Origin of the sequence: Streptomyces sp. NPDC058295, from assembly GCF_042880655.1 — a bacterium.
Lineage (GTDB): Bacteria > Actinomycetota > Actinomycetes > Streptomycetales > Streptomycetaceae > Streptomyces > Streptomyces coriariae.
The window spans coordinates 1-46,705 of sequence record NZ_JBHVYO010000059.1 but is presented as its reverse complement, the minus strand read 5'-3'; the positions used below and the strand labels follow the sequence as shown (position 1 = coordinate 46,705).

38 protein-coding genes and 1 pseudogene are annotated in these 46,705 nt (G+C 70.6%); 20 read left to right on the top strand and 19 right to left on the bottom strand.

Annotated elements, in window-relative coordinates; translation table 11 throughout:
* Window positions 1–52: 52 nt before the first annotated feature.
* Window positions 53–607: a YbjN domain-containing protein gene (locus tag ACFVYS_RS38335; RefSeq protein ID WP_389509757.1), complete on the bottom strand. Its 555-nt coding sequence runs from the start codon at window positions 605–607 to the stop codon at window positions 53–55.
* A 142-nt stretch (window positions 608–749) separates the two neighbouring features.
* Between ACFVYS_RS38335 and ACFVYS_RS38330 the strand changes: the two genes are divergently transcribed.
* A complete protein-coding gene (locus tag ACFVYS_RS38330; protein ID WP_389509755.1) occupies window positions 750–1,265 on the top strand; it encodes a hypothetical protein in 516 nt (171 codons plus the stop codon).
* A gap of 27 nt (window positions 1,266–1,292) precedes the next feature.
* On the opposite strand, the gene clpB is transcribed toward ACFVYS_RS38330, so the two are convergent.
* Window positions 1,293–3,896, bottom strand: coding sequence for an ATP-dependent chaperone ClpB (gene clpB, locus ACFVYS_RS38325; protein ID WP_389509753.1), 2,604 nt, complete (start codon window positions 3,894–3,896; stop codon window positions 1,293–1,295).
* Between the two features lie 121 nt (window positions 3,897–4,017).
* Here clpB and ACFVYS_RS38320 point away from each other — a divergent pair, with 121 nt between their 5' ends.
* Window positions 4,018–4,431, top strand: a complete 414-nt coding sequence (locus tag ACFVYS_RS38320; RefSeq protein WP_389509751.1) for a pyridoxamine 5'-phosphate oxidase family protein — start codon at window positions 4,018–4,020, stop codon at window positions 4,429–4,431.
* Window positions 4,432–4,603: 172 nt separating this feature from the next.
* Here the strand turns inward: ACFVYS_RS38320 and ACFVYS_RS38315 are convergent, their stop codons facing one another.
* Complete coding sequence (locus ACFVYS_RS38315; protein WP_054241900.1) at window positions 4,604–4,939, bottom strand: hypothetical protein; 336 nt, start codon at window positions 4,937–4,939, stop codon at window positions 4,604–4,606.
* Between the two features lie 390 nt (window positions 4,940–5,329).
* Here ACFVYS_RS38315 and ACFVYS_RS38310 point away from each other — a divergent pair, with 390 nt between their 5' ends.
* Together ACFVYS_RS38310 and ACFVYS_RS38305 are read left to right on the top strand one after the other, a co-directional pair.
* Window positions 5,330–6,313 carry a helix-turn-helix transcriptional regulator gene (locus ACFVYS_RS38310; RefSeq protein WP_355702571.1) on the top strand — a complete coding sequence of 328 codons (984 nt, stop codon included), beginning with the start codon at window positions 5,330–5,332 and terminating at the stop codon, window positions 6,311–6,313.
* Between the two features lie 132 nt (window positions 6,314–6,445).
* On the top strand, window positions 6,446–7,510 hold the full coding sequence (locus ACFVYS_RS38305; protein WP_389509749.1) for a helix-turn-helix transcriptional regulator: 1,065 nt from the start codon (window positions 6,446–6,448) through the stop codon (window positions 7,508–7,510).
* Here the strand turns inward: ACFVYS_RS38305 and ACFVYS_RS38300 are convergent.
* Both ACFVYS_RS38300 and ACFVYS_RS38295 read right to left on the bottom strand, forming a co-directional pair.
* A complete protein-coding gene (locus ACFVYS_RS38300) occupies window positions 7,401–8,513 on the bottom strand; it encodes a LuxR C-terminal-related transcriptional regulator (protein WP_389509747.1) in 1,113 nt (370 codons plus the stop codon). The genes ACFVYS_RS38305 and ACFVYS_RS38300 overlap by 110 nt on opposite strands.
* Window positions 8,514–9,327: 814 nt before the next feature.
* On the bottom strand, window positions 9,328–10,437 hold the full coding sequence (locus tag ACFVYS_RS38295; RefSeq protein ID WP_389509745.1) for a sugar ABC transporter substrate-binding protein: 1,110 nt from the start codon (window positions 10,435–10,437) through the stop codon (window positions 9,328–9,330).
* A 711-nt stretch (window positions 10,438–11,148) separates the two neighbouring features.
* Between ACFVYS_RS38295 and ACFVYS_RS38290 the strand changes: the two genes are divergently transcribed.
* A complete protein-coding gene (locus tag ACFVYS_RS38290; RefSeq protein WP_389509743.1) occupies window positions 11,149–12,435 on the top strand; it encodes a hypothetical protein in 1,287 nt (428 codons plus the stop codon).
* 108 nt (window positions 12,436–12,543) lie between these two features.
* Here ACFVYS_RS38290 and ACFVYS_RS38285 read toward each other — a convergent pair whose 3' ends face one another.
* The 8 genes from ACFVYS_RS38285 to ACFVYS_RS38250 form a co-directional block, all read right to left on the bottom strand.
* On the bottom strand, window positions 12,544–14,274 hold the full coding sequence (locus ACFVYS_RS38285) for a type IV secretory system conjugative DNA transfer family protein (protein WP_389509741.1): 1,731 nt from the start codon (window positions 14,272–14,274) through the stop codon (window positions 12,544–12,546).
* A gap of 101 nt (window positions 14,275–14,375) precedes the next feature.
* Window positions 14,376–15,809, bottom strand: a complete 1,434-nt coding sequence (locus ACFVYS_RS38280; RefSeq protein ID WP_389509739.1) for a PQQ-binding-like beta-propeller repeat protein — start codon at window positions 15,807–15,809, stop codon at window positions 14,376–14,378.
* An 8-nt stretch (window positions 15,810–15,817) separates the two neighbouring features.
* Window positions 15,818–17,935, bottom strand: a complete 2,118-nt coding sequence (locus ACFVYS_RS38275; RefSeq protein WP_389509737.1) for a peptidoglycan DD-metalloendopeptidase family protein — start codon at window positions 17,933–17,935, stop codon at window positions 15,818–15,820.
* 6 nt (window positions 17,936–17,941) lie between these two features.
* A complete protein-coding gene (locus tag ACFVYS_RS38270; protein ID WP_389509735.1) occupies window positions 17,942–18,622 on the bottom strand; it encodes a hypothetical protein in 681 nt (226 codons plus the stop codon).
* 164 nt (window positions 18,623–18,786) lie between these two features.
* Complete coding sequence (locus ACFVYS_RS38265; RefSeq protein ID WP_389509733.1) at window positions 18,787–19,149, bottom strand: DUF4913 domain-containing protein; 363 nt, start codon at window positions 19,147–19,149, stop codon at window positions 18,787–18,789.
* Window positions 19,146–20,105 carry a hypothetical protein gene (locus ACFVYS_RS38260; RefSeq protein WP_389509731.1) on the bottom strand — a complete coding sequence of 320 codons (960 nt, stop codon included), beginning with the start codon at window positions 20,103–20,105 and terminating at the stop codon, window positions 19,146–19,148. The genes ACFVYS_RS38265 and ACFVYS_RS38260 overlap by 4 nt, the downstream gene beginning before the upstream one ends.
* Window positions 20,106–20,191: 86 nt before the next feature.
* Window positions 20,192–20,818, bottom strand: coding sequence for a hypothetical protein (locus tag ACFVYS_RS38255; RefSeq protein ID WP_389509729.1), 627 nt, complete (start codon window positions 20,816–20,818; stop codon window positions 20,192–20,194).
* A 52-nt stretch (window positions 20,819–20,870) separates the two neighbouring features.
* A complete protein-coding gene (locus ACFVYS_RS38250; RefSeq protein WP_389509727.1) occupies window positions 20,871–21,485 on the bottom strand; it encodes a hypothetical protein in 615 nt (204 codons plus the stop codon).
* Window positions 21,486–21,819: 334 nt separating this feature from the next.
* Here ACFVYS_RS38250 and ACFVYS_RS38245 point away from each other — a divergent pair, with 334 nt between their 5' ends.
* From ACFVYS_RS38245 to ACFVYS_RS38185, 13 genes are all read left to right on the top strand, one after another.
* Window positions 21,820–23,508 carry a conjugal transfer protein gene (locus ACFVYS_RS38245; protein WP_389509725.1) on the top strand — a complete coding sequence of 563 codons (1,689 nt, stop codon included), beginning with the start codon at window positions 21,820–21,822 and terminating at the stop codon, window positions 23,506–23,508.
* Window positions 23,509–23,578: 70 nt separating this feature from the next.
* Window positions 23,579–23,833 carry a hypothetical protein gene (locus ACFVYS_RS38240; RefSeq protein WP_230195104.1) on the top strand — a complete coding sequence of 85 codons (255 nt, stop codon included), beginning with the start codon at window positions 23,579–23,581 and terminating at the stop codon, window positions 23,831–23,833.
* 64 nt (window positions 23,834–23,897) lie between these two features.
* Window positions 23,898–24,383 (top strand): hypothetical protein, encoded by a 486-nt coding sequence (locus tag ACFVYS_RS38235; protein ID WP_389509723.1) that lies wholly within the window; start codon window positions 23,898–23,900, stop codon window positions 24,381–24,383.
* A 54-nt stretch (window positions 24,384–24,437) separates the two neighbouring features.
* Window positions 24,438–27,428, top strand: a complete 2,991-nt coding sequence (locus ACFVYS_RS38230) for an ATP-binding protein (protein ID WP_389509721.1) — start codon at window positions 24,438–24,440, stop codon at window positions 27,426–27,428.
* 59 nt (window positions 27,429–27,487) lie between these two features.
* On the top strand, window positions 27,488–28,093 hold the full coding sequence (locus ACFVYS_RS38225) for a hypothetical protein (protein WP_389509719.1): 606 nt from the start codon (window positions 27,488–27,490) through the stop codon (window positions 28,091–28,093).
* A 13-nt stretch (window positions 28,094–28,106) separates the two neighbouring features.
* Window positions 28,107–28,718, top strand: coding sequence for a hypothetical protein (locus ACFVYS_RS38220; RefSeq protein WP_389509717.1), 612 nt, complete (start codon window positions 28,107–28,109; stop codon window positions 28,716–28,718).
* A 19-nt stretch (window positions 28,719–28,737) separates the two neighbouring features.
* Window positions 28,738–30,942, top strand: coding sequence for a hypothetical protein (locus ACFVYS_RS38215; RefSeq protein WP_389509715.1), 2,205 nt, complete (start codon window positions 28,738–28,740; stop codon window positions 30,940–30,942).
* Between the two features lie 48 nt (window positions 30,943–30,990).
* On the top strand, window positions 30,991–31,620 hold the full coding sequence (locus ACFVYS_RS38210; protein ID WP_389509714.1) for a hypothetical protein: 630 nt from the start codon (window positions 30,991–30,993) through the stop codon (window positions 31,618–31,620).
* 37 nt (window positions 31,621–31,657) lie between these two features.
* A complete protein-coding gene (locus tag ACFVYS_RS38205) occupies window positions 31,658–32,266 on the top strand; it encodes a hypothetical protein (RefSeq protein WP_389509712.1) in 609 nt (202 codons plus the stop codon).
* Window positions 32,263–33,516: a hypothetical protein gene (locus ACFVYS_RS38200; RefSeq protein ID WP_389509711.1), complete on the top strand. Its 1,254-nt coding sequence runs from the start codon at window positions 32,263–32,265 to the stop codon at window positions 33,514–33,516. The genes ACFVYS_RS38205 and ACFVYS_RS38200 overlap by 4 nt, the downstream gene beginning before the upstream one ends.
* A 7-nt stretch (window positions 33,517–33,523) precedes the next feature.
* Window positions 33,524–34,285: a hypothetical protein gene (locus ACFVYS_RS38195; protein WP_389509709.1), complete on the top strand. Its 762-nt coding sequence runs from the start codon at window positions 33,524–33,526 to the stop codon at window positions 34,283–34,285.
* A gap of 133 nt (window positions 34,286–34,418) precedes the next feature.
* Window positions 34,419–35,912 (top strand): WhiB family transcriptional regulator, encoded by a 1,494-nt coding sequence (locus ACFVYS_RS38190; RefSeq protein ID WP_389509707.1) that lies wholly within the window; start codon window positions 34,419–34,421, stop codon window positions 35,910–35,912.
* A 45-nt stretch (window positions 35,913–35,957) separates the two neighbouring features.
* On the top strand, window positions 35,958–36,215 hold the full coding sequence (locus ACFVYS_RS38185; protein WP_020129155.1) for a hypothetical protein: 258 nt from the start codon (window positions 35,958–35,960) through the stop codon (window positions 36,213–36,215).
* Between the two features lie 25 nt (window positions 36,216–36,240).
* Here the strand turns inward: ACFVYS_RS38185 and ACFVYS_RS38180 are convergent, their stop codons facing one another.
* Window positions 36,241–36,636 (bottom strand): hypothetical protein, encoded by a 396-nt coding sequence (locus ACFVYS_RS38180; RefSeq protein WP_389509705.1) that lies wholly within the window; start codon window positions 36,634–36,636, stop codon window positions 36,241–36,243.
* 238 nt (window positions 36,637–36,874) lie between these two features.
* On the opposite strand from ACFVYS_RS38180, the gene ACFVYS_RS38175 reads away from it, so the two are divergent.
* Entirely contained in the window at window positions 36,875–39,985 is a 3,111-nt protein-coding gene (locus ACFVYS_RS38175) for a hypothetical protein (protein ID WP_389509704.1), read from the top strand.
* 115 nt (window positions 39,986–40,100) lie between these two features.
* On the opposite strand, the gene ACFVYS_RS38170 is transcribed toward ACFVYS_RS38175, so the two are convergent.
* The 5 genes from ACFVYS_RS38170 to ACFVYS_RS38150 all read right to left on the bottom strand — a co-directional run bounded on the left by ACFVYS_RS38170 (window position 40,101) and on the right by ACFVYS_RS38150 (window position 45,632).
* Window positions 40,101–40,553, bottom strand: coding sequence for a heat shock protein transcriptional repressor HspR (locus tag ACFVYS_RS38170; protein ID WP_385677504.1), 453 nt, complete (start codon window positions 40,551–40,553; stop codon window positions 40,101–40,103).
* Between the two features lie 5 nt (window positions 40,554–40,558).
* The gene (gene dnaJ / locus ACFVYS_RS38165) at window positions 40,559–41,734 is read right to left on the bottom strand and encodes a molecular chaperone DnaJ (RefSeq protein WP_327184210.1); all 1,176 of its coding nucleotides are present in this window, start codon (window positions 41,732–41,734) and stop codon (window positions 40,559–40,561) included.
* A 39-nt stretch (window positions 41,735–41,773) separates the two neighbouring features.
* Entirely contained in the window at window positions 41,774–42,430 is a 657-nt protein-coding gene (gene grpE / locus ACFVYS_RS38160) for a nucleotide exchange factor GrpE (RefSeq protein WP_389509701.1), read from the bottom strand.
* Window positions 42,427–44,265 carry a molecular chaperone DnaK gene (gene dnaK, locus ACFVYS_RS38155; RefSeq protein ID WP_020129150.1) on the bottom strand — a complete coding sequence of 613 codons (1,839 nt, stop codon included), beginning with the start codon at window positions 44,263–44,265 and terminating at the stop codon, window positions 42,427–42,429. The genes grpE and dnaK overlap by 4 nt, the downstream gene beginning before the upstream one ends.
* Before the next feature lie 95 nt (window positions 44,266–44,360).
* Window positions 44,361–45,632, bottom strand: a complete 1,272-nt coding sequence (locus ACFVYS_RS38150) for an MraY family glycosyltransferase (protein WP_389509699.1) — start codon at window positions 45,630–45,632, stop codon at window positions 44,361–44,363.
* A 330-nt stretch (window positions 45,633–45,962) separates the two neighbouring features.
* On the opposite strand from ACFVYS_RS38150, the pseudogene ACFVYS_RS38145 reads away from it, so the two are divergent.
* Window positions 45,963–46,705 (top strand): annotated as a pseudogene (locus ACFVYS_RS38145) (Fe-S oxidoreductase); the annotation flags it as partial.

The following is a 46,705-nucleotide window of genomic DNA, read 5'->3' as shown; positions in this document are numbered from 1 at the left end:
CCCGTCCACAGGCTGTGGACGGGCGCCCGCTCGGCGTACAGGGGTTGCGGACCTAGTTGGAGCCCTCGGCGCCCTCGGCGCCGTCCTCGGGCTTCTCGTCGGCGTCGTTGACCGCCGACTCCAGGCCCAGCTGCTCCACGAGCCACTTGTCGAACTCGATCGCCGCCCGCACCCAGCTCACCGTCGAGGAGACGAAGAGCTCGATGTTCACACCGGCGCCGATCAGCAGCTGCGCCTCGCCGATGAGGCGGACGGTGCCGTCGTCGTGGGTGTGGGTGTAGACCTTCGGCCACAGGGTGCGGCGGTTCCAGTCGTCGATCGACTCGAGCAGCGCCACCTTGTCGTCGATCTTGTGGGGCCGGTCGTAGAACGTCCGCACCGAGTAGACCGCCTGGTCACCCTCGCCGCGGAACATGAAGTACGTACGGAACTCCTCCCACGGCGCCGCGAGGTCACCCTCGTCGTCGACGACGTACTTCAGCTCCATCTGGTCGAGGAGCTGCTTCACGAGATCCTGATCCGGGACGACGGGGCCCGCCGGTCCACCCTGGGGCTGCGGCTCTGGCTGGCCCCCGAAGTTCGGAATCGAGGACGGGTCGATGCTCACCGTGTTTTTCCCTTCGTACGGATCCCGCCATCCTCCCCCATGCGGGGAGGGGGGTGGCAAGCCCAGCACGGGCCTGTCAGCCCTGAGCTGACATGATCCGGCCTGTTGCGCGAAGGCGCGGTGACAGGTGGAGGGGATTCGCATGGCGAACGGGCGAAGCGCGGCCGGTGTGTCGGCGGGGCCGGGGCCACGGGGCCGGACCAGGTGGGGCGTGGTGGCGGCCATCCTGGCCCTGCCGGTGCTGCTGGTGGGCGGGCTGCTGGTGCTGTTCGCGGTCTGGGTACTGACCGACGACGAGGAGGTGGACGGCACCCGGCTGAAGAAGGTGCCCTGTGCCGAGGCGCTGGCGTTCGGCGGGGCCGAGCTGCCGACCGGCGCCGAGGACGCCGCGTGCACGGTGCAGTCCTGGCTGGACACGAACTACCAGGCCGACTTCCGGATGCCGCGCGCGGGCTTCGACGCCTGGCTGGCCGACACCTACCCGGAGGCGCCCGAGCCGGGCGGCCCGGGAACCCAGGCCTGTGTGCACGGCTCGGACTACTGCTTCCAGCTCGACGTCACCGACCGCCCCGGGACGGACGCCTACTACGTCGACGTGAACGTGACGCACGTGAACGCCGAGACCGTACGGGTGCGGTACTCGGCGTTCACGACGTGAGATGAGCCGGGGGCTGGGGGCGCGGGGCTACAGCGTCTTGCCGGTCGCCGGGCCCACGATCAGGCCCTCGCCCTCGCCGAAGGTGTCCACCCGGACCGTGTCGCCGTCCTTGATCTCGCCGGCCAGGATCTCCTTGGCGAGACGGTCGCCGATGGCCGTCTGGACCAGGCGGCGCAGCGGGCGGGCGCCGTACGCCGGGTCGTTGCCCTCGTCGGCGAGCCAGGCCAGGGCCGCGTCGGTGACCTCCAGGGTGAGGCGGCGTTCGGCGAGCCGCTTGGCCAGGCGGTCGATCTGGAGGCGGGCGATCCGCTCCAGCTCCGCCTTGTTCAGGGCCGAGAAGACGACCAGGTCGTCGAGCCGGTTGAGGAACTCCGGCTTGAACGAGGCCCTCACCACCTCCAGGACCTGTTCCTTCTTCTCCGCCTCGGTGGTCACCGGGTCGACCAGGTACTGGCTGCCCAGGTTCGACGTCAGCACCAGGATGGTGTTGCGGAAGTCGACCGTGCGGCCCTGGCCGTCGGTCAGCCGGCCGTCGTCCAGGACCTGGAGCAGGACGTCGAAGACCTCCGGGTGCGCCTTCTCCACCTCGTCGAGCAGGACCACGCTGTACGGGCGCCTGCGCACCGCCTCCGTGAGCTGGCCGCCCTCCTCGTAGCCGATGTAGCCGGGGGGCGCGCCTACCAGGCGGGCGACGCTGTGCTTCTCGCCGTACTCCGACATGTCGATGCGGATCATGGCCCGCTCGTCGTCGAAGAGGAAGTCGGCGAGGGCCTTGGCCAGCTCGGTCTTGCCGACGCCGGTCGGGCCGAGGAAGAGGAAGGAGCCGGTGGGGCGGTCGGGGTCGGCGATGCCCGCGCGGGAGCGGCGTACGGCGTCGGAGACGGCCTGCACCGCCTCCGCCTGGCCGATGAGACGGCGGCCGAGCTCCTCCTCCATGCGCAGCAGCTTCTGCGTCTCGCCCTCCAGGAGGCGGCCCGCGGGGATGCCGGTCCAGGAGGCGACGACGTCGGCGATGTCGTCCGAGCCGACCTCCTCCTTGACCATGGTGTCCTTCGCGGCCTCCTCCTCGGCCTCGGACGCGGCCTCCAGGTCGCGCTCCAGGGTCGGGATCTCCCCGTACAGCAGCTTGCTGGCGGTGTCGAAGTCGCCGTCGCGCTGGGCACGCTCGGCCTGGCCGCGCAGTTCGTCGAGCTTCTCCTTCAGCGCGCCGACCCGGTTGAGGGACTGCTTCTCCTTCTCCCAGCGGGCGGTGAGCAGGCGCAGCTCCTCCTCCCGGTCGGCGAGGTCGCGGCGCAGCTTCTCCAGCCGCTCTCGGGAGGCGGCGTCCGTCTCCTTGCTGAGCGCCAGCTCCTCCATCTTGAGCCGGTCCACGGACCGCTGGAGCTCGTCGATCTCGACCGGCGAGGAGTCGATCTCCATGCGCAGGCGGGAGGCCGCCTCGTCGACCAGGTCGATGGCCTTGTCGGGCAGGAAGCGGGAGGTGATGTACCGGTCGGAGAGGGTCGCGGCGGCGACCAGGGCAGCGTCCGCGATCTGCACCTTGTGGTGGGCCTCGTAGCGGCCTTTCAGACCGCGCAGGATCGCGATGGTGTCCTCGACCGACGGCTCCGCCACCAGCACCTGCTGGAAGCGGCGCTCCAAGGCCGGGTCCTTCTCGATCCGCTCCCGGTACTCGTCGAGCGTCGTCGCGCCGACCATGCGCAGCTCACCGCGCGCGAGCATCGGCTTGAGCATGTTGCCGGCGTCCATCGCGGAGTCGCCGCCGGCGCCCGCGCCGACGACCGTGTGCAGCTCGTCGATGAAGGTGATGATCTGCCCGTCGGAGCCCTTGATCTCGGCGAGGACGGTCTTCAGCCGCTCCTCGAACTCGCCCCGGTACTTGGCGCCCGCGACCATCGCGCCGAGGTCGAGCGCGACGAGCCGCTTGTTCCTGAGGGACTCGGGCACATCGCCCTTGACGATCCGCTGGGCGAGCCCCTCGACGACGGCGGTCTTGCCGACGCCGGGCTCGCCGATGAGGACGGGGTTGTTCTTCGTGCGCCGGGAGAGGACCTGCACGACGCGCCGGATCTCCTGGTCCCGCCCGATGACCGGGTCGAGCTTGCCCTCGCGGGCGGCGGCGGTGAAGTCCGTCCCGAACTTCTCCAGGGCCTTGTACTGCCCCTCGGGGTCGGCGCTGGTCACCCGGCGCCCGCCGCGGGACTTCTGGAAGGCCTCCTGGAGCTTCTTGGGGGTCGCTCCCTGCCGGGCCAGCACGTCACCGGCCTGTCCGCCCTTGGCGGCGATGCCGATGAGCAGGTGCTCGGTCGACAGGTACTCGTCCCCCAGGTCGCGGGCCCGGCTCTGCGCGTCGGCGATGACGGCGAGCAGCTCGCGGTTGGGCTGCGGGGGCGCGACGGTGGACCCGGTCACGCTGGGCAGCGCGCCGAGCACCTTCTCGGTCCCGGCCCGCACGGCCGCCTGGTCCGCGTCGACGGCGGCGAGGAGATCGACGATGTTGTCGTTCTCCTGCCCCTGGAGCAGAGCGAGCAGCAGATGGGCGGGGATGAGGTCGGCGTGTCCCTGGGACACGGCCCTGTTGCTGGCCGCGTTGATCGCGTCCCGGCTCCGGTTGGTCAGCTCGGCGTCCACGTTCGCTTTCTCCTCCTGGCGTCAGCAGTCTCCCGTGTCTGACTCAGTCAGCGTACACAAAGTTGAGTCTATTCCGCTCAAGGTGTGCACGGGAGTCCCGGAAGGGGTTAGGTTCCGGCCCATGGCCGCATACCCCCAGGACCCGGGCGCCCCGGACGCGCCGTATCTCGCCTTCTGGCGCGAACGACACCTGTGCACCCTGACCACACCACGTCCGGACGGCAGCCCGCACGTGGTTCCGGTCGGAGTGACATACGAACCCGGGGCCCGGCTCGCTCGGGTCATCGCCGACAAGCGCAGCACCAAGATCGGCAACGTCCTGGCGGCGGGGCCGGGCGGCGCTCTGGTCGCGGTGTGCCAGGTGGACGGCAAACGCTGGGCCACCCTGGAGGGCAGGGCGTTCGTGCGCGGGGAGCCGGACCGGGTCGCGGAGGCGGAGCGCCGGTACGCCGAGCGCTACGGGCGCACGCCGAGCCCGAACCCCGCGCGCGTGGTGATCGAGATCGAGCTGACCCGGGCGATGGGTCGCGGCTGACGCGGGTGGGGCGGATGACCAGATCCGTCCACGTCGTTTTTCGGCCAACGCTCAAGCGGGTGCATGTGCGGAAATTTCTCCGCAAATTACAGCGGCGTCACCGTGTTCAGGTCACGGTGACGCCGCTGCGGGGGGAAGCGCCTGAGCGATCTGTTACGACGGGGGAATCGCGTCAGGCACTGCGGGGGGTGGCTGAGATGGTCTTCAGGGGCGGGGTCTCGGGCTCGACGAGCCTGTGGTCCCGCTGGTCCAGGTTCACAAAGATCATTCCGTAACGAATGGCGCACCGCACGGGCTGCGGCGCCCCCCGGGGCTTGCGCAGGCACCGGTAGGCCCGTACGTCCTCGTCCTCGTCGCGCGTCACGACCACCGGCTCGCCGAACACCGTCACCATCAACGAGTCACCACTGTGGGGGATGGCGGTGACCAGGTCGATGAAGTGCCAGCCGGAGCGGTAGGCGGTGGCCATTTCGCGACGGAAGGAGCGGTCGTCGGGTGGAGTGGTCATGACTCGGCGACCCACGTGCTGTCGCTGGGAGCGACCCAAGTACTGTCACCCGGCACGTCTGCCGCCGTGATCACCCACGTGCTGTCGCGGGGCGCGACCCACGTACTGTCCGCGGGCGCCGCGACGGTCTCGGTACCCGTGCTCCAGGTACTGTCGCGCGCCGTGTCACCCGTCGTTCCCGCAAGGCCACTCAGCGCCCCGAAGGCCAAGGCGGCGGAGAAGGCGGCGGCAAGCGCCGAGCGAAGCATTCTCTTATGCATAGTCGGCTTCGTCCTCATTTGAAGGTCACCTCTCCCCCGTCCACTACGACGATGGCCCATTCGGGCACGTCATGGCCACACAATCGATGCATCATGTTCCTGCACGTTCAGGACCCTGGGGGGTGGAGATTTGACGAAAAATGAGACAAAGCAGACACATCCTCATGCGTCGACTGAGCTGTGCGAGGAAGGTCGCCGTCTCTATGGGAACGCTCTTCGGACGGGCCGCATAGCCCGTGCGGACGTGGAGCCTGCTCCGTGTCTGATGGAGTTCGCCCTGCTCCACGCGGACCCGGACGACGCGAACTGGCTACGTCCGGTGCCCCCGTCGATCGCCCTGTCCCAGCTGCTCAACCCGATCGAGCGCGAGATCACCCAGCGCAGACGGCTGTCGGTCGAACTCGCCGACGCTTTCGAGCCGTTCATGACCCTCAGCGCCCAGCCGACGCCTACCACACACTCGATCACGGTGCTGGAGGGCATCGACCGGATCAACGCGGCACTCGATCTGGCCACCTCCCAGTGCCAGACCGAGATGCTCACCGTCCAGCCGAGCCGCCGGCGCCTCGAACACACCCTCGTACAGGGCCTCGAGCGGGACAGACCGCTGATCGATCGCGGCTGCCGGATCCGGACCCTCTACCAGCACACGGCCCGGTACAGCCCCGAGACGCTCGGCTACGTCTCCCAGTTCACCGACGGCAAGGTGGAGTACCGCACCATCGACGAACTCGTGGAGCGGCTGATCATCTGCGACGAGACCGTCGCCTTCATCCCGACCCGGGACGACGGACAGGTCGCCCTCGAACTCCGGCACCCGGGGCTCGTCCGCTACCTGATCAAGGTCTTCGAGTTCATGTGGGGCCGCGCGGTCCCGCTGGCCACCGGGGCCCCCTACGAGACCGCCCCCGACGGCATCACGGACATCCAGCACTCCATCGCCAAGCTCCTCGTCGAGGGGCATGTCGACGAGGCCATAGCCCGCCGTCTGGGCATGAACGTACGCACCTGCCGAGCCCACATAGCGAAACTCGCCACGGCTCTGGGCAGCGGCAGCCGCGCCCAACTCGGCTTCCTCATAGCCCAGTCGGGGCTCCTCAAACAGGAACCCTGACCCTGCGGGCGGGCCCGGGACCGAGAACCGGGACCGGCACGCCCGCCGTACCGCCGTCCACCCGACTGCCCGGCCGCCGAACTCCCCCCGCCGTCCGCCGTCCGCCGTCCTCGAACAGGAGAGAGATTCGCAGTGAACGCGCCGCCGCACCCCCACCACGGCGTGGAGAACCTGTGCGCCGCCGGCACGAACCTCTACGAGACGGCCCTGCACGACGGGCGGATCAAGGCCGAGGAGGCCGAGACGGCGGCCCCCTGTCTGCTGTCCTTCGGCCTGCTGCACCCGGTCCTGGACGACCCGGACCAGCTCGAACCCGTCTCCCCGGCCCTGGCCCTGCACCGGCTGCTGCGCGCCTCGGGCACCCGCATCGCCGACGAACGGCGCCGCGAGGAACGACTGGCGACCCTCTTCGAACCCCTGATGCGGATCACCGGCAGCCGCACCGCCGCCGCCGACCCCGCCTCCCTGCGGCTCCTCAGCGGCACGGACCAGATCAACGGGGCCATCACCGAGGCGACCGCCGAGGCGACGGACGAACTGCTCTGCATCCAGCCCAACGTCCACTACAGCGGGCCGCGCGGCGAGGCGGCCCAGACCGTGGCCATGGCCCGCGATCAGGCCCTGCTCGACCGGGGCTGCCGCATCCGCACCCTCTACCAGCACACCCAGCGCCACCAGCCCCTCGTCCTGGCCCGCTACGAGCAGCTCCGGGGCGACGTGGCGGCCCGCACCCTCGACGAGGTCACCGACCGCCTCATCGTCATCGACGGCACGGTCGCCTTCATCCCCGCCGGCGAGGACGGCCGACTGGCCCTGGAGGTCCGCCACCCGGCCCTCCTCACGTACTTCACCATCACCTTCGACCGCCTCTGGCGGCTGGCCACGCCGATGTACCCGCAGGCGGTGCACCGCCCGTCCCTCAACGGCGTCACCCCCCGGCAGCAGGCGATCGCCGCCCTCCTCGTCGAAGGGCACACCGACGCCGTCATCGCCGACCGCCTCGGCATGAACATCCGCACCGCACGCGTCCACATCGCCAAACTCGCCACCACCCTCGGCAGCGAGAGCCGCGCCCAACTCGGCTACCTCATCGGGCAGTCGGGGATCCTTGACCGGGAACGGAACCGGAACCGGGCGCAGGAGCGGGAGCAGGAGCAGCGGCCGGGTCCGGACCGGCCCCCGGCGCCGGAAGACTGACCGAGGGCTGCTCGCCCTCCCCGGACGGCCGGTCGAGGCCGACCTGCGCGATCCGCACCCCCAACTGGGTCCGGCTGGCCGCGCCCAGGGTCTCCGAGAGCCGGGCGATGTGCGCACGGCAGGTGCGGACGCTGATGCCCAGGCGCTCGGCGATCACCGCGTCCTGGTGCCCCTCCGCCAGCAGGGCGGCGATGGACTGCTCCCGGTGGGAGATGCCCTCGATCCGGGTCTCGGGCAGCGGCGCGGTGAGCGGGATCGCCAGCCGCCACAGCCGCTCGAAGACCGTCACCAGGTAGGAGACCAGGGCCGGGTGGCGCAGCTCCAGGGCCATGGTGCGGTCGGTGTTCGCCGGGATGAAGGCGACCGTGCGGTCGAAGAGGATCAGCCGGTCGATGACCTCGTCCAGCGTGCGGGCCTCCACCGCGTCGCCCATCAGCTCCAGGTAGGTCAGCAGGCCCTGGCCGTGCCGGGCCACGTGGTTGTAGATGTCCCGCATGCGCACGCCCCGGCCGCGCAGCTCCAGCGCCCGGTGCAGGCCCTCGGACAGCTCGTGCTCACGCCGGATGCCGCCGGGCTGCACGGTGAGGACCTCGGTCGTGCACGCCACGGTCGCCGCGTCCAGGGCGGCCTGGATGCGGGAGGCGCCGTCCAGGACCCGGATCGCCGCGCCCTCGCCGGCCGTCCCGCCCCGCCCAGGGCCGCCCAGGCCCGCGTACCACTCGAAGGCGGCGACCGCCGAGCCCATCCGGCGCCCGCTCGCGCTCACCTCGTCGTACAGACCGCGCAACAGCCGGGTCATGACCTCCTGCGGGGAGGTCGGCACCAGCCAGTCCATGTCGTCCGGATCGGGGTGCAGCAGGGCGAGTTCCAGGAGGCAGGGGACCGGCTCGGCGTCGGTCCGCGCCACCCGGCCGCGCCGTACGGCCCGGGAATACACGCGATCCCCGGCGTCACACAGTCGGTCGGCACCGTGTGGATGCTCCTCCGTCCCGTGCCCGGCCATCGCCCATCCCACCCCCGCCGTACGCCTCTTCCGGAGCGCAACTATGCGCGGCCTGGACCGGCTCCGCAACACGGCTGCCCCGGCCGACGCCTGGGAAAACCACCGGTCTGTTCCTGTTTCTCCCGGCCTCCTCCCCTCGCACTGCAACAAGCTGACGGTGGTGCCCGGCGCTCGCGACAAGGCATGGTGGGTTCCGCTTGCCCCCGGGTGCTCCCCACTCGGGGGAGGGCACAGCCAACCCGGCCGGACCACGGGGGAGTCCGGCCGGGCTCAGGCCACGGGCCACCACACCCGCAGTGCCCCGCAGGCACACCGAGCACCCGTGCACTCCCGGAAACGCCGGAGTGATCGCCGTGTCACGTACGCCACTTGACGTCGGCCCGCGGCGGACACGCTCGACGCCTGCGCGCCGACCGCTCCGGCCGAGCGAACCGGGTGAACTGCGGTGCGGGGCCCACCAGATGGCCCGCGCCTTCACCGGACGCGGGGTGCCCTACGCCTTCGCGGGCGAGGAACGGCCCCGGTCGCTGGACCCGGTGCCCGGGATCCTCGACGCGCCGCAATGGGATTGCCTACAACGAGGGGCCGCTCAGCGGGTCAGAGCCCCGGAGGCCTGCCTCGCCGACACCTACCCTGCCGCTCCTTCAGGGACGGTGTCGCCCCGTGGCGGCTGCTGCCGGGCCCCCCGCGCTTCCGCTCTTGGACGGGCAGCACGTCGTGCCCGTGGACGGTTGTCCCGCGCCGCTGCTCGCCGTCCCGCGGGCCGGCGCGGGCCAGGCGGGTGCTCGGGCCCGCCCGGGGTCCGCGGCTCGGATCAGAGCAGGTCGAGGGCCTGGCAGGCGGCCTTGTACTTGGCGGTGCAGATCTCGGAGACCTTGTAGATGCCGTCGGCGACGATGGTCGTCTTGATGTTGCTCTTCGTCAGCGCGACCACGGTCACCAGCTTGGCCGGGATGTCCTTGTTCGTCGGGCTGTCGACCCGGTCGCGGGTGAGGGCGTCGAACTGGATGTCGCGGCCCTGGACCTTGGCGACGGCGGCCTCGGCGGCGGCCTCGGCCTCGTTGGGGTACGGCTTGTAGACGCTCATGAACTGCTCGCCGCTGATGATGCGCTGCACGGCCGCCAACTCCGCGTCCTGGCCGGTGATCGGGGGCAGGTCACCGGAGCTGACACCCGCGGCCTTGAGGGCCTTGATGATGCCGCCGGCCATGGCGTCGTTGGCGGAGTAGACGCCGGCGATGTTGGACACGCCCAGCGCCTCGATCGCCTTCGTCATGTTGGCCTCGGCGACCTCGGGGCTCCACTTGTCGGTGTCGTACGACTTCGCCACCGTGACCCGGCCGTTGAGCTCGTTGAGCGCGCCCGCCTTGAACTGCCCGGCGTTCGGGTCGGTGGGCGAGCCGTTCACCATGACGATCTTGTCGCTGGCCTGAAGGTTGGGGATGGCCTCCGCGAGAGTGCGGCCCTGCACCTCGCCGACGAGTTCGTTGTCGAAGGAGACGTACCCGTCGATCGGCCCCTGGGCCAGGCGGTCGTACGCGATGACGGGGATGTTCGCGTCCTTGGCCTTCTGCACCGTCGACGCGATCGACTTCGAGTCGACGGCGTCCAGCAGGATGACGTCGACCTTCTCGTCGATCATCTTCTGCATCTGGGTGAGCTGCGTCTTCGCTTCCCCGGCGGCGTTCGCGTACTCGGTCCGGCCCTTGTTCTCGGTGAGCTCGGCGACCTTCTTCTTGATGATGGGGTAGTCGAAGTCCGCGTACCGGGTGTTGGTCTCCTCCGGCATCAGCACGCCCACCGTGACGTCGTTGCTCCGGGTCGGTGTCGCGCTGCTGCCGTTCTCCGAAGCCCCCAGCATTCCGCACCCGGCGAGCGACAGGGACATCGTGGAGGCGACCACAGCTATGGCGATACGACGCATTCGGGGGCTCACTTCAGGTGCGTTCGGTGCGATTCCGGACACATGGGTGTGACATCTGGACCCAGGTGTCTGAAAAGACAACGCGGCGGCGGCCATCGGCGTCAAGCGGAACTACTTAACGAAGTAGCAACATCACACTCCGCTTAGCAGGTGAAGACGCATGGAGAGCACGCGGAGACGTTGAAAAGACCTGGACAGAGAATCAGCCGACGAGTGGGCAAAAAGTCGCACGACCAAGGCTGTTCCTCGCAGGTCCACGATCACGGCGTTCCTTCTTTCCGACCGAGCGGCAGGGCACCGTCCGGCTGGAACGGACCGGCCTGGACGAGTCCTCGGCCGGGGCGGCCGGCGGGTACCGGGTCTGCCGCCGGAACCCGGCGAGTCGCGGCCGGCTGCCGCCATCAGCCCCTGACCAGTGGAATCGTTGCTTCCGGCGCTGTTGCGAAGTGGTGACGGAGCGACGATTGATCACCTGTGAATTCCGGGTGAAGATGAGTGCACCGTGAGCCGCCGGGGGGACAAGCAGTACCGGCGGGCGGTCACTCCTCCGGTTCCGTTCTCCGCCTTGTCGTCGCGCTTCTCGCTCGTCGCACCTCTGGCTCGTCGCACCTCTCGCTCGTCGCACCTCTCGCTCGTCGTGCTTCTCGTTCGTGTTCTTCGCCGCCGTCGTCACGGCGTGCCTTGCTCATTGATTCCTTGGGGGGATTCATCATGTCCGCTGGTTCCGTCGCCGCCCGCCGCATCCGCACCGTGGCCGCGACCGCCGTCGTCACCGCGGTCGCCGGCGCCGCCTTCGTCCCGGCCACCGCTGTCGCCGCCGACAAGGCGGGCGAACACGCGCTGAAGATGACGCTGGGCGCGCCCACCCCGACCGGTCCGCTCAAGCGCGGCGGGGCGACGGAGTCGATGATCCTCACGGTCGCCAACTCCTCCGACAAGGCACAGGACTTCTCGGCCTGGCTGCCGGGTACGCCGGACGGTCCGAGCCCGGTGCTGAAGGACTCCATCGTCTTCGACGTGAGCGCGGTCGACGCACCCGCGACCAAGTCGGCCGTCGGCCGCCAGGACGGCCTCTTCCAGGGGCTGTTCTTCCCGGCCACCGGGAACGCGGCGTCCACCTTCTCCATCCCGGCGAAGAGCGAGTACACCTGGAAGGTCACGGTCGGCCTCGGCGCCTCCTACCCCACCAACGACGGTGACTTCACCCTCACCGCCGGACGGCTGATCGGCGACACCGACGACGAGCCGTCCCGCAACACCCAGGTCTTCAAGATCGACCCGGCGATCACGCCCGGCAAGCTCAACGTGGCCTGGGAGCAGAAGGCGGGCGCCGTCGCCCGGCCCGGTCAGCGTGCCGAGCTGGAGCTGAACGCCACGGCCACCGGCCCCGGCGAGTTCCCCGCCGAGCTGCGGCGCACCGTGTCGGCCCAGGAGTTCCGTGAGGGCGCCGGCAACCCCGACTTCGTCCTGGAGGCCGAGGTCGGCGGCAAGATCGTGAAGCTCAAGGAGTTCAACGACAGCGAGTGGGAACTCCCCGCCATAGCCAAGGGCTTCAGCTCCTCCACGGGCACCCAGAGCGTCAAGCTGTACCTCTCCCTGGGGAAGAACAGCGACATCAAGAAGGACACCGTCGTCCCGCTGCAGGCGCTGTTCTCCATGGGCGACACCTGGGGGTTCAACGGCGCCCAGACCAAGGTGAAGGCCGGCCCGACCCTGGTCACCCCGCCGAGCGGTACGCCGTCCACGACGCCGTCGGCGTCGGCGTCCGCCTCGGCTTCGGCTTCGGCCTCCCCGTCGGCGTCCGCGTCCGTCTCCGCGGCCACCACCACGGGCGGCACGACCGGCGGCACCACGAACACCACGAGCGCCACCGGGTCGCTCGCCGCCACCGGTTCGGGCGGCGGTGCCCTCTACGGCTCCCTGGCGGCCGCCCTGCTGGCCGTCGGCGGAGCGGCGGCCTGGTTCGGCACGCGTCGCCGGCGGTCCGCGCGCGTCTGATCCGCGACGGACGAGGGGCGACGGGCGACGGAGGACGGAGGACGGACGGGGAGGGGCCCGGAGGCAGTCGCCTCCGGGCCCCTCCCCGTCCTCGGTGCCGCCGTCGGCTCAGCGCGCCCCGGGGTCGTACTTCTTCAGCGAGGCCTGCACCTCGGCGGCGTACGCGCCCTCCCACCACGGGACCGTCTCGACCAGCACCGGCTTGGTGCCGGAGGCGAGGACGAGGGCCCGGCCGGGCGGCATCGCACCGAGGTCGGAGACCTGGAGGACGCGTTCGCGGCGCGTGGACTCGCTGATCGCGCGGTTGCCGGACCAGCCGCCGAACTCCGACTCACGGCTGGTCTGGTACTCCCGCAGCTCGTACTCGCCGGCCAGCTCGCTCAGGTCACCCAGGAAGCGGGTGTCCGAGACGCCACCGCCGTAGACGCGCACGTTCGCGGCGGACCACAGCTTCTCCATGCCGCGCTCGCCCCACACCTCGATGCCCTGCGCCCAGGACTGCAGGATCGTCATCAGGATGATCCCGCGCGAGCCGTAGTGCGAGTACAGGTCGGGCAGGTTCCGCCAGCGGCACACGTTGGCCGCCTCGTCGAGGACACCGACGAGGGGCAGCGGGAGACGGCCGCCGCGCTGGGTGGTGGCGTACTCCTCGGCCGCCTCGACGACGGCCACGGTCAACGCGGTCACCAGCGGCCCGGCGGAGTCGCGACCCTCCCGGCTCAGCGAGTACAGGGTGCCGCCGCTCCGGACGAACGCGTGCGGGTCGAACTCGCCCGCGTACTCGTCGGCCGGGGGCGTGACCCACCGGTTGACCTCGGGATTGACCAGGCAGGACGCCATCTGCTGGGCGACACCGTAGATGCCGCTGCGCTGCTTGTCGGGGGCGTTGATCACGCCGGCCAGCCCGTCCGCGGACATGGCGTGGCCGGCGCCGCGCAGGATCCGCTCCGGGGCGTCGTCCTTGGGGTTGGACAGCCAGGTGTAGATCTGGGTGATCGGCGCCTTGGCGCAGGCGGCGGCCAGCAGCAGGTTGGCGAGCAGGTCCTGGCCGGCCGGGTCGAAGAAGGCGTCGGTGGAGGCGTTGGCGTCCCGCGAACCGCTGGCGAAGTGGTCGGCCATCTTGCGGGCCCTGGCCACGTCGGTGACGTACGACAGCGGGTTCCACCACCAGCTCGGCTCCTCCTGCGCGACCTGCTGCGGGTCGAACACCCACACCGGGCCGCGCGCGGTCCGCGGCCCGCGGGTCGCGTCCACGATGTCGCGCTTGTTGGAGGTGACGAGGACGGCGCCGGGCCCGTCCAGGATGGCGGGAATGGCTCGCCGGGTCGTCTTGCCGGTCCGGGGGCCCCAGATGTCGACGTGCATGTCCTCGTACGACCCGTACAGCGGCTGGCGCCCCTTGACGGACCGTCCGATGAACACGCCGGGCGTGCCCGACCGCACCCCGAGGCGCTCGGCGGTGGCGGCCGCGCCCTTCATGGTCAGCTTGCCGAGCTCCTCGCCCTTCGCGAGGTGCTGGGCGGCACCGTCCACCTTGGGCTTGTTCCTGAACCGCTCCCGCACCCGGTAGGCGGCCAGGCCGAGCAGCCCGACCACCACCGCCTCACCGGCCGCGACGGCACTGGCCGCCGAGCCCGGCCAGCTGTAGTCGCCCTTGATCACCTCGACGAGGAACGTCAGCGGGTTGGCGGGCGGCGGCGGCGCGTCGGCGTACCCGGCCCCGACCTTCGCCGCCAGCCAGGCACCGGCCCCGACGAGGAGCACGACCGCGACGGCGATGACGATCTCGAAGGTCCAGTCGTCCTCGGCGCGGGGTTTCTTCTGCTGTTCTGCGGTCACCCGCGGGTCCGTCCTTTCTGGACTGTGGACTTGCTGAGTTGTCTGGAGGGGCAGTGCCGGGGGGTGGCTGTGCCGGGAGGTGCCGACCGGGAGGGGCGGCGTCAGGCCTTCTCCGGAGCGAAGACGAAGACGCCCTCGCTCGTCGCCAGCAGGGTGTGGCCGTCGGACGTGCGCTCCAGGACCTCGACGTCGTCGTTCAGCGAGGAGTCGGGTTCCAGGCCGGAGGCCAGCACCTTCTTGGTGCGCATGTCGAGCGCCGCCAGCCCCAGGTCGCTGACGGACGCGTACAGGACGTCGCCGGTCGGCAGTGCCACCGGCTCGATGTCCTGCTCGTCCGCCTCCTGACGCCAGAGCTCGTCGCCCGTCTGCGCGTCCCAGGCGACCGCGCCTCCGCCGAACTGGGTGACGACGCTCTTTCCGTCCGCGGAGAGGACGACGACCGGCTCGTGCGCGTCGTTGGGGTCGAGGGCGGTCCTGGGGCCTTCCACGAGGGTGCGCCCCGTCCTGAGGTCGACCACCGTCAGGAGCGCGTCGTACGTGTCGTCCTTCAGTCCCCAGGCGAGCAGGCCCTTGTCCCCGGAGAGCGGGAAGAGGGAGGCGGCCGCCCGGTCGCCGTCCGGGGTCTGCGCCGCCACGGCGGCGGGCAGGGTGACGCCCTCCGTGTCCCACAGTTCCTTGCCGGTGAGCCGGTCGGAGACCTGGAGCCGGTCGCCGCTGACGTAGAACTCGGCGAGGGACGTAAGCACCCGGTAACCGAAGCCCGGGCCGATCGGCGCCTGGTCCTCCCACCGGTCCTGGACCTCGACGGTGGCTCCGCCGCCGAGCGGGGCGTAGGAGCCGCTGTCGTTCCCCTCCTTCAGCCGTACATGGCCGGCCTCGACGGTGTGGTCGGTGCCGTCCTCACCGTCGTAGGCCGAGCTGCCCAGCTTCTCGCCGGAGGGGGCGTACATGGTGTACGTCGTCCGGACCGACTCCTTCTTCAGGCCGCTCGCCGGGGTCACATCACCGTCGACGGCCAGGAGGGCGGGTGTGCCGTCCTTCCACTGGCCGAGGGTGAAGAACTCGGCGGGCACCGGATCCCGGTCGCTCGACCAGCCGTCGGTGGGGATCGTGACCTCGACCGACTTGCGTTCCCGGCCGGTGGCCGCGTCGAGGAGGCGGGCCCGGAAGAGGTACTCCTCCGGGGTGCCGCCGGTGTTGTCGGGGTACGTCGTCGCGTCCTCGGTGAGGACGACGGCGTCACCGAGCACACAGGTCTGCGAGTGATCCCCGATGACCCTGCTCGTGGCTCGCTCGACCGGGTCGCCGGGGCATCCCGAGACACCGTCCGCGGTCAGGCTCCACACGGGCTTCCGGGCCAGGCCGGGAAGGGCGGGGCCCTCGTACGCGGGGCCCTGGGCGACGGACGCGGACGCCTTGGGCGACGCCTTCCCGTCCGTCGCGCCGTCCTTCCCCGTGTCGTCGCCTCCGCCGCAGCCCGCGACCAGCCCCAGTGACACCAGGGCCCCGGTGAGAGGAAGAAGGTGACGCCTCATCTGTTGGTTCATGCTCCTGTTCCGCTGTCTGTGCCGTCGCCCTCGACCGCGTTCGTGCCCTGAGGGATCGGCACGCGGTAGACGCCGGTGATCGTGTCCTGGTAGTCCCAGTTGCTGAACTCGACGGACTTGCCCGGCCGCGGGGCGTGGATGATCTTGTGGCCCTTGGGGTCCCAGACCAGGCCCACATGGCCCGAGTGGCCCGCCTCCGGCCGGAAGAAGATGACGTCGCCGGGCTGCGCCTCGGACAGCGACACCTCGTACTTCTTGAGGTAGGGCTCCTGCGTGTAGGTCGTCGTACCGATGTTGATCTTGCCGTCGCTGGCCATGTAGTACGCCCACTGCGTGAAGCTGGAGCAGTCGAAGCTGGTGGGGTTCTCGCCCTGGAGCCGCGGGGCACCGAACACGTACGGGACCCCGATGCCGCGCTGCGCCCAGCCGAGGACCGCGCGGATCACCGGGTCGTCGGCGTCGGGCAGGACACCGGAGGCGCCGGCGCCGTCCGGGGCCACCGCGGCACCGCCGTTGTCCTCGGCGCAGTCGGCGTACTGCGCGTCCCTGCTGCTCTCATCGGATCCCGGGACGGTCCCGTAATCGGGGTTGGCGGTGACCTTGCCCTTCATCCACTCGTCCGGGTCGACCATGCCCGGGCCCTTGTCCTGGCCGCCCACGAACGGGTTGTCGACACCGGGGACGAGGACCTCCCAGTGCAGGTGGGGTCCGGTGACGTTGCCGGTCGCGCCGACCGTGCCGATCTGCTGGCCGCGCTTGACGGTCTGCCCGACGGACACCTTGATCGAGGTCTGGTGGCCGTAGAGCGTGATGACCCCGCCCGCGTGCTCGATCTTCGTCATGTTGCCGTACGAGCCGCCGGGACCGGCGTGGACGACCTTGCCGTCGGCCGGGGCGTAGATCGGGGTGCCGCTGGAGGCCACCAGGTCGAGGCCGGTGTGGTAACCGAGGCTCCACATACGGCCGTTCTGGTGGTACGGGGTACCGACCGTGTACGTGCCCTGCTTCATGGGCCACTGCCAGTCCTTGCCGGTGGTGGGCTCCTTGGCAAGGGGGAAGGACACGGTCGTCGCGTAGCCGGCGCCGACGATGTTGCTGTCGCTGTTGCCGCTGATGTCGCTGCTGTACGCGGCCAGGGACATCGCGGTCGTGCTGCCGTCACCGCTGTCGCCGTCCAGCGCCGGCGTCGACCAGGAGCGGGCCGGGGTCGTGGCGATGCTGAGCGCGGAGCCGGGCTGGGCGTTGTTGCCGACCGGTTCGGGAATGTCCGACTGCTTACCGAGGGTGGGGAAGCCGGGGTTCTTCTCGATGGTCTCCTTCAGATGCGCGTACCAGCGCTTGATGAGGTCCTGGTCGCCGGTGAGCACCCCGCGGTAGCGCGCGGCCTGGGTGAGGACGACCCGCGGGTAGATCGTGTTGGCGGCAGTGGAGCCGGAGTAGATCTGGAGTGCCTTGAAGGGAGCGGTCTCGGCCTTCTTGGCGTGCAGGAAGTTGGCGGCGGCCCAGGCCGCGTCGTCGATGTTGTACAGGTCCTTCGTGCCGTCGCCGTTGCCGTCGGCGCCGTAGTCCGTCCAGGCCGGCTTGCCGAACTGGAGGATCCCCATGTAGCCGAGGGAGTTCTTGCCGCCGGGCGCGGCCGAGGGGTCCTGGCCGTACTTGGTCTCCTGGTACATCTGCCCGGCGATGAGCGTCCAGTCGAGGCCGTCGTAGCGGGCCGCGGCGCGCATCGCGGCGAGGATCATCTTCGGCGGTATCTCGTTGCGCGCCGTCTCGCTCGGCATGTACATCTTGCCGGCCGGCATGACCGGGTTGGTGGCCGCGGCATCACCGGTGTTGCCGGCGTTGGCGTTGTCGGCGTAGTCGCCGCAGGAGGCGGCCGCGGCACCGGCGCCCACCCCGCCGATCATGCTTCCCAACAGGACCAGGACGAGGGTGCCGACCCCGGCGATGGGCAGGCAGCCGACACCGCCGGCTATCCACATCCACTTGTTGTCGTTCTTGTCGCCGCCGCCACCCTGACCGCCGCCGCGCTGGGTCGCCGCCTTGGCCGCCTTCGCGGCCTTGGCGACCTTCGCCGCCTTGCTGGCGGCGGCCAGTACCGCTGGTGCAACCATGCCGGGTCACACCCCCGAGTCGTCGGACGCGCCCACGTCACCGAGGCCGAAGACGTCGAATCCGGAGACGAGCCAGTCGCCGCTGTCCTCCTTGACCGTCACCAGCCACTGGTTGGACTCGGTCGTGGTCTGCCCGCCCGCGGTGTGCGTGGCGGTCACCGTGACCAGGGTGGACATCGAGCGGCCGCTGTCACGCACCAGGTCGTCCGAGACCAGGGCATCGCGCACCACGACGGCCTCCCCCTTGGAGGAGCACTGCTCGGCCTGGCAGGTCGCCCACTCCTTACCGGTCGGCAGCGAGGTCGCGGCCTTCATCCGGTCGTCGTTCGTGGTGAGCCGGACCAGCGGAACACTCCAGGTCGCGGCATTGCTCGAGTGGTCGTACGTGGTGAGCCCGGCCATGTACTGGACCATGGCGGCGTGCGCCTTCACGGCTTCGGAGGCCGAGACGATCGGGGCGACCGCGGTGCTCTGCGATCCGCCGCCGTCGGCTCCCTCCCCGTCCGAGCCGGCAGCGCTGCCGTCCGAGGTGGCCGTGGGCACCGCGGAGCCACCCTTGGCGTCACCGCCGTCGCCCTCGTCGTCTCCGTCGAAGACGGTGAACACGGTGAGCACGGCGATCAGGAGAAACCCGAGCACCCCCAGGGCCAAGAGCCCCGTGCGCTTGTTCTCCGCAGGCAAGTCCACGTTCCCGCGCCTCCCTTGTGCTGAGCCGGTACGGCGGGTGACCGGGACACGGTAGGGGGAGGCGGAAGCGGGGAGTCGGGGGAATTCCCGGCGAGGAAAGGAGCGGCCGGCTTCGGGAAAGTGTGCAGGGGAAGCGGGAGTGGGTGTTCCCTACGGTCCGGTACTCAGGAAGGCCGCGGATCCACCGGCAGCGGATCGAACGGGTACGCCGTGTGACCGTCCTTGGGTGAACAGGCCGCGAACGGGCCCGAGTCGGCGTCCATCAGGACCCGCAGATGCGGGTCGGCGTGGTGCAGCCACCACGTGGACATGCCGAGCGCCGGGTCCTGGCGCAGGTGTTCCCAGGCCAGCCAGAGCGCGGAGAGGCGGGCGCCGGCCTCGGGGTGCTCCCACCACTGCGGGCACCAGGTGGCCGAAGCGCCGTTGACCCGGCGGCGGATCATCTGGGCGAGGTAGTCGGAGACGAAGACGAAGACGTCCGCGAAGTAGAACTCCGGCTCCTCGGCTGCGGGTTCGGTACCGGTCATCGCTCGACTCCTGCGGGCTGCTGTTGGGAAACCGGCGGCGGCAGGGTGAGGGCCGCGGCCGGATTGAGGACCCCGTGGCCCGCCGCCGGCCCGCGCGGGGCGGCGGGACGGGCGACGGGGCGTACGTCGACGCCGGGGAGGAACGCGTTGACGGCGGCGGGCTGCGAGGTCTTCGCCCGTGCGTTCAACTCGTCGTAGGTCTCGGCCAGTCCGAGACGCCACACCGCCGCCTCCTGGCTCTCCTTCAGTCGCTCCGGCACGTCCATGGCACCCAGCTTTTGGGCGAACTGCCGGGGCGTGGACCTTCCGGGGTCGATGTCCTCCATCCGCCACTGCGAACGGAGCGTCTCGTCCCCGAGCAGGCCGTCGATCTCCGGCGGGAGTTGCCCGTGGCGTGGCATGTCGATCGGGAACTTGATGTTCTCCTTGCCGACTTCGGTATGTGCCAGCAGCCGGGGGAGTTCGTCCGCGCCGAGCACGGACTCCGCTCCGATGTCCGCGGCGAACGCCACCACCGGGCCCTGCGAGGCTTCGGCATACCGCCCCGAGACGATCTTCCACACCTGCGTGGCCACGGCTTCCACCTCGGGCAGGTTCAGCTGGTAGTCCCTAGCCAGCGCCTCCCGCACTGATCGCTCGCCGAGCCAGTAGGAGTCCAGCTTGCGCCCGGCCGGGGTGTCTTCGAGCACCTGAAGCCCCCGTGACTCCCCGCAGGCCTGGGCCAGGAAACGGTGCCCCACCTCGCGGGGCGCCCCCTCCGGCTGGGACCGCCAGGACCAGAAGGCGCGGGCCTCACCGCGGTCCGCCCGCGTCACAGGCTCGTTCGCCGCCACTCCCTCGACATACGACAGCAGGTCGGGAGCGGCCTTCTGCTTCCCCTCGGGATCCGCCGTCGCCGCCGCGACCTGCGCCTGCCAGTCCGTGTACATCCGCAGAGCGGTCTCGGATCCCTGCATCTCCGTGACGGGCCGGCGAGCCCAGTGAGCGTCTTCCAGTGCCACGGCCCGCGCTGCCTCCTCGCGCGTGGGCGGCGCCGCGTAGGTCACCGGTGCATCCCTTCACCCTCCGCGGTCCGGAACAACTTCAGCCAGATCATGGATCCGCCGGGCGCGGTCTCGGTCCAGGTCGGGAACGACACGGACTGGTCGAGGACCACGAGGGGCTGCTCCGGCCGACCGGTGGCGGGAGCCCAGTAGGCGAAGCGGTAGGGGCGTCGGGTCTTCGACCGGAAGTCCCGGCTCGGCCAGTACCTCTCGTGCGGGGGCTCCGGAAAGTCCGGGGCGTCCCAGGTACCGGACCACGAGGGCGCGCCCAGGACACCTGCGGCGGCGTTCAGGTGCTGCGTCCAGTCCTCGGCCGTGGCGGCGATGACCTGTTCGTTCTCGGTCGCGCTCACGGCCGCGAGATCCCGGGCGACGTAATCGATGTCGGTCACCGGGTTCCACCGGCCACCCGATCCGAACGTCAGCCTGCCGCCCGTGCCCGTCAGCACGCGCAGATCCCCCTCGGCGTTCTGCGGCGCCCACCCGTACCGCTCGCACCACTCACGGAACGCGGGCGAGCCGCCCTGCGGAGGCCCCGACCAGACCCACGGCCAGTCCACTGTCATCAGACCGGCCAGCTCGGCGGCGAGGTCCTGCGGCGTCCGGCCCGTTCGCTCCGTCGGCATGGGTCCCCTTCGGTGTCTCTCGGTCAGGTGATCACTCGGTCTGTCAGCGCTCTCAGGTCAGGACGATACCGAGCAGCAACAGCACCACCACGACCGCGCCCATCGCGATGCGCGCCGTCGGGTCCTCGCGTTCCCACAGGTCGTGGACGACGGCCCAGCCCGTCAGACGCGCGGCCCGACCGCTGTGGAGGTCGGAGGCGGACGCCTGCTGCTCCTCGTCCACCGCCTCCTCGTCCGGCGACGTCGGCTCGGGATCCTCGTCGAAACCGACCGGCATCCCCTGCTGCTCCTGCGCCACCAGGACCATCTGCTCGAGGAGTTCGGGAATCGTGTTCGGCGTGAGGGGATAGGCGAAGGTCCCGTACGGCGTCTGCACGCACAGGCTGGCCTGCCAGGGGTTGCCGGGCTCATAGCCGTCGACCCAGGCGTGCTCGGCCTGGAAGACCTGCGGGACCTGGGCCGGCTCGGGGACCGGTTCGGCGACGGGGGCGGAGGCAAAAGCAGGAGCCGGAGCAGGAACCGGAGCAGCAGCAGGGGCCGGGGCAGGGGCCTGCTGGACCGGCGGAGCCTGCTGGGGGGTCTCCCAGGTGCGCGGGTCGGGCTGCTCCGGGGGGTGCGGCTGCTGCGGGTACTGCGGCTGCTGCGGGTGCCCGTTGTGGTCGGTCAACTCTCGTCCTTCGCCGGGTCCGTCGGGTCCAGGGGTGGTGCCGGGTGGCGCCACCCGGCACTTCGGGCACACGCGCCCAGCGCATTCTGGGCCCAGGACGGGCCGGTACGGCACGACGCCTTCCCGGCGTGTCCCTGACACTTTTCCCGACCGGTTTCCTCATGGACGCGGCCCCGGGAATTCCCGCAGTCCCGGCGAGGAAAGCGACACCGGTCCGGTGACAGGTCTTTGTCACACTGCCAAGCGCACCTGGCCGGGCCAGGGCCCGTCGTGCGGTGCGGTCGTGAACCCGCCCAGGCGGACGGGGAACCGACTCGCTGGAGTAACCGACTCGATGACAGACCACAACAGCCCTGCTGGCGCGGTCGGCGGAGGCCAGCCTTCCGGGCAGCCCGGGTCCTTCGGTCCTTCCCAGCAGCCGCCGCAGCAGGCGTGGCAGGGGCAGGGGCAGCAGGCCCCCGCCCCGCAACAGCCGCAGCCGCTGCCCTCCGACGCGGCCCGCGCCCAGGTCGCCGCCGCCTGGGTGCGCAGCACGCCCCGGGCCGGCCAGGCCGCCGTCCCGTCGCTGCCGCCGCGTGAGACCCGGTCCCAGGGCGAGTCGAAGAAGGAGAAGCGCGAGCGCGAGCGCGCCGCGCGCAAGGCGGCGTACGAGCAGAAGAAGGCGGAGAAGGAGCAGCGCAAGCGGGGCGGCACGGCAACGTCCGCCACCGCCGCGTCGGCGCACGCGCCCACCACGGCCGCCCCGCACCCGCCCCAGCACGGCCACCAGGCCCCCGTCCACAGCTCTTCCACGATGCCGCCGAGGGCCACGGCAGCCCCGACCGCCCCGGCCGCGGGCGCCGTCACGCCAGGCGCCCTCACCCCGGGTTCCGCCGCCCCCGGCCAGGCCGCCCCGAGGCCCGCCCCCGCGCGTGACTTCGACGTGCCCAAGCCCGGCGGCCGCATCCCCGGCGGCGGGCGCCGTACGCATGTCGCGCTCCGCGCCACCCTGTTGATCACGACCTGCGTGTTCGCGCTGGGCTCGTGCGGCGTGATGGGACTGGTGATCGGCAAGTCCTCCGGCACCACCACCGCCGGGCTGGACTCGTCGGACGCCACCCGGTACCGCCTCACCGAGTTCCCCACCGAGCAGGCGGCGGCCTTCGCGGAGCAGTACGCGCAGCTCTGCATGACGTTCTCCCCTGACACCTCGTCCGCCCGCCGCACCGATCTCGCCCGCTACGCCTCCGCCGGTGTCGACCCCGACTGCGGCTGGAGCGGTGAGGGCACCAGCAAGGCCCTCTCCGTCACCTGGGACGGCACCGCCGAGAAGCTTCCGGAGTACGGCGACCACGGCCGCTACATCGGGGTCCAGGTCCGCACCGACGACGGCACGCTCACCACGCTCACCGTTCCCGTGTACGTCCAGAACCTCAAGACGGGCGAGGGCATGCGCGTCTCCGGCGACGTGGGCCAGATGCCGCTGCCGGCCGCCGCGGACGTGCCCGAGGTCGACCAGGGCGACGAGGTGGTGGACGACACCCTGTCCACGCAGCTCCAGAAGGAGGTGCTGCCGGGCTACTTCGAGGCCTGGGGCGCCTCCGACGCCACCGCCATGGCCCGCTTCCTCACGCCGGACGCGACCCTGACGGCCACCACCGGTCTGGCCGGCCGCCTGACGGGCCCGCAGATCGGCACCGTCGTCGCACTCGTCCCGGCGAGCGCCCAGGACACCAAGCCGTACGCCTACGACGCCGGACAGGCCGTCCAGGTGCGGGTGGCCGTCGACTGGACCGACGCGAAGGGCGTCGCCGTTCGCCGCGCGTACCGGATGACGATGGTCAACACGGCCCAGGGCTGGTTCGTCAAGGACGTCCGGGGCGGCGTGCTCGACGCCGAGGGCGGCCGGGCCGACGGCGACACCGACAGCGACACCGCGACGGGAACCGCCGCGCCCTCGGCCGGTGCCTCCGGATCCCCCTCCGCCTCCGCCTCCGCCTCCGCGGCCGTCCCGTCGTCCACGGCCAAGCCCGTCAAGCCCTGACCGGACCGCGTCGCCCCCACCCCCCATACCACTACCGCCGCTCCACCACCCGAGAGGAACCACCATGTACATGGCCGAGACGACCCTGAACGACATGTTTGGGCAGATCGAGGACATCCTGCGTAACGCGGGCACCATGGTCGCCGTCATCGCCCTGCTCATCCTCGGCATCCGCATGCTCCTGTCGATGAAGCGCGGCGACGGCATGCGCGAGGCCTTCCAGGGCTTCGGCATGATCGCGCTGGCCGCCCTGATCATCGGTGGCGCCGGCGGCCTCGCCGGTGTGCTGATCGGCCTCGGCAGTCAGATCGGCGGCGGCAACTGACGGACCGCTCGGGCCCGGCCCGACGTACCGTCAGCCGCCGTTCCAAACAGGGGAGTTCGCAGACATGAGCCAGGAGGCACCGGAGCCGCTGGTCGCGTACGACCACACCGATCTGGTCAACCGCCCCAAGCGGATCTGGAACTGGGGCAACATCCCGCTGCCCGGCCTGCTGCTGCCCGCGCTGGGCGCGGCCTTCGGCTTCGGGCTGGTCTGGCTCATCACCCTGTTCACCGTGTCGGCGTTCCTGCCCTTCCTCGGCATGTCGATGTGGACGTCGGTCCTCTACTTCGGCCCGCCGTTCGGCATCTACTTCGTCTGGGGGCGCCCGCTGCCCTCGGCGCTCACCCTGAGCCAGCAGCTCGTGGTGTGGACCGACTGGTGGTTCCAGCCCAAGCGGCTGCAGGGCCTCGCCGCGGACCAGGAGCCGGAGCAACTGCACTGGCAGGTCATCCTCTTCACCCCCGGCTCGCCGCGCTGGCGGGCCCGCTACGAGGCCGCGCGCCGGGTCGCCGCCGAGCGCGGCAGCGCGTTCGCCGCCACCAGGCGCTGACCCCGCGATCACCCCACCACTGCCCGATGTCGACTACCGCAGGATGAGTCCTCCATGTTCATGATGATCCTTCTGGGCGGGGCGGCCGCCTTCTTCGTGGTCGCCATGATCATGGCCGCCTCGTCGAGCAAGAAGAACGGCCAAGGCGGCGGCAGAAACTCCTCCGCCGCGCGCTCCAAGCCGTCCGGCTCGTCGGCCGCCACCCGCCGCGAGGACCTCCGCCTCCCCTACCGCTACGCCGACGACATGATCTTCGTGCACGGCGACTCGGTGTGGACGGGCATGGTCCTGCCCAACGCCATCGACGAGTACCTGAACGCCGGCGAGCTCCAGGCGATGGCCGAGGGCCCGGCCCGGGGTCTGCTGAACCTGGCCCGCGGCGACCGCAACGTCGAGTGCCACTACCGCAAGGTCTACCAGCCGATCACCGCCATGACCTGGGCGGAGGACCTGAACGCGGTCGCCTGGGACCCCACCGAGAACTACAAGGCGTACAACCTGCGCAAGGCGGAGTACCAGGAGCGCATCGGTGCCAAGCGCGAGCGCAACATCCTGCTGGTGAAGCTGGGTTCGCTGAAGCGCACCAACGGCGGCAGCGGAGTCGTCGCCCAGGACGACGAGCCGTACGACGAGCCCGGCCTCCTCCAGGGTGTCCGCGGCGCCGCCGACCAGGCCGCCGCCACCGCGACCGGTGTCACGGACGAGTACCTCTCCCCGCACGTCCTCGCCGAGTGGACGCAGGTCGCCGTCGAGGTCCACGAGAGCCTGGAGGGCCTCAAGGGCACCCCGCTCAGCCGCGAGGAACTCGTCTGGCTGATCCGCAAGCCGCTCCACGGCGACCTGCCGGTCCCGCCGGAGCCGGTGCTCGGCTCACGCGCCTGGGGACCCAACCAGTTCGACCTGGTCGTCGACTTCTCCGGCGAGAACCGCAAGACGCACATCGTCCTGAACCAGTACGACGAGGTGACGGGCGAGCAGCAGACCAGCTACACCACCACCCTCGTGGCCGCCAACTGGCCCGCGGAGACCCGCTTCCGCCAGTCGACCGCGTGGGCGCGTTACGCCGCCCAGCACGTGGACTTCCCCGTCGAGATCGACATGCGGTTCACCCTCATCCCGTACCTGAAGTTCAAGGACCGCGCCGACAAGATCCGCGGCAACCTCGTGGACGAGATGAACGACATGGCCAACTCCGGCCGCAGCCCCGACACCAAGCTGGCCACCCAGGTGACCCGTGCCCAGGAGCTCGTCGACGACATCGACGAGCACAAGATGCCGGGCATGGAGGCGCAGATCCGCTTCACGATCTCGGCGCACGACGTGAAGGAGCTCGAGCGCCGGCGCCGGGTCCTGGAGATGCAGTTCAAGCAGGACCTGAAGGTCACCCTGCTGCGCCCGACCCGCCAGCAGTGGCGGCTGCTCCAGGCACAGCTCCCCGGCGACGCGCCCAAGCTGCCGATCGCGCCCTACCTCCGGCTCCAGGAGGTCGAGCAGCTCGGCGCCGGACTGCCCACCGCGGGCACGGAGTTGGGCGACAACCCCGAGCACCGTTCCGGCAAGCGGCTGGGCTGGGTCGGCAACCTGGTCGGCTGGGCGGGCAAGATGCCGGTCCACTACTCGTTGCACGTCGGCCCCGCCCGTAACGACGGCGGTGGCCTGGCCATCGTCGGCGCCTCCGGCGGTGGCAAGTCCTCGCTGGCCCTCCAGAAGTTCTACGAGGAGTCGGAGTCCGGCGTCCGCTGCCTGGTCATCGACCCGAAGACCGACTTCGCGCAGCTCTGCTACTACCTGGGCTTCGGCGCCCAGGTGAACGACCCGGACTTCGCGGGCGACGCGGAGACCGGCCTCCTCGGCACCCCGGCCAGCAAGTTCCACCCGGTGAACCCCGAGTTCTGGGCGGAGACGGAGGTGGTCGACCTCCTGAAGGGCCAGGCGGGCGTCCTGGACCCGTGGGTCATCGCCCGGGACGTCCCCGCGGGCCGCCTGCTCGCCGAATCCATGCTCCGGGGCTTCCTCGGCGACGAGGACTACCAGCGCGTACGTCTCCCCGTCATCGAGGGCATGGCGACCGTCATCGGCCGCTACAACTCCGCGATCCGCCAGGCGGTCGAGCAGGGCCACACGGCCCGCGACGCCGAACTCGCCGTCCCCCGGCCGACGTTGTGGCAGGTCGTGGACGAGGTCGTCGCGGCGTACGACCACGCGGTGGCCAGCGGTGACCGCGAGGCGATCAAGGACCTGAAGCTCGCGCAGATGCTCCTCACCGAGCTGCGCACCCTCCCCTACGCCCGGCTCTCCTTCGCGGAGCGCCCGCAGCCCCTGTCCAGCATGCGCAAGCGCCGTACGGTCATCACCCTGCGCGGCTTCCAGTCGCCCGCAGCCTCCGACCCGCGCAGCTGGAACCCGGCGGAACGCCTCGCGGCGACGGCCCTCATGGCGGTCGTGGAACTGGGCAGCCAGATGCTCGACGTCGGCTACGAGAAGAACCCGGTGACCGGCGAGATCGGCCTGCGCCCGAAGGCCCTCTTCGTCGACGAGGCGTACGTGGTCACGGCGACCGAGTCCGGCCGCGACCTGATGCGCCGCGCGCTGAAGCAGGGCCGCTCCTACCTGGCGGTCACCGTCCTGATCACCCAGCAGGCCATCGACCTGGTCCAGATCGAGGACTCCGAGGCCCGCAGCGGCGGCGCCAACCAGATCCACACGGTCTTCGCCTTCAAGCAGAAGTCGGCGCAGGAGGCGTCCATGGTGGCCCCGCTTTTGGGCCGCCCGGAGAACGACCCGAAGGTCATCGCCGCCCTCCAGGAACTCCGCACCGGTGTCTGCCTCCAGCGCGACGCGGACAAGCGCGTCGGCACAGTCGCCGTCGACCTGGTCTTCAAGGAGATCCTCGCCGCCACGGACACCAACGGCACCACCCGCCCGGCCCGCCAGGGCATCAACCCCCCGCTGAGCGTCTGGGACTGGACCTTCTTGCAGGAGGTCGAGGAGGACCCGGCACGGTCGGTGACACCGGCGGAGGAAACGGCGACGGCGACGGCATGACGCGCCTCACCGGTCCCACCCACACCCACACGCACGCCCACCGAGGAGTCCGTTCCACCGTGCGCCTGTCCAGAAGTCTCGCCACCGGGGCCGCGACCCTCGCCCTGCTCGCCGCGCTGAGCGGGTGCGGGTCGGACTCGGAGTCCGGCTCGGAGTCCGGCTCGGGGGCCAAGACCGGCGCGGACTCCGTCGTCGGCTCGGGTGACGGCAGCGGACAGACCGCGACCGGAGGCCTGCCCCGGGCCTCGGACACGGAGTCCATCGCGAGCTACCTGAACCGGTACACCCCCTGCGGGAGCGTGGCGACGGGCGACGAGTACGACGACGGCCACGACGGCGACGCCTGGGGCACGGACGAGTCCGAGGACCCGGCCTGGGGCATCGAGGAGCGCGCCGTGTGCACGGACGGGGCGGAGCGGCCCATCACCCTGCTCACCGTCCCCGACATGCAGAAGTTCCAGATCGCCGCCAAGGCGAGCGGCGACGAGTTCCTGGTCGGCGAGGACTTCGCGGTCGTTCCGGTCGGCGACGAGGCGATCCGGGGCCTCCAGCAATCCGCCCTCAGATTCCTGACGTGCGATGCGGACCTCGTGGTGCCGAGCGGCTTCGAGAAGGAGCCGGCCCTCGTGGACGGCTGCGTCCTGACCAACTACGTCCCCGAGTAAGGCGAGTCACACCATGCGAATCAGGCGAGCGATCACCATCGGCGCCCTCCTCCTCATGTCGGCGTCGATGACTGCGTGCGGCGGCGACAGCGACGCCGGGAACAGCGACGGCGACGGCAAGAGCGGCGCGAGCGCGGGCGCCGGCAAGGGCGACAGCAGCCAGGCCGCGGGCACAAAGCTGCCCGAGGCATCGGATATGGCGTCCGTGGCGTATTACCTCAACCAGTACGGATCCTGCCTGGATCTGACGCCGGGCGCCGAATACGACGACTCCTCCCTCGCAGACCACGATCCCGCCTGGGGCGACGAGAAGATGACCGGCGAACCCGCCTGGGGGATCAAGGAACGCGCCGTCTGCCGGGACAACTACGACGACTCCAGCACGCTGCTCCTGCTGTCGGACATGAAGAAGTTCCAGACCTCCATGCACGCCGAGAACTACGGCTCCATCCTGATCGGCAAGGACTTCGCGGTGGCGCCGGGCGGCGCCGAGACGATCGAGGACCTGAAGGCCTCCGGCCTCGTGGCCCTGTCGTGCGATCCGGAACGCCAGATCCCCAGCGGCTACAAGCAGGAGCCCGCGCAGGTGGACGGGTGCGTCCTCACGAACTACTACGCCAACTGATCCCTCCGAAGGGCTTTTCATGCTGACCCGCATCCGGCCGCGCTCCGGCCGTCCGGCACGGCCCCGGACGAGGCGCTCCCTGCGCGAGAAACTCATCAGCACCGGCGTCGCCGCGCGGGCCATGCTGTTCCTGGTGCTGGGGGTGATCGCGCTCTCGTTCTCCGCTCCGCAGCAGGCGCAGGCCCTCTTCGACACCTGTGACTGGGCGCAGCAGAGCACCAATCAGAAGGCCGACATGCCGGGCCCCGCCGCGGAGAACATCTTCCCCTCGGTGAAGCAATGGGACGGCAAGCGTGAACTCGTCGCCGGGGCGACGAAGATGGACGGCCCGGCGTCGAAGTACACACTCTACGAACTCAGCGCCATGCGCGGTCTCAACTGGGCCTCGACCCAGCAGAGCCAGCACGATGCGAAGCAGGGCGAGCGCGGCCAGGCCGCCGACGACGACGAGTGCAGCCTCCAGAACGAGATCTACAACGGCGTCGCCCAGGCCATCTTCGACCTGAGCAAGATCATGAGCCGGGCCGCGATCAGCATCAAGGAGATCTCCTCCAACCCCAGCCCGCTGGCCGCCCTCTACGACGGCACGGTCTCGGGTGACGACAGCGTCGTCGACCGCCTGAACAACGGCGTCTTCAAGCTCGCCGTGCCCACCATGATCCTGCTCACCGGCCTCTGGGTGTTCGGCAAGTGGCGCAAGGGCGACATGCGCGAGGTCTGGTCGGGCGTCGGCTGGGCCGCGTTCGTCGTGATCGCCGTGTCGGCGTTCCTCGTCAACGGGAACTACGTGGCCGTGGTCGAAACGGCCGACTCGGGAATCGCGCAGGGAAACGCCGCCCTGACCGAGGCCGTGCTGGACGGCGCGATCGACGGTGTCGACCCGCCCTGCGACCTGCCCGACAACGCACCGCAGCGCGGCATGCGCATCTCCAGCTGTGCCATGTACGACACCCTCGCATTCCGCCCCTGGGCCATCGGCCAGTTCGGCGACCCCGGCAAGGCTCGCATCGAGTACAAGGGCGACCAGAAGTGCGACTTCGGCACGGGCAAGCGCTGCACCGACCTGCGGGTCAAGCAGGTGATCGTCCAGTCGGTGACCAACATCGAGTACTACCAGCACCCGTCAGAGGTCGAGAAGGAGGAAGGAGAAGAGGGCGACATCATCAAGGCGAAGGAGAACCAGTACGGCGAGCTGCGCAACTACATCGCCAAGAACCAGGATGCCAACGTCTACGAGCAGTGGTCGGGTGACAAGCCCTCGAACCGCATCAGCATCGGCGTCTACGCCCTGGTCGCCTCGCTGATCGTCGGCCTGATGGTGATCGTCCTCAGCGCGCTGACCCTGCTGTGGCACGCGGTCACGCTCATCATGGTGATCCTGCTGCCCCTGGTCGCGATCATCTCGATCCACCCGACCCAGCAGAAGCTGCTCCGGGGCTGGTGGCAGACCTTCGTGCACAGCTTCGTCCTGCGCGCCGGGTTCGGCGTGATCCTCACGGTCCTGCTGCTCTTCTACCAGCTGATCCTGCCGCTGCAGATCCCGCTGGGCATGCAGCTGCTGATGCTCCTGCTGGTCACCATCGCCGTGATCATGCTGCTCAAGAACCTGCTGTCCGGAAAGTTCAGCCCGCAGGTCGCGGGCGCGGACGACGCTCTGGGCGTCGGGGATGCGGCCAGCGCGAGCAGCTCGAAGCTGGTCGACAAGACAGCGGGTCTCATCACCCCCAAGGACGGCACTGCCGGCCGGATCACCGGACGCGTGGCGAGCGGCGCTGCCAGGCGCTTCGACAACAAGGTCCTCGGGGGGAAACTGCAGCGGAACGGTCACCTCGAAATGAGCAAGAAGGAACAGAACAAGGCCGCGTACGAGGGCGCCCAGATGACGCACAAGAACTACCGGGACCAGTTCGAGAAGCCCAAGCCTCTCGACGAGAGTGGCGGCGACCCGAGTCGCCGCCGCAGGGGCAACCGGGTCAGCGCCACGCAGGCACCGAGCCAGAACAGCGGCACCGCGCCGGCTCCCCAGCCGCAGCCCCAGGCTCAGCCGCAACCTCAGGCTCAGCCGCAACCTCACTCGCGTCCGGCCCCTGCTCCCCAGCCACGTCCCGTCGCGCCCCAGTCTCACCCGCCGGTGCAGCAACCGTCGGTCCCCCGCCAGCCGACGCCCCCGGCGGCCCCGGCCCCGCCTCCGAGGGACCCGCGCGGCCCCAGCGGCCGCGTCTAGCCCCGCCCCGCCGCCCCCCGCCTCCCTCCCACACCAAGGAGTTATCCGATGCCCGCCCTGACCGCCGACCGCAGTCCCGGCCAACTGGTCGCGGAGCTGGAGCGGCTCATCGGCGTGGACTGGCCCACGGTGTGGGCGGGGGTTCCGGAGGACGCGGAGAAGCGGGCGAGGTGGTGCGCCGGGTTCGACTGGCGTCCGCTGTGGGCCGAGGCGGGACTGCGCGTCCGTACGGCCCTGGGCGGCCGCCTGTACCTCGCCTCCGCCACCCCCGGCGGCCCGGTGACCCGGATCGACCACACGGTGTGGTCGGCCCGGGCCCGGGACACGGACGAGAACCCCCTCGTCGCCGGCCTGGCGGAGGCCCACTGGACCGCCTGCCTGACCGCCCTGCGCGGCCTGCTGGGAAACCCCGCCTGGAACGGCACCTGGGACACACCGGACTTCCCTGAGCTGCCGGGTCCGGGGGCCTGGCCCGACGCCGGGTGGCGTACGGAGTACCAGGACCCGCACCGCGTCGCGGTGTGGCGGTTCCGGGTACCGCAGGCACCGGTGTTCGAGCTCAGGGCGACGCTCGGCGCAACGGCACGACGTGGTCCGGTACCGGCCAATGCGAGGATCGAACTCGTCTGCCATGACCCCGACCACGTGGAGTCCCGTCGGCAGGAGCGGCGCGGATGAACCGGAGCCGTGCGGAACGCGAGGAAGGTGACAAGCAATGACGAGCCTCACGATCGACCGCAGCCCCGAGCAGCTGGCCGAGGAGCTCAGGGGACTGGAGCACGTGGACTGGCCGGCCGTCTGGGCGGGCCCGCCGAACCCCGGCCAGGCACTGGACGACTGGTGCGCGCTGTTCGGCTGGAAGCCGACGTCGGCGGAGCGGGTGCTGACCGTGCGCAGTGGCACGGGCCAGGACCTCGCCCTCTTCCCCGTGCGCTCCGCCGGCTGGGCTCCGGTCAAACAGCTCAGCTGGACGAGTTGGCACATGTCCGCGGAGGAGTCGTCCGAGAACGAGGAGGTCCTCACCCGAGCCGCCGAGACATGGGCCGCCTATGTGGGGGCTGCCCGCACCGTGCTCGGTGACCCTTCCTTCGCAGGCGCCTGGGACGACCCTGCCTTCCCGGAACCGCCGCACGACCGGCACTGGCTCATGCCCAGCGACCTTCGCCTGGAGGACATGGACCCCTACCGCATGGCGATCTGGCGGGAGGAAGGGCCCGAGGGCCATCTCACCGTTCTCTCCGTCAAGCCTGGATCCGTCCGAGCACCGGGTGCGCTCCGCCGCACGTCGATCAAAGCAACCTGCTATCCGCCGGAGGCCGTGTGATCCAGGCACACATCCCGGACCGAGTCCTCGACAACGCCCGTGACCGGCAGCGGACCGTCGAGCCCGAGCTGACCGAGGCCGAGGCCAAGCGGATCGCGAGGGGGCTGCGCGAGGGCATCGACCACCTCCCGGAGAAGGAATACAGGGAGCAACTCCACCAGCGGCTGCGGGAGTTCGCGGCCGCTCAGGATGTGGACCTGCCCGCCCCCGACACCAGGTCGACCTTCTGGTCCTACCGGCTGGAGGATCACCCGCAGATCAATATGGAGCCCGGGGAAGAGCTGTACAGCATGCACATGGCGGCTGCGTACACCGAGGCACAGAACTCGATCGTGCAGGACACCCTGCGGTACCTGGAGGGCACGCCCGGTGGAGAGGCGCTGGGCCGACTCCATCTGTGGGACACGGAAGTGCAGGACGCGCTGGACCTGGACGAGAAGGCGGGTCTGGCCCTGGCCTACGAAGCCTGGGGCACCCTCTCCGAGAAGTACGCAGCGAAGACGGACAACGAGGCCCTCTTCTTCATGGCCGAGCTCAACCCGGGAACCGTCGCCTATCAGACGGAGTCCCGGCAGCTCCGCCAGGACGGCAAGCTCGACATCATCCAGTTCATGTATCCGGCGCCGGCGCAGAAGTACGCCGATCTCGCCCCGGAAACACAGGAGTTGCTGGCCTCTCAAGCCGTCCGTGCCCAGGTCCACACCTTCTCGTACGACGAGAGCGACGCGAAGTACACACCGCTGACCAAGGCGGGCCACCTGGACCTGAAGCAGCTGGCGGCGCTCCCCACCCCCGAGGCACAGCGCGCCGCCGTCCTGGAGGTGTGCGCCCGGGTGGCGACCATGGACGGCCCCGCTCGCGCGGCCGACGTGGAGAAGCTCATCGAGGAGATCAAGGTCCTGCGTCCGGACCACGAGGTCACGCTGCCCAGCGTCGAGGACCAGCAGTGGGCGGCCGGCCTCCGCAGTCCCGAATCGGGCTCACCGGCGGGACCACCACCCGTCGCCGTCAGCACCCACGGCCAGTACCTCCCCGGTGTCACCGTCAACGCCAGGACGGGCCCGGCCCCCCTCGAGTCGCTCACCCTCCCGGCAACGGGGGCAGCCGCCACCCAGGCGCACAGCTTCCTCCCCGGCGTCACCCCGCAGGCGAAGCCGGTCGTCGCCTCGAACAGGACCGACACCCCGACGGCTCCCCCGAAGGCGCCTCCGGCCCCGGAGCAGTCGAACGACACCGGAATGGGAGTATGACCGGCCCATGAGCCGCACCCCGGGCAACGCCCGCACTCCGCGCACCCCAGGCACCTCCCGTACTCCAGGCGGCCCCCGCACCCCGCGCACCACCCCGCAGCCCGCCGCCGACCGGCCGGACACACCCACCACCCCGGCATCCACCGCCCCGGCGTCCACCGCCCCGGCCCTCCCGCTCCTCCGCCGTTTCCTCCGCCAGGAGAAGAGCGACGCCTGGGCCGTCCGGCTCCTCCCCCGCGTCGTCTTCGGCGTGGCCGCGCTCTACACGGTGATCACCCTCGCCTCCCAGAGCGGCTCCAGCTTCTTCGCGGTCGTCACCGCGCTGCTCCTCGGCCTCGCGCTCTGGCTCCTCCGCCATCGCACCCAGCTGCTCCTGGCGATCGGGGTGAGCATCCTCGCCATCGCCTTCACCGGCTACTTCTCCGCGGTCGGCGACGCTGCCCGCACGAGCGAGGACGCCGGCGCCACCGTCACCGGCGCAGCCGCCTTCGGCTACTGGGCGCTAGCCGGAATGGCACTCCTCGGCGCCTGGATGGTGAAGGAGCACCCGGGCCGACGGGGCATCACCGTCGTCCTCGCGGATGTGATCCTCGTCATCGCGTCCGTCGTCGGGATGTTCCTGCCGGAAGCGGGTGTACCGCTCGGATTCCTCGGCGTGCTCGGCGTACTGGCGATGCGCGGAAGCAGCGTGAAAGCGGTTGCAGGCCGGGCCCGCCAGGCACTCGGCCGCCTGCGGACGCACAAAGCCAGTGACCCGACGGACAGTTGAGGCCCGTGTGAACGTTTCGTCTCGTCACTGTGCCAAGTCGGCACATGCTTTGCAGATGCGTTGCACGGGGTTGACCGAACGATTTAGGCTCCCCCCCGATCACGTATCACCACGGGGGACAACACACATGCCTATGGCCAGCCATACGGCGCTGCCCACGCGCCCCGCGCGCGGGCCGGTACGGGGAGCGGGGGCGGGGGCCGGGGTCCACACTCCCGACGCCGCTCTGCCCTGCCAGCGCCGACCGGACGTCTTCCAGCATCCGCTGCTGGAGGCACCCACGGACATTCCGTACACCTCGCCCGAACAGCGCCACCAGCACCTCGTGCTGCTCCGCACCGCCCGCGACCTGTGCGCTTCCTGCCCGTTGTGGGCGGAATGCCTCCAGGACGCCGTCGCCCACGCCGAGCCCTACGGCTACGCGGCCGCGACCACGCTCGACGACCGCCGCTGGATCCGCCGCGCCCTCGGCGTCGGCGACGCGAACGGCGACCTGCCCACCCACACGGTGGACGGCCCCGGCGCGGGCCCCGGCTACAGCTCCGGCGAAACGTCCCGCCGGCTGCTGCGCCTGCGCTCCCGCAGCACCGACACGGCCAGCCGGCACGACGCCGAGCACGGCCGGCCCACGCTGGAGCGAATCCTCGACGCGTTCGACGCGCGCCAGGACCAACTGGCCAGGTCACGCCGCGAGTTGCCCGCCATCCCGCGACAGTTGCACGAGCACACCAACGCACAGCAGCCGCACAGCAGCACCCACCATTCCAGACCCACCCACCCGGAAAGCAGGAGCGAGGACATGGCACCGGCCGAGTCCGGGCAGCGGATCGCCTTCTCGTACGAGGATCCCGCCCAGGCCGTACGACAGGCTCTGCTGGCCCCTCTGATCCGCTCCGCCCTGCCCACGCTCACCGGCCTGGAGCAGCTGGTCACGATGCTGGCGAGCGTGCCGGGCGGCGAGATCGCGCCGGAGATGCCGGACACCATCCGCGCCGCGCGCAAGGCCGTGGAGGCACTTGCTCCGGACGGGGGCCGAGGCTCCCGCGACTTCGCCGACGGCACCCCGGACACCGCCGGCCCGCTCCGCGCCCTCACCGGCTCGGTCTCGGTCGAACTCGCCACCACCGACCCGGTGGCGGCCCTGCGCCGTGACTTCCTGGAACCCCTGTTGCGCGAGCTGGCCTCCTCGCTCGCCAACATAGAGAAGGTGGCGACCATGCTGGCCGCGACCGGGGCCTCGGACGGCGACGAGGTCCACCTGGAGCCGATCCGCACCGCACTGCAAGGCATCAGGGCGTGCCTCCCGCATCCGGTCCCGACCGGCAGGACGTCCACCGGCACAGGGCAGACCGCAGCCCTCGTCCCCTCCGGCGCCCCCAGCATCCGGGCCGCCGTGGAGACGGCCGTGTCGACCTTCCCCGGCCCCTTCTCCGCCCGCGACGTCCTGCGCGCCCTCCCGCCCGGCGTCTACGGCGACCCCTCGAAGACGATCAGCAACGTACTGTCCGCCCTCGTCAAGTCGGGCCGCCTTCAGCGCCTCGCCCGAGGCACGTACGCTCGCACCGTCGACGTCACCGTGGACCTCGCCGTGGACGTCACCGAACAGGACGAGGCGAAGAGCGCCTGAGCCGGAACTGATCCGGAACCGAGCCGGAAGGAACCCCGACCCCCGATGACCGAACCGACGCCGCCACCCCCCGCCACGGCGGACGCCCAGGTGCACGTCTTCTCCCCCAACGCCGGCCTGATCGACGGCGTCCCGGTCACCGCCCCGCCCTACGGCGACATCCAGGACGTGGTCCTGGCGATCCTCCAGCAACGCGCCCAGCAACTCGGCGCCCCCACCCCGGCCACCATCACCGACAACCGCTACGGCGGCGCGATCCGCCTGCTGATCCACCCGGACGGCACGACGGAACAGCTGGGCTGAGCCGTCCGCGCCGCCGAGCCCGCCCTCAGGCCCGGGGTCCGGTCCCCCCGGGCGGAGGGCTGACCGCGTCGATGTCGGCGATGATCTTGCGTGTGAGGTCGATGTCCATCTCGAGGATGTCGCGGTCGAACTTCGCCGGTTCCCGCTCATAGCGGGCCCTGCCCACCTCGGAGGTGAAGGCGGATGCGGGAATGGCGTCCAGCCCCGGAGGAACGAACTTCGGAAGCTCCTCGAAGGCAGCCAGCGCGTACGCCATCGCGCCCCGGTAGGTGCGGTGCTCGGATTCGGGTGAGTTGAGCATGTCGAGCCCGGCGCGGCGAGAGACGCGGTGCGCGACCTCCGCGAACTCACCGGGATCGATGATCTGGGACGGCTGTGTACCGCCGAAGGCGGGCGGCGGGGGTGGGATTTCGTCCGCCATCAAAAAAGTGAAATTCCGGTTCCGGCCGCATTCACTGCAGGCGCCCTCGTAGACGGCGACGATGTCGTCACCACGCTGCTCCAGACGGTGCCGGCGATCGAAGTCGGGGCTCCCGCACTGGCATGGATGCAAGTCCATGTACAGGTGCGCTTCCAACGAGGAACGGGCTCTCAACATGACATGATCCTAGAGCTGTTGTGCGATTTGAACAGGTACCGGGCCCGGGGAGGGGCATCACATGGACAGCTGGGCCAATCCCCGGACGGCGATGGGCACACTGCCGCAGTACCCACACGCGCACCAGGATGAACTCGTGTCGGCCGCAAGGCGCGGCATGGCCTCGGTGGCCGCCGCCGTCCTCGGAGACGGCCTGGACTCCCTCGATGCGGATCGCACCAAGGAGGGACGTCAGTTCTTCGTACTGCGGGACAGCCAGGGGGAGTCCGCGACGGTCTGGGTGGACGCCGTTCCCCTGGTGACAGGGACGATCGCCGACACGGCGACGAACACGACATCGCAGAACTACGTGGTCCGTGTCTCCGACCGTCTTCCGACCGAGATGCTGGGCCGGGTGCTCGCCCACGAACTCGGTGAACTCATGGCGGTGCGCGAACGCGCCGCCGAGGGTCTGGCTCCGGTGCGGGAAGACCTTCTGCGTGAAGGAGCCCAACTCCCGGCGGATCAGGAGCTGTCCGCAGCGGACAGAGGCCGCATAGGTGAGCTCAACTGGCTCGCCACGCGTAGCGCGGATCCCGGTCTCTCCCCTCAGCAGCAGATGGAAGCGCGCGCGGAGTTCTCGGCCCTGCTTGATCCGTACGGCATCCGGCCGACCGCCGCCCTGAGCGACGAGGAAGCGTTCCGCCCCCAGGAGAGGGCGGCACGCGTGCGACACCGGGTGTCGGCCGATTTCCTCTCCGTCGGCTCCCGGCGCTTGGTCAGCGCCCTCGCCCACCCCATAGAGAACCTCTCCCCCGCCGACGCCACCGCCCTGCAGGCCTCCCGCGACGCCGCGCTGCGCGCAGAACGCCAGGTCGAGGCGTTCATCGGGCGGCGGGACGTCACCATGCCCATGCCCGGCTACGACCAGAACGGGCTGCCGCTCCCGCGCGACGAGCTGGAACCCGCTGCCGAGCGGTGGGCGGAGTACCGCGCGCAGGTCAGCGAGCGCACCGTCCAGACGTTGGCGGGGCAGCTCGCCGAAGGACAGTTCCCGCTGCGCAAGGTCGTGATCGGCGGCGGCGCGAGTCTCACCGGGCGGGACCCGGAGGCGCTGCTCGTGGACGGGGCGGGCCGTTGGCACCTCGACCCCGGGAACGGGATCGTGCAGTCGGCGGACCAGGACCGCGACCTCGCCCGGTGGATGGGCGTCGACCCGTACTCGGCGGTCGAAGACCCCCGGCACCGGGTGTCCATCCACGCGGTACGGGTCTGGGAGGACCAGCTCGCCACCCAGGGCGACGTGGTGAACGGCCACGCCCGGCTGCGCCTCGGCCGGGACGGTGAACTCCTCGCCGAAGTGCGGGCGTTGGGCGAGGACGGCAAGGAGAGCGGGACCCCGCTGTGGGTGGCCTGCGACGGGACGCCGAGCGTCGCGACCGGCCTCACGCCCGATGCCGTACCGGGAATGCCCCGCGGCCGGGGCGGGGTGGAGAGCCGGAGCGAGGCCGTACGGCTGATCAGTGAACGACTGCGGGAACTGGAGGGACAGGGGACAGCCCTCGCGGGCGAGATGCGCGCCTGGCTGACCCAGGCCGAACGGGGCGGCGCGGACGCCCGGACCGTGCTCGACGCCCTGGAGTCGTCCTCGCTGAAGGACGCCCTCGCGGCCGGCCTGGACAGCGCCGCCGCCACCCGCATGGACAACTGCTTCACCGCCCTCGCGTCGACCCAGAAGTGGGAGGCGGCGCGCGAGGCCGCCGAGGGCCGGGCGCTGCTGGGCGACGAGGTCGCCGAGAACCGCTTCGACCCGCACGCCGCCCAGCACTGGATCATCGCGGGGTCCGGCGGCACGGGGGTCGCCAACGCCGAGATCATCCTGCGGGAGAACCCCGACGCCCGCGTCACGATCGTCGGCTCGTCGCCGCCGGCCGCGCTCCAGCACCAGGTCCAGTACCCGGAGATGCTCGCCCGGTACGGCACGGGCGAGAACCCGCGTTTGACGATCGGCCGGGCGGAGGTGGGCGCGATCGAGACCTACCGGCACGAGAGCGGAGAGACCTGGTTCCAGGCCGACTACCTGGACGAGAGCACCGGGGAGCGGAAGACGGCCAGGGCCGACGGCTATGTCAGCAGCCTCGGCCGCACCAACCCCCTGCCGCCCGCCCTGCAGGTCCTCGCCGCCGAGGTGCGCGACCGGGGTGGGGAGATCTCCGGGGACCTGCTGTTCGACAAGGACGACCAGTACATCGGCTACGGGCTCACCTTCGCCGTGGACGGCAGGGAACACCGCGTCGACGTGGACGGTGCGGCCTCCTGGCAGCTGCCGCGCGAGATCTTCGCCCCGGAGACTGGAATCCAGGTTGAGTTGAACGGCATGGGCCTTCGCGGTCTGCCGTCCGAGACCGGCAACGCCGCCCCCGGCTTCTCTCCGATCGCCCGCCAGAGCGCCCTGCGCGCACGCGCCGTCGCCGCGGCGGCGGCAGGCGACACCGAAGCGGTACGACGGACCTCGACGATCCCGGAGCGCTGGCGCCGCCCGGACCTGAACCAGGGGCCGACTCCCCCGGCCGCCGGCCCCCAGCCCCCCGCCCTCCCCCAGGAGAAGTCCGAGCCCACAGCGCACCGGCACCCGACCACGGAACAGGACCAGGGCACGGACCGGAACCCGAGCACGGAACGTGACCGCGACACGGACCGGAACCCGAGCACGGAACGTGACCGCGACACGGACCGTGACCCGAACACGGACCGGAACCCGAGCACAGAACGGGACCACAGCCCGGACCGGGAACCAAGCACGGAACTGGACCAAGACGCGGACCCGGCCCCGAAGCCCGTCACCACCCCCGCACCAGCCGCAGCACCAACTCCGGCACCGGCACCGCGACCGACTCCGGCCCAGCCCTCAACCCCCGCGCCGGCCCAGCCCTCAACCCCGACGCCGGCCCAGAACTCGTCACCGACCCCTGCCCAGCCCCAAACCGCAGCCCCAGCCCCAGCCCCGGCTCCCTCCCCGACCCCAGCACCCTCTCCCGCCCCGGGCGTCTCCGGTTCGCATCTCTGGCAGATGGGTGTGCCCCAGGGTGGCGCCAACCGACCGCCCGCCCAGCAGCCTCAGCAGACGCAGCAGACGCAGCAACAGCCGCCGGGCCCTGAGCGACCCGAGCCGGGTGTCGGCATCGACGGCTGACGGCCGTACGAGGACGGGGCGGCCGCAGATGGCCGAGGAGCGCCCGTAGAACACGAAGGAAGGGGCCCGGAGACGAATCTCCGGGCCCCTTCCTTCGTCCACGTGCCGCCAGGTGTCAGTCCGTCGGCTGCTGCCGCTTGGGCCGCCAGACCACCAACGCGCTGGTCTGCTGCACCTCCTGGTACGGCACCAGGTCCCGCCGGTAGGAGGCGTGCACCGCCGCCTCCCGCTGCTGCATCGCCGTGGCCGCGCCGTCCAGCGCGGCTTCCAGCTCCGCGGCCCTGGCCTGGAGCGCGGCCACCTGGTTCTCCAGCTCGATGATCCGCTTGATGCCGGCCAGGTTGATGCCCTCGTCCTGGGACAGGGCCTGCACCGTGCGCAGCAGCTCGATGTCGCGGGCCGAGTAGCGGCGCCCCCGGCCGGCGGTGCGGTCGGGGGAGACGAGACCCAGGCGGTCGTACTGGCGTAGCGTCTGCGGATGCAGGCCCGAGAGCTGGGCCGCCACCGAAATGACGTAGACCGGGGTCTCCTGGGTCAGTTCATACGGGTTACGCCGACGGCCGTCCATCACTCTCATGCTCCCTTCGCGGCCTCGAACAGCTCCGCCCGCGGGTCCTCGCCCGCGGTCGCCTCGCGATACGCCTCCAGCGCTTCACGAGCCTTCCCCGACAGGTCCTTCGGAACACTCACCTCTACGGTGACCAACAGGTCGCCGCGGGTGCCGTCCTTGCGGACCGCGCCCTTGCCCCGCGCCCGCATGGTGCGGCCGTTGGGCGTGCCGGGCGGAAGCTTCAAGGTCAGGGACGGCCCGCCGAGCGTCGGCACCTTGATCTCACCACCGAGTGCCGCCTCGGTGAACGTCACCGGCACGGTCACCGTGAGGTTGTCCTCCTTGCGGCCGAACACCGGGTGGGCGCCGACATGGACGACGACGTACAGGTCGCCCGCCGGGCCGCCACGCTCGCCCGGGGCGCCCTTGCCGCGCAGCCGGATGCGCTGACCGTCCGTCACCCCGGCGGGGATGCGGACCTGCATGGTCCTGGACGACTTCGCACGGCCGCTGCCCTTGCAGTCCAGGCAGGGATGCTCGGCGATCAGGCCGCGCCCCTTGCAGTCCGGGCAGGGGTCGGTCAGGGAGAAGCCGCCGCCCGAACCCCGCGCCACCTGGCCGGTGCCGACACAGGTCGGGCACACGCGCGGGGTGCCGTTCTTGTCGCCCGTCCCCGAACACGCCTTGCAGGGGGCCTGCGAGGACATGCGCAGCGGGACCGTGGCGCCCTCGATCGCCTCCGTGAAGGTCAGGGTGACCTCGGTGTCGATGTCCTGGCCGCGTCGGGGCTGGGTACGGGTCGTGCCGGGGCCGCCGCGGTTGAACAGGCCGCCGAACACGTCCCCGATGCCGCCGCCGAAGCCGCCCTGGGCACCGCCGCCCTGGGCACCGCCGCCGAAGAGGTCGCCCAGGTCGAAGTTGAAGTTGCCGCCGGCACCGGGACCGGGACGGAAGCCGCCGTTGCCGAAGAGGGCGCGTGCCTCGTCGTACTCCTTGCGCTTCTTGGGGTCACCGAGGATGTCGTTCGCCTCGGAAATCTCCTTGAAGCGCTCCTCCGCCTTGACGTTGCCCTTGTTGGCGTCCGGGTGGAACTCGCGGGCGAGCTTCCGGTACGCCTTCTTGATCTCGGCCTCGGTGGCGTCCTTGGGGACGCCGAGGACCTTGTAGAAGTCCTTCTCGACGAAGTCTTTGGTGCTCATCCTCGACGTCCCTCCTCCCCTTCACTCATCCGATCGAGCTCAGCCCTCGTCCGGGCCACCGCTCTCCTTGTCGTCGGCCGCCTCGGCCTCGTCGCCCTTGGCCGCCGATGCACCGGGCTGCGGTTCGGCGACGGCCACCCGCGCGGGGCGGATGGTGCGCTCGCCGATCCGATACCCGGGCTGAAGGATCGCCACGCACGTCGTCTCGGTGACGTCGGGCGCGTAGCTGTGCATCAGGGCTTCGTGGATCGTCGGGTCGAAGGGCTCGCCCTCCTTGCCGAACTGCTGGAGGCCCATCTTGGCCGCGACGGTCTCCAGCGATTCGCCCACGGACTTGAAGCCGCCGACGAACTCGCCGTGCTCCCGCGCGCGGCCGATGTCGTCGAGGACGGGCAGGAGCTCGGTCAGGAGGTTCGCGATGGCGATCTCCTTGACCGCGATCCGGTCGCGCTCGACCCGGCGGCGGTAGTTCTGGTACTCGGCCTGGAGGCGCTGGAGGTCGGCGGTGCGCTCGCCCAGAGCGGTGCGCACCTGGTCCAGCTGGGCCACCAGACCGGCTGTCTGGTTCGTGTCCCCGGCCGGGGCCTCCCCCGCCGCCGAAGCGGAGGGGGAAGCGGCCTTCGGCTCGGCGTCTTCAGGGGTGGCGCCGGAGGGGACGTCGGGCTTCTCCTCGAAGCCCGGGGTCTCCTCCGTCACGCGGCACCGTCCTTGCGCTCGTCGTCCACGATCTCGGCGTCCACGACGTCGTCGTCCGCCTTCGGGGCGTCGGCCTTGGGAGCGTCGGCGCCCTGACCGGCCTGGGCGTCGGCGTACATGGCCTGGCCGACCTTCTGCGAGACCGCGGCGACCTTCTCGGTGGCCGTGCGGATCTCGGCGGTGTCCTCGCCCTTGAGCGCGGCCTTCAGCTCCTCGACGGCGGCCTCGACCTCGGTCTTGACCTCGGCCGGAACCTTGTCCTCGTTGTCCTTGAGGAACTTCTCCGTCTGGTAGACGAGCTGCTCGCCCTGGTTGCGGGACTCGGCGGCCTCGCGACGGCGGTGGTCCTCGTCCGCGTACTGCTCGGCCTCCTGGCGCATGCGGTCGACCTCGTCCTTCGGCAGCGAAGAGCCGCCGGTGACGGTCATCTTCTGCTCCTTGCCGGTGCCGAGGTCCTTGGCCGTGACGTGCATGATGCCGTTGGCGTCGATGTCGAAGGCGACCTCGATCTGCGGGACGCCACGCGGCGCCGGCGGCAGACCGGTCAGCTCGAACATGCCGAGCTTCTTGTTGTAGGCCGCGATCTCGCGCTCGCCCTGGTAGACCTGGATCTGCACCGACGGCTGGTTGTCCTCGGCCGTCGTGAAGATCTCCGAACGCTTCGTCGGGATCGTCGTGTTGCGCTCGATCAGCTTGGTCATGATGCCGCCCTTGGTCTCGATACCGAGGGACAGCGGGGTCACGTCGAGGAGCAGGACGTCCTTGACCTCACCCTTGAGGACACCGGCCTGGAGCGCGGCGCCGATGGCGACGACCTCGTCCGGGTTCACGCCCTTGTTGGCGTCCTGACCGCCGGTCAGCTCGCGGACGAGCTCGGCGACGGCGGGCATCCGGGTCGAACCGCCGACGAGAACGACGTGGTCGATCTCGGAGAGGTTGATGCCGGCGTCCTTGATGACGTTGTGGAACGGCGTCTTGCAGCGCTCCAGCAGGTCGGCCGTCAGCTGCTGGAACTGGGCGCGCGTGAGCTTCTCGTCCAGGTGCAGCGGGCCCTCGGCGGACGCCGTGATGTAGGGCAGGTTGATCGAGGTCTCGGTGGACGAGGACAGCTCGATCTTCGCCTTCTCGGCGGCCTCGCGCAGACGCTGGAGCGCCATCTTGTCCTTGGCGAGGTCCACGCCGTGGCCGGCCTTGAACTGCTGCACCAGGTAGTCGACGACACGCTGGTCCCAGTCGTCACCACCGAGGTGGTTGTCACCGTTGGTGGCCTTCACCTCGACGACGCCGTCACCGATCTCCAGGAGGGACACGTCGAACGTGCCGCCACCGAGGTCGAAGACGAGGATCGTCTGGTCGTCCTTGTCGAGGCCGTACGCGAGCGCGGCCGCGGTGGGCTCGTTGACGATACGAAGGACGTTGAGACCGGCGATCTCACCGGCTTCCTTCGTCGCCTGACGCTCGGAGTCGTTGAAGTACGCCGGGACGGTGATGACCGCGTCGGCCACCTTCTCGCCCAGGTAGGCCTCCGCGTCGCGCTTCAGCTTCTGCAGGATGAACGCGCTCATCTGCTGCGGGTTGAAGTTCTTCCCGTCGAGCTCGATCGTCCAGTCCGTGCCCATGTGACGCTTCACGGAGCGGATGGTCCGGTCCACGTTCGTGACTGCCTGGCGCTTTGCCACCTCGCCGACGAGCACTTCACCGTTCTTGGCGAAGGCGACGACGGACGGCGTGGTCCTGGCACCCTCGGCGTTGGTGATGACGGTGGGCTCGCCGCCCTCCAGAACGCTGACGACGGAGTTGGTTGTGCCCAGGTCGATGCCGACCGCACGTGCCATGGTGATCTTCCTCCAGCTGACTTGAGTGGAACGGACTCAAGTGTGCACGAGGCTCACCTCTCGGTCAACAGACCTGAGTCGTACCCACTCAACTCTTATCCGTTCCTTACGCGCAAGGACGCGTTGACCTGCGGCGATACGGATCGACCGGTTCGCCGCACACCGGGATCCGGGTGGTGCGCCTGGTCCTCGGATTGACGCCGGGGCGCGTACACCGACGCCGAACCCGTCCCGGGACGCCGCTCGGGACGCCGCTCGGGACGGGGCACGGAACGACCCGCGAGCCGCGCCTCCCGAAGAGCGCCGCCGACACCACCGACGGCACCACCCGCACCCCGGGCGACGCCCGCGGCACGGGCACGCCGAGCCCGCCGGTCGCGTCGGCCACGCGCGCGTGGGGGCCCGTACACCGCGACCCGCAGCATCCCGAGCACGACGACGAGTGCCCCGCCGGCCACCCACAGCACCGCCCGCGCGTCGGCCCATCCGGCGTGCACCAGCGCCCCGACGAGCACCGCGGCGAAGGCGGCCGCACCGAGCAGGACGGTCACCCCCTGCGCGGTGAGCCCCAACCGCCGCAGCCGGTGGGCGAGATGGTCGGACGCGCCACGCAGCAACGGCCGTCGGGCCAGCCGCCGGGACAGCACGACCAGGACGACGTCGGTCACGGCGACCGCGGTGAGCGCGACCAGCACCCCCGCGCCGGCGACCGGATCGTGCCCCGCGCGGGCGATCACGGCGGCCGCGGCGAGGAGGAACCCCGCGAAGAGCGATCCGCACGCCCCGAGGGCGACACGCGCGGGAGGCCAGTTGTGCATCAGGAACCCGGTCAGCGCGGCGGCGAACACGCTCAGCAGTACCGCCAGCCCGTCCATCACCTCGACGGCGGCACAGGCGGCCACCCCGAAGGCGGTGACGACCCCGACGGTTCCGGCCACTCCGTCGGCGTGGTCCAGCGACCGGAAGGCGAGGGCGACGAAGGTGATCCAGCCGACACCGGCCACTCCGGCGACCACCCCGGTGTCGCCGTACGGCACCACGAAGGCGGCCGCGACCGCCGTACCGACCACCAGGAACCGTGCGTTGAGCCGCCACACGTCCGCGACCAGCCCGAGCGCGGCGACGACGCCCCCGGCGGCGAGCAGCACCTCGATGCCGTCACCGAGCGGGGCGATGCCCGTCCAGTCCCCGGCGACCGCGACGAGGCAGGTGGCGAGCACCACGGCGGCACCCCCGAACAGAGGCACCCGCCGCTGCCGCTGCCGCCGGTCGAGCAACCCCAGGCGCAGGGCGGGTACGCGCAGCAGCGCGGCGAGGACGGCGGCGAGGAACAGGGCGGTGATGGCGGCGACGATCCCGTAGAGCACGGATATAAATTAGTCACATATGTACCAATTTGGTACGAATAACACGGCCGATTCGCCACCCGATCCCAACCGGACCCCAGCAAGATCCCATCCGGATCCCCATCGGGATCCCCGTCGGATCCCCGTCGGATCTCCATCGGGATCCCCGCCGGATCCCAACCGGAACCCGACACTCCACCCGCCCGAAGCCGACCCGATCCTGAGGCAACCCTCAGCGACTGAGATCACTCCGCATCCCGCTACAGTGCGACGGAGAATACGGGGTAGTCTCAAACGGACTGCATAAGTTACCGCTTAGTAATTTCCCTCGCAGGCCCGAGGAGCCCCCAAATGCAACTCGCCGCGATCATCGTGTCGCTGCTTCTGACCGTGGTCGGCGTCGCCCTGATCGCACGTGCCATCGGCCAGTTCGTCCGGTACTTCAAGCTGGGCCAGCCGCTCCCCGCCGGAACCCGGAAAGACAACCCCTACGCGCGCAGCGTGACGCTGGCACGGGAGTTTCTCGGCCACACGCGGATGAACCGCTGGGGCATCGTGGGCTTCGCCCACTGGTTCGTGGCGATCGGCTTCCTGACGCTGCCGCCGACCCTCGCCCAGGCCTTCGGCCAGCTCTTCGAGGCCGACTGGGTGCTGCCGATCATCGGCGACTTCCTGCCCTTCGAGCTCTACATCGAGTTCATCGGTGTGATGACGATCCTGGGCATCGTCGTCCTGATGGCGATCCGCCTGCTGAACCTGCCCTCCCGCGCGGGCCGCAAGTCCCGCTTCGCCGGCTCCAAGTCCGGCCAGGCCTACTTCGTCGAGTACGTCATCCTCACCATCGGCCTCGCCATCTACGTGCTGCGCGGCCTGGAGGGTGCGCTGCACCACGTGGAGCACTACGAGGCCGGCTACTTCGCCTCGTACCCGCTCGTCCTGGCCTTCAAGGGACTGGGCGTCACCACGCTCCAGAACCTGGTCTACCTCGTCGCGATGATCAAGATCGGGACGTCGTTCATCTGGATGATCGTGGTCTCGCTGAACACCAACATGGGTGTGGCCTGGCACCGTTTCCTGGCGTTCCCGAACATCTG

Bases quoted from the DNA above. Each gene is read 5' to 3' on its own strand.
- ACFVYS_RS38190 (WP_389509707.1), top strand. From the start codon at position 34,419: ATGGCCAGCCATACGGCGCTGCCCACGCGCCCCGCGCGCGGGCCGGTA.
- ACFVYS_RS38170 (WP_385677504.1), bottom strand. From the start codon at position 40,553: ATGGACGGCCGTCGGCGTAACCCGTATGAACTGACCCAGGAGACCCCG.
- ACFVYS_RS38185 (WP_020129155.1), top strand. From the start codon at position 35,958: ATGACCGAACCGACGCCGCCACCCCCCGCCACGGCGGACGCCCAGGTG.
- ACFVYS_RS38205 (WP_389509712.1), top strand. From the start codon at position 31,658: ATGACGAGCCTCACGATCGACCGCAGCCCCGAGCAGCTGGCCGAGGAG.
- ACFVYS_RS38175 (WP_389509704.1), top strand. From the start codon at position 36,875: ATGGACAGCTGGGCCAATCCCCGGACGGCGATGGGCACACTGCCGCAG.
- ACFVYS_RS38300 (WP_389509747.1), bottom strand. From the start codon at position 8,513: ATGGCCGGGCACGGGACGGAGGAGCATCCACACGGTGCCGACCGACTG.
- ACFVYS_RS38295 (WP_389509745.1), bottom strand. From the start codon at position 10,437: ATGCGTCGTATCGCCATAGCTGTGGTCGCCTCCACGATGTCCCTGTCG.
- ACFVYS_RS38330 (WP_389509755.1), top strand. From the start codon at position 750: ATGGCGAACGGGCGAAGCGCGGCCGGTGTGTCGGCGGGGCCGGGGCCA.
- ACFVYS_RS38275 (WP_389509737.1), bottom strand. From the start codon at position 17,935: ATGGTTGCACCAGCGGTACTGGCCGCCGCCAGCAAGGCGGCGAAGGTC.
- ACFVYS_RS38220 (WP_389509717.1), top strand. From the start codon at position 28,107: ATGCGAATCAGGCGAGCGATCACCATCGGCGCCCTCCTCCTCATGTCG.
- ACFVYS_RS38315 (WP_054241900.1), bottom strand. From the start codon at position 4,939: ATGACCACTCCACCCGACGACCGCTCCTTCCGTCGCGAAATGGCCACC.
- ACFVYS_RS38260 (WP_389509731.1), bottom strand. From the start codon at position 20,105: ATGCAGGGATCCGAGACCGCTCTGCGGATGTACACGGACTGGCAGGCG.
- ACFVYS_RS38180 (WP_389509705.1), bottom strand. From the start codon at position 36,636: ATGGCGGACGAAATCCCACCCCCGCCGCCCGCCTTCGGCGGTACACAG.
- ACFVYS_RS38320 (WP_389509751.1), top strand. From the start codon at position 4,018: ATGGCCGCATACCCCCAGGACCCGGGCGCCCCGGACGCGCCGTATCTC.
- ACFVYS_RS38290 (WP_389509743.1), top strand. From the start codon at position 11,149: ATGTCCGCTGGTTCCGTCGCCGCCCGCCGCATCCGCACCGTGGCCGCG.
- ACFVYS_RS38245 (WP_389509725.1), top strand. From the start codon at position 21,820: ATGACAGACCACAACAGCCCTGCTGGCGCGGTCGGCGGAGGCCAGCCT.
- ACFVYS_RS38265 (WP_389509733.1), bottom strand. From the start codon at position 19,149: ATGACCGGTACCGAACCCGCAGCCGAGGAGCCGGAGTTCTACTTCGCG.
- ACFVYS_RS38215 (WP_389509715.1), top strand. From the start codon at position 28,738: ATGCTGACCCGCATCCGGCCGCGCTCCGGCCGTCCGGCACGGCCCCGG.
- dnaJ (WP_327184210.1), bottom strand. From the start codon at position 41,734: ATGAGCACCAAAGACTTCGTCGAGAAGGACTTCTACAAGGTCCTCGGC.
- ACFVYS_RS38280 (WP_389509739.1), bottom strand. From the start codon at position 15,809: ATGAGGCGTCACCTTCTTCCTCTCACCGGGGCCCTGGTGTCACTGGGG.
- ACFVYS_RS38195 (WP_389509709.1), top strand. From the start codon at position 33,524: ATGAGCCGCACCCCGGGCAACGCCCGCACTCCGCGCACCCCAGGCACC.
- dnaK (WP_020129150.1), bottom strand. From the start codon at position 44,265: ATGGCACGTGCGGTCGGCATCGACCTGGGCACAACCAACTCCGTCGTC.
- ACFVYS_RS38255 (WP_389509729.1), bottom strand. From the start codon at position 20,818: ATGCCGACGGAGCGAACGGGCCGGACGCCGCAGGACCTCGCCGCCGAG.
- ACFVYS_RS38235 (WP_389509723.1), top strand. From the start codon at position 23,898: ATGAGCCAGGAGGCACCGGAGCCGCTGGTCGCGTACGACCACACCGAT.
- ACFVYS_RS38210 (WP_389509714.1), top strand. From the start codon at position 30,991: ATGCCCGCCCTGACCGCCGACCGCAGTCCCGGCCAACTGGTCGCGGAG.
- ACFVYS_RS38240 (WP_230195104.1), top strand. From the start codon at position 23,579: ATGGCCGAGACGACCCTGAACGACATGTTTGGGCAGATCGAGGACATC.
- ACFVYS_RS38230 (WP_389509721.1), top strand. From the start codon at position 24,438: ATGTTCATGATGATCCTTCTGGGCGGGGCGGCCGCCTTCTTCGTGGTC.